At 44.9% G+C, this 57,671-nt stretch carries 45 protein-coding genes (2 of these 45 only partly in view); 25 read left to right on the top strand and 20 right to left on the bottom strand.

Annotated elements, in window-relative coordinates; genetic code table 11:
- The 5 genes from adhE to QQL36_RS23505 form a co-directional block, all read left to right on the top strand.
- Positions 1 to 1,476: the 3' portion of a bifunctional acetaldehyde-CoA/alcohol dehydrogenase gene (adhE, locus tag QQL36_RS23485; RefSeq protein ID WP_083723196.1), read on the top strand. Its footprint begins 1,155 nt before the window's first position; the window shows 1,476 of its 2,631 coding nt (coding positions 1,156-2,631); the start codon falls outside the window, past its left edge; its stop codon occupies positions 1,474 to 1,476.
- A gap of 60 nt (positions 1,477 to 1,536) precedes the next feature.
- On the top strand, positions 1,537 to 2,556 hold the full coding sequence (locus QQL36_RS23490) for a hypothetical protein (protein WP_235643691.1): 1,020 nt from the start codon (positions 1,537 to 1,539) through the stop codon (positions 2,554 to 2,556).
- 12 nt (positions 2,557 to 2,568) lie between these two features.
- Positions 2,569 to 3,765 (top strand): OFA family MFS transporter, encoded by a 1,197-nt coding sequence (locus QQL36_RS23495; RefSeq protein ID WP_083723198.1) that lies wholly within the window; start codon positions 2,569 to 2,571, stop codon positions 3,763 to 3,765.
- Between the two features lie 48 nt (positions 3,766 to 3,813).
- A complete protein-coding gene (locus QQL36_RS23500; RefSeq protein ID WP_321566963.1) occupies positions 3,814 to 4,848 on the top strand; it encodes a histidinol-phosphate transaminase in 1,035 nt (344 codons plus the stop codon).
- A gap of 113 nt (positions 4,849 to 4,961) precedes the next feature.
- The gene (locus QQL36_RS23505) at positions 4,962 to 5,828 is read left to right on the top strand and encodes a sugar phosphate isomerase/epimerase family protein (RefSeq protein ID WP_083723200.1); all 867 of its coding nucleotides are present in this window, start codon (positions 4,962 to 4,964) and stop codon (positions 5,826 to 5,828) included.
- 175 nt (positions 5,829 to 6,003) lie between these two features.
- Here QQL36_RS23505 and QQL36_RS23510 read toward each other — a convergent pair whose 3' ends face one another.
- Positions 6,004 to 7,056: a site-2 protease family protein gene (locus QQL36_RS23510; protein ID WP_321566964.1), complete on the bottom strand. Its 1,053-nt coding sequence runs from the start codon at positions 7,054 to 7,056 to the stop codon at positions 6,004 to 6,006.
- 206 nt (positions 7,057 to 7,262) lie between these two features.
- Here QQL36_RS23510 and QQL36_RS23515 point away from each other — a divergent pair, with 206 nt between their 5' ends.
- Positions 7,263 to 7,706 carry an MFS transporter gene (locus tag QQL36_RS23515; protein ID WP_321566965.1) on the top strand — a complete coding sequence of 148 codons (444 nt, stop codon included), beginning with the start codon at positions 7,263 to 7,265 and terminating at the stop codon, positions 7,704 to 7,706.
- Here QQL36_RS23515 and QQL36_RS23520 read toward each other — a convergent pair.
- From QQL36_RS23520 to QQL36_RS23545, 6 genes are all read right to left on the bottom strand, one after another.
- Complete coding sequence (locus QQL36_RS23520; RefSeq protein WP_321566966.1) at positions 7,663 to 8,013, bottom strand: DUF6717 family protein; 351 nt, start codon at positions 8,011 to 8,013, stop codon at positions 7,663 to 7,665. The genes QQL36_RS23515 and QQL36_RS23520 overlap by 44 nt on opposite strands.
- 12 nt (positions 8,014 to 8,025) lie before the next feature.
- Positions 8,026 to 8,820, bottom strand: coding sequence for a DUF1266 domain-containing protein (locus QQL36_RS23525; RefSeq protein ID WP_321566967.1), 795 nt, complete (start codon positions 8,818 to 8,820; stop codon positions 8,026 to 8,028).
- Between the two features lie 219 nt (positions 8,821 to 9,039).
- Entirely contained in the window at positions 9,040 to 9,255 is a 216-nt protein-coding gene (locus QQL36_RS23530) for a DUF2892 domain-containing protein (RefSeq protein ID WP_083723206.1), read from the bottom strand.
- A gap of 190 nt (positions 9,256 to 9,445) precedes the next feature.
- Positions 9,446 to 10,666 carry a hypothetical protein gene (locus tag QQL36_RS23535; protein WP_321566968.1) on the bottom strand — a complete coding sequence of 407 codons (1,221 nt, stop codon included), beginning with the start codon at positions 10,664 to 10,666 and terminating at the stop codon, positions 9,446 to 9,448.
- 10 nt (positions 10,667 to 10,676) lie between these two features.
- Complete coding sequence (locus tag QQL36_RS23540; RefSeq protein ID WP_321566969.1) at positions 10,677 to 11,087, bottom strand: hypothetical protein; 411 nt, start codon at positions 11,085 to 11,087, stop codon at positions 10,677 to 10,679.
- A 542-nt stretch (positions 11,088 to 11,629) separates the two neighbouring features.
- On the bottom strand, positions 11,630 to 13,954 hold the full coding sequence (locus tag QQL36_RS23545; RefSeq protein WP_321566970.1) for a TonB-dependent receptor: 2,325 nt from the start codon (positions 13,952 to 13,954) through the stop codon (positions 11,630 to 11,632).
- A 181-nt stretch (positions 13,955 to 14,135) separates the two neighbouring features.
- On the opposite strand from QQL36_RS23545, the gene QQL36_RS23550 reads away from it, so the two are divergent.
- Together QQL36_RS23550 and QQL36_RS23555 are read left to right on the top strand one after the other, a co-directional pair.
- Positions 14,136 to 15,692 (top strand): FAD-dependent oxidoreductase, encoded by a 1,557-nt coding sequence (locus QQL36_RS23550; RefSeq protein ID WP_321566971.1) that lies wholly within the window; start codon positions 14,136 to 14,138, stop codon positions 15,690 to 15,692.
- Positions 15,693 to 15,762: 70 nt separating this feature from the next.
- Entirely contained in the window at positions 15,763 to 16,329 is a 567-nt protein-coding gene (locus QQL36_RS23555) for a hypothetical protein (RefSeq protein WP_083723210.1), read from the top strand.
- Between the two features lie 278 nt (positions 16,330 to 16,607).
- Here the strand turns inward: QQL36_RS23555 and QQL36_RS23560 are convergent, their stop codons facing one another.
- Positions 16,608 to 17,474, bottom strand: a complete 867-nt coding sequence (locus QQL36_RS23560) for an alpha/beta hydrolase (RefSeq protein ID WP_321566972.1) — start codon at positions 17,472 to 17,474, stop codon at positions 16,608 to 16,610.
- Between the two features lie 234 nt (positions 17,475 to 17,708).
- Entirely contained in the window at positions 17,709 to 18,905 is a 1,197-nt protein-coding gene (locus QQL36_RS23565) for a multiheme c-type cytochrome (RefSeq protein ID WP_321566973.1), read from the bottom strand.
- Between the two features lie 227 nt (positions 18,906 to 19,132).
- On the opposite strand from QQL36_RS23565, the gene QQL36_RS23570 reads away from it, so the two are divergent.
- Entirely contained in the window at positions 19,133 to 19,861 is a 729-nt protein-coding gene (locus QQL36_RS23570; RefSeq protein WP_083723212.1) for a DUF4197 domain-containing protein, read from the top strand.
- A 275-nt stretch (positions 19,862 to 20,136) separates the two neighbouring features.
- Here the strand turns inward: QQL36_RS23570 and QQL36_RS23575 are convergent, their stop codons facing one another.
- The 6 genes from QQL36_RS23575 to QQL36_RS23600 all read right to left on the bottom strand — a co-directional run bounded on the left by QQL36_RS23575 (position 20,137) and on the right by QQL36_RS23600 (position 27,689).
- Complete coding sequence (locus QQL36_RS23575) at positions 20,137 to 21,471, bottom strand: NAD(P)/FAD-dependent oxidoreductase (protein ID WP_235643697.1); 1,335 nt, start codon at positions 21,469 to 21,471, stop codon at positions 20,137 to 20,139.
- 212 nt (positions 21,472 to 21,683) lie between these two features.
- Complete coding sequence (locus QQL36_RS23580) at positions 21,684 to 22,910, bottom strand: alpha-L-fucosidase (protein WP_321566974.1); 1,227 nt, start codon at positions 22,908 to 22,910, stop codon at positions 21,684 to 21,686.
- 200 nt (positions 22,911 to 23,110) lie between these two features.
- A complete protein-coding gene (locus tag QQL36_RS23585; protein ID WP_321566975.1) occupies positions 23,111 to 23,968 on the bottom strand; it encodes an HTTM domain-containing protein in 858 nt (285 codons plus the stop codon).
- Entirely contained in the window at positions 23,958 to 24,605 is a 648-nt protein-coding gene (locus QQL36_RS23590; RefSeq protein WP_321566976.1) for a hypothetical protein, read from the bottom strand. The genes QQL36_RS23585 and QQL36_RS23590 overlap by 11 nt, the downstream gene beginning before the upstream one ends.
- Positions 24,586 to 24,972, bottom strand: a complete 387-nt coding sequence (locus tag QQL36_RS23595; protein ID WP_143708852.1) for a hypothetical protein — start codon at positions 24,970 to 24,972, stop codon at positions 24,586 to 24,588. Before QQL36_RS23595 ends, QQL36_RS23590 begins: the two co-directional genes overlap by 20 nt.
- 326 nt (positions 24,973 to 25,298) lie before the next feature.
- Positions 25,299 to 27,689: an ABC transporter permease gene (locus tag QQL36_RS23600; protein WP_321566977.1), complete on the bottom strand. Its 2,391-nt coding sequence runs from the start codon at positions 27,687 to 27,689 to the stop codon at positions 25,299 to 25,301.
- A 281-nt stretch (positions 27,690 to 27,970) separates the two neighbouring features.
- Between QQL36_RS23600 and QQL36_RS23605 the strand changes: the two genes are divergently transcribed.
- The 13 genes from QQL36_RS23605 (at position 27,971) to QQL36_RS23665 (ending at position 49,397) form a co-directional block, all read left to right on the top strand.
- Positions 27,971 to 28,483: a hypothetical protein gene (locus tag QQL36_RS23605; protein WP_321566978.1), complete on the top strand. Its 513-nt coding sequence runs from the start codon at positions 27,971 to 27,973 to the stop codon at positions 28,481 to 28,483.
- A gap of 170 nt (positions 28,484 to 28,653) precedes the next feature.
- Positions 28,654 to 30,501, top strand: a complete 1,848-nt coding sequence (locus QQL36_RS23610) for a type VI secretion system Vgr family protein (RefSeq protein WP_321566979.1) — start codon at positions 28,654 to 28,656, stop codon at positions 30,499 to 30,501.
- Positions 30,502 to 30,528: 27 nt separating this feature from the next.
- The gene (locus QQL36_RS23615; RefSeq protein WP_321566980.1) at positions 30,529 to 31,926 is read left to right on the top strand and encodes a DUF3289 family protein; all 1,398 of its coding nucleotides are present in this window, start codon (positions 30,529 to 30,531) and stop codon (positions 31,924 to 31,926) included.
- Complete coding sequence (locus tag QQL36_RS23620; RefSeq protein WP_321566981.1) at positions 31,926 to 32,399, top strand: hypothetical protein; 474 nt, start codon at positions 31,926 to 31,928, stop codon at positions 32,397 to 32,399. The genes QQL36_RS23615 and QQL36_RS23620 overlap by 1 nt, the downstream gene beginning before the upstream one ends.
- On the top strand, positions 32,399 to 33,070 hold the full coding sequence (locus tag QQL36_RS23625) for a hypothetical protein (RefSeq protein ID WP_321566982.1): 672 nt from the start codon (positions 32,399 to 32,401) through the stop codon (positions 33,068 to 33,070). Before QQL36_RS23620 ends, QQL36_RS23625 begins: the two co-directional genes overlap by 1 nt.
- Complete coding sequence (locus tag QQL36_RS23630; protein ID WP_321566983.1) at positions 33,067 to 36,999, top strand: PAAR-like protein; 3,933 nt, start codon at positions 33,067 to 33,069, stop codon at positions 36,997 to 36,999. The genes QQL36_RS23625 and QQL36_RS23630 overlap by 4 nt, the downstream gene beginning before the upstream one ends.
- Positions 36,996 to 38,075 carry a hypothetical protein gene (locus tag QQL36_RS23635; RefSeq protein WP_321566984.1) on the top strand — a complete coding sequence of 360 codons (1,080 nt, stop codon included), beginning with the start codon at positions 36,996 to 36,998 and terminating at the stop codon, positions 38,073 to 38,075. Before QQL36_RS23630 ends, QQL36_RS23635 begins: the two co-directional genes overlap by 4 nt.
- The gene (locus QQL36_RS23640; RefSeq protein ID WP_321566985.1) at positions 38,065 to 38,682 is read left to right on the top strand and encodes a DUF4412 domain-containing protein; all 618 of its coding nucleotides are present in this window, start codon (positions 38,065 to 38,067) and stop codon (positions 38,680 to 38,682) included. The genes QQL36_RS23635 and QQL36_RS23640 overlap by 11 nt, the downstream gene beginning before the upstream one ends.
- A 17-nt stretch (positions 38,683 to 38,699) precedes the next feature.
- Positions 38,700 to 40,532 carry a 7TM diverse intracellular signaling domain-containing protein gene (locus tag QQL36_RS23645; RefSeq protein ID WP_321566986.1) on the top strand — a complete coding sequence of 611 codons (1,833 nt, stop codon included), beginning with the start codon at positions 38,700 to 38,702 and terminating at the stop codon, positions 40,530 to 40,532.
- Positions 40,533 to 40,823: 291 nt separating this feature from the next.
- Positions 40,824 to 43,850 carry a SusC/RagA family TonB-linked outer membrane protein gene (locus QQL36_RS23650; RefSeq protein WP_083723229.1) on the top strand — a complete coding sequence of 1,009 codons (3,027 nt, stop codon included), beginning with the start codon at positions 40,824 to 40,826 and terminating at the stop codon, positions 43,848 to 43,850.
- A 19-nt stretch (positions 43,851 to 43,869) separates the two neighbouring features.
- On the top strand, positions 43,870 to 45,339 hold the full coding sequence (locus QQL36_RS23655) for a RagB/SusD family nutrient uptake outer membrane protein (RefSeq protein WP_179091132.1): 1,470 nt from the start codon (positions 43,870 to 43,872) through the stop codon (positions 45,337 to 45,339).
- Between the two features lie 99 nt (positions 45,340 to 45,438).
- Complete coding sequence (locus QQL36_RS23660) at positions 45,439 to 47,781, top strand: glycoside hydrolase family 3 N-terminal domain-containing protein (RefSeq protein WP_321566987.1); 2,343 nt, start codon at positions 45,439 to 45,441, stop codon at positions 47,779 to 47,781.
- Between the two features lie 191 nt (positions 47,782 to 47,972).
- Positions 47,973 to 49,397: a glycoside hydrolase family 30 protein gene (locus QQL36_RS23665; protein ID WP_321566988.1), complete on the top strand. Its 1,425-nt coding sequence runs from the start codon at positions 47,973 to 47,975 to the stop codon at positions 49,395 to 49,397.
- Between the two features lie 349 nt (positions 49,398 to 49,746).
- Here the strand turns inward: QQL36_RS23665 and QQL36_RS23670 are convergent, their stop codons facing one another.
- Together QQL36_RS23670 and QQL36_RS23675 are read right to left on the bottom strand one after the other, a co-directional pair.
- Positions 49,747 to 50,376 (bottom strand): HAD family hydrolase, encoded by a 630-nt coding sequence (locus QQL36_RS23670; RefSeq protein ID WP_083723232.1) that lies wholly within the window; start codon positions 50,374 to 50,376, stop codon positions 49,747 to 49,749.
- Between the two features lie 125 nt (positions 50,377 to 50,501).
- The gene (locus tag QQL36_RS23675; protein WP_321566989.1) at positions 50,502 to 51,896 is read right to left on the bottom strand and encodes a DHA2 family efflux MFS transporter permease subunit; all 1,395 of its coding nucleotides are present in this window, start codon (positions 51,894 to 51,896) and stop codon (positions 50,502 to 50,504) included.
- 70 nt (positions 51,897 to 51,966) lie between these two features.
- Here QQL36_RS23675 and QQL36_RS23680 point away from each other — a divergent pair, with 70 nt between their 5' ends.
- Entirely contained in the window at positions 51,967 to 52,668 is a 702-nt protein-coding gene (locus QQL36_RS23680; protein WP_321566990.1) for an SMUG2 DNA glycosylase family protein, read from the top strand.
- A 174-nt stretch (positions 52,669 to 52,842) separates the two neighbouring features.
- Here QQL36_RS23680 and QQL36_RS23685 read toward each other — a convergent pair whose 3' ends face one another.
- Positions 52,843 to 53,103 carry a hypothetical protein gene (locus QQL36_RS23685; RefSeq protein WP_321566991.1) on the bottom strand — a complete coding sequence of 87 codons (261 nt, stop codon included), beginning with the start codon at positions 53,101 to 53,103 and terminating at the stop codon, positions 52,843 to 52,845.
- The gene (locus tag QQL36_RS23690) at positions 53,087 to 54,427 is read right to left on the bottom strand and encodes an ATP-binding protein (protein WP_321566992.1); all 1,341 of its coding nucleotides are present in this window, start codon (positions 54,425 to 54,427) and stop codon (positions 53,087 to 53,089) included. Before QQL36_RS23690 ends, QQL36_RS23685 begins: the two co-directional genes overlap by 17 nt.
- A 303-nt stretch (positions 54,428 to 54,730) precedes the next feature.
- Between QQL36_RS23690 and QQL36_RS23695 the strand changes: the two genes are divergently transcribed.
- Positions 54,731 to 55,696 carry an acyltransferase domain-containing protein gene (locus QQL36_RS23695; RefSeq protein WP_083727609.1) on the top strand — a complete coding sequence of 322 codons (966 nt, stop codon included), beginning with the start codon at positions 54,731 to 54,733 and terminating at the stop codon, positions 55,694 to 55,696.
- Positions 55,697 to 56,163: 467 nt separating this feature from the next.
- Here the strand turns inward: QQL36_RS23695 and QQL36_RS23700 are convergent, their stop codons facing one another.
- Complete coding sequence (locus QQL36_RS23700) at positions 56,164 to 56,826, bottom strand: NAD-dependent epimerase/dehydratase family protein (RefSeq protein ID WP_083727607.1); 663 nt, start codon at positions 56,824 to 56,826, stop codon at positions 56,164 to 56,166.
- Positions 56,827 to 57,412: 586 nt separating this feature from the next.
- Here QQL36_RS23700 and QQL36_RS23705 point away from each other — a divergent pair.
- Positions 57,413 to 57,671, top strand: the 5' portion of a protein-coding gene (locus QQL36_RS23705) for a hypothetical protein (RefSeq protein WP_321566993.1). 119 nt of this gene lie beyond the right edge of the window; 259 of the gene's 378 nt are visible here — the first part of the coding sequence; its start codon is at positions 57,413 to 57,415; its stop codon lies off the right edge, out of view.

Here is a 57,671-nt window from a genome sequence, read left to right on the forward strand (position 1 = left end):
ATGAAGACCGGCCGTACCATCATCAACATGCCTTCTTCTCAGGGTGCAATTGGTGATATCTTCAACTTCAAACTGTCTCCATCCCTCACCCTGGGTTGTGGTTCATGGGGCGGTAACTCTGTCTCCGAAAACGTGGGTGTTAAGCATTTACTAAACATTAAGAGCGTAGCTGCAAGAAGAGAAAACATGCTTTGGTTCAAAGTACCTGAAAAAGTATATTTCAAATACGGCTGTCTGCCAGTTGCCCTCAGAGAACTGAAAGACGAAGGCAAGAAAAGAGTATTCCTCGTAACTGATAAAGTACTCTATGGCCTGGGTTATGCTGAAAAGGTAACCAAGATCCTGGATGAACTGGGTATTGCTCACACCGTGTTCTTCGATGTTGAACCTGATCCAACACTTATCTGTGCAAGAAAAGGTGCTGCAGAAATGGCCAGCTTCCAACCTGATGCCGTTATTGCATTAGGTGGTGGTTCTCCAATGGATGCTGCTAAGATCATGTGGGTACTCTACGAACATCCTGAAGAAAAATTTGAAGACCTGGCTATGCGTTTCATGGATATCCGCAAACGCGTTTATCACTTCCCTAAAATGGGTATCAAAGCCAGCTTCATCGCAGTTCCTACCTCTGCCGGTACAGGCTCTGAAGTGACTCCTTTCGCGGTGATCACTGACGAAAATACGGGTATCAAGTATCCGCTGGCGGACTACGAACTGACTCCTGATATGGCAATCGTTGATGCCGAACTGATGATGAACATGCCTAAGAGCCTCACATCTGCTTCTGGTATCGATGCACTCACCCACGCACTGGAATCTTATGTATCCGTGCTGGCCAGTGAATTCACCAACGGCCTGGCACTCGAAGCCATCCGCCTCATCTTCAAATACCTGCCTGCTGCTTACAACGAAGGCAAGACCAATGTGAAAGCAAGAGAAAAAATGGCACACGCTTCTACCATTGCTGGTATGGCATTCGCCAATGCTTTCCTCGGTATCTGTCACTCACTGGCACACAAACTGGGTGCTACCCACCACGTGCCACACGGTGTTGCAAACGGTATGCTCATCACTGAAGTGATCCGATTCAATGCGGTTGAGAATCCACGCAAACAGGCTGCCTTCCCTCAGTACAAATATCCAAATGCACGCTGGCGCTATGCCCGTATCGCGGACTATCTGCAACTGGGCGGTAAGAATGATGCGGAAAAAGTAGAACTGCTGTGTGAAGCCATCGAAAAACTGAAAGCTCAGGTAGGTATTCCTAAGAGCATCAAAGAATTCGGTGTGTCAGAAAGCAAATTCTATGCAACACTTGATACTATGTCTGAACAGGCATTTGATGACCAGTGTACACCGGCTAACCCCCGCTACCCACTGATCAGTGAAATGAAGAAGATCTATATCAAGGTGTATGAAGGTGCTCAGAAAGTTGAGCCTACCAATGCGAAGATCAAAGCACCACTGGGAGCTTAATCTGCTATACATCTGTAGCTGGCTGCTGACCCGGCCAGCTACATTTTTATTCTTAATTGTATGATGGACGTTCAATCCCGCAAGAAACTGGTTTATCCCGTCAGGCAGCCCCTGATGGATTATCTGCGTAAATATAACCGTGACCTGAAAGTATTGGTGAACTACAGTGACCTGCTCCGTTTTCATGTAAGCATTCCACTGCTGGACAAGGATGGCAAAGACACACTGTGGGAAACCGTTTATTACGATCCTGCGCATATGGAAACCTTATTCCCCGCGCTCACCCTCATCTATGCCATTATGAATACCTCTGGCGATACTGCTTTTACCGAGCACCTACAGGTATCCCAGATCGACTACTGCACCTTTGGTAATTCCAAACCTTTCCGGGTGCGCATCATGAATACGCTGAACGATAACTATGATTACTTCTATGTAAAAGTATCTGATGCCTCCCGTGTGTATGGTCTGGAACTCGAACATATATTATCACCTAACAGGATCGCCTATCTCACAGATGGAGAAACACTGATAGAAGAACACATCTCTGGTCTGCCTGGAGATGTATTTATTAAAAACCGCCTGAATACCTCCAAATTCAACCAGATCAGGATCTGTAAGGAATTCGTGAAGTTCAACGAACGCTGTTTTATCCGCCTGCTGGGAGATATGCGTGCCTATAACTATGTAGTACATATCACACCTGATATAGAAGGAAACCAATACCGGATCCGTGCTATCGACTTTGACCAGCAATCCTATGAAGGCAGAAGACAATTTTACCTACCTCATTTCTTTAAGGATAACAATCAACTGGTAAGCCTTGGTATCAAACATATGGACAGCCGGACCATGCGGCAGTACCAGGAGGAAGAACGGAGCTTAATCAATAACCGTATCCGCCTGGTGCGTTACAGACTGGATGATCTGCTGGCCTGTATGAAAGACGATCAGATCTCTCCACAAAAGAAGGTAGACCAGCTGGCCGGGGAACTGGCCACTTTCCATCACCACGATGGATTTAGCAGGTGCCGGAATATGGGAGCCCTGATTGCTGAACAGTTGAAAATATATGCATAATTCATCACAACCATGAACAAACTTAAGAACAGGTGGCTCATTGCAGCCTCCGCAGTTGGGATCCATCTCTCCATTGGCTCTGTGTACGCCTGGAGCGTGTACACAAAACCATTAATAGCACAACTGGGATGGGGACTGAAAGAGACACAGTTTACATTCAGCCTGGCTATTTTTTTCCTTGGTATGTCAGCTGCCTTTCTGGGCAGTTATGTTGAAAAGCTTGGCCCGAAAAAATCCGGGCGACTTGCGGCGCTTTTCTTCGGTGTAGGCATAGCAGGTTCAGGATTGGCAGTATATGCGCACTCACTGTGGGGGCTGTACCTGTCTTATGGCGTTATTGGTGGTATCGGTCTGGGACTGGGCTATATCACACCTATTACCTCTCTGGTAAAATGGTTCCCGGACAAGAAAGGGCTGGCCACCGGTCTGGCGATTATGGGATTTGGTTTTGCCGCATTGATCAGTAGCCCACTTATCGTATACCTGATCGGACATACCAGTATTCCCACTACATTCTTTATCATGGGCGGTAGCTACTTTGTAGTTATCCTGGCTGCGTCTTCTTACATTGCACCGCCTCCTGAAGGTTATGGCGGACCTGCAAAGACAAAGGAAATTACAGGGGTCACAGCGAAGGAAGCCATCCGTACTAAGAAATTCTGGTACCTGTGGATCATGTTCTTCCTCAATATCAGTTGTGGTATCGCCATCATTTCCGCAGCTTCTCCAATGGCACAGGAATCTGCCGGGTTGACTACAGCAGCTGCAGCAGCGATGGTTGGGTTCATGGGGATCTTCAATGGCGGTGGCCGTATTGGCTGGTCTGCGGCGTCTGACTTCCTGGGAAGACCTAATACCTTTATTACTTTCCTCTGTATTGAAATTGTGGCATTCCTGGTATTGCCAGGGGTACACAATGCACTGTTATTCCAGCTGATGATCTTTTTGATCGTTTCCTGCTATGGTGCGGGTTTCTCCACCACTACTGCCTATATCAGTGATCTTTTTGGTACAAAAGAACTGGGTGCGATCGTTGGTTATATGCTTACAGCATGGGCTGCTGCCGGTATGGCGGGTCCGCTGTTCGCAGCAATCGCAAGAAGTGCCAGTTCCAGTTATAATGGAACATTATATTGTTTTAGCGTGCTGCTGGTGATTGCCCTGGTATTTTCTATACTGCTGAAGCGGTTATTAAATAAGGCTAGTTGATTTTTTGCAATAACTCTAGTACTTTAGTGGGATAATAAAATGTCGGTTATGTATCGCTTTTATATTCCCACTATTTTCTTTTTGATCACTTTGAGCGCAAAGGCGCAACAGTTATCGCTCAATGAAAACCCATATCCACCTGCTGTTAACGTGCAGGAAGCGATAAAAAAAGAAATTGCCAACATCTCCCGTTATCCGGGGCCTGATGCAAATGAACTCATTACCGCTATTGCCCAAAAAGAGGGCGTAGAAACCGATCAAATCATACCGGGTGAGATATTGGCCCAACTCGGGGTTTATCTGGGCTTAAAAGGCGGAGAATTCATTTATGCTGTACCGGGGTATCCTGTTTTTACAGATGCGGCAAAAAGTGTAGGAGGGAAGGTGATAGCCGTGCCGCTGAATGATAAAAAAGAAAATGACCTGACATCCATCAGCGCCAGCATAAACCCACAAACCACCGCCATCTTCCTCGTCAATCCTCATAACCCCTCCGGCACAGTAAGTGATAAAAAAGCCTTTCACGACTTCCTTCACACCGCTTCTAAACAAGCGATTATTTTGGTAGACGAAGCCTACCTTGAATACGCCGACGATTTCGCCGGCAGAACCGCCGTTAATAATATCAAAGAAGGAGATAACGTCATCGTTTTCCGCACCTTTGCAAAAGCCTATGGCCTTGCAGGGTTGTCGATCGGCTATTGTGTAGCCCCACCTGCTATCGCAAAATTCCTGAAAGAAAAAGGGCTTGGAAATGTTCATGACCTGAACCGACTCTCTGTTGTAGCGGCCAAAGCCGCATTAGCCGACAAAAGCTATATCACAAACCTGAATAAAACTGTCGCCGTAGAAAGAAATAAGTGGAATCAATTACTCGATAGTTTACATCTGGAACACACTACCTCTCAGGCCAACTTTATCTATTTCAATACCGGCCAGCCATACGAAAAAGTTGCTGCTGCCTACAACAAACAAGGCGTTCAGATCGCCCGTTTATTTTCACCTTACAATACGTGGATCCGCATTACCATCGGACTTCCTGCGGAAAACAAAAAAGCACAGGAGATACTTAAAAAACTATGAAGTTTGTTATCCACTACCATTGAGTATTTGCGAGGATCAATCCATTGTTTGCAAAATTCACATTTCCGCCTTATTTTGTTTGTCCCGGAAACAAATTAAAACTTAATATAAGTATGACCACAAGAAGAACTTTCCTTACCCAGGCAGGCCTGCTCGGCGCCGGACTGGCATTTGGACTCTCGTCGAACCGTTTACTGGCTGCTGGTAAGATCAATGCAAAAGCAGGATTGCAGCTCTATTCCCTCCGCGAAGAACTCCCTAAAGATGTAAAAGGCGTGATCGCAAAAATAGCTGCCGCCGGCTACAAACAAGTAGAAACCTACGGCTATAGCAAAAAGAATGGCTTCTGGGGGCTCAGCGCCCAGGAATTCAAAGCCCTGCTCACTAAACATGGCCTGACCAGCCCAAGCGGACACTACGCCCTGGAAACCGAAGAAGATCAGGACGCTTCCATCGAGGCTGCTAAAATACTCGGACAGGAATACCTGACCATGGCTTACATCGATGAAAAGAAGCGCAAAACCGCTGCTGACATCAAAAAAATCGTTGCCGAACTGAATAAACTGGCTGATAAAGCAAAGAAACACGGTCTGAAAATGGCGTACCATAACCACGATTTCGAATTCAAGACCGTGGAAGGCGTAATGCTGTACGAGGAACTGCTGAAGGGTACCAACCCTGCACTGGTGCATTTCGAAATGGATATTTACTGGGTAGTGCGTTCCAACCAGGATCCTATTGCCTGGATCAACAAATACCCCGGCCGCTTTACCATGGTACATGTGAAAGATATGGATAAGGCTAACCCTGAGCTGAACACCGAAGTTGGTAAAGGAAGTATTAATTTCAAAGCCATCTTTGCAAAAGCAAAAACGGCTGGTATTAAATATTATATCGTAGAACAGGAGAATTTCTCCATCGATCCTTACGAGAGTATTACAGAAAGCTCAAAATACCTGCGCACGGTATTATTCGCATAAAAATAGGAGGTGTCATCAATAAATGAATCTCCTGAGAATTATATGAACAGCATAAAAAGCAGGATGTATCATCAATAAATGAACCTCCTTAGAACTGCATAAATGGAAACCGGGCTCCATCAGCTATCCGAATGAATAGAGCGTGTATCTTACTTTTGATACACGCTCCTTTTTATTATCCAAAACTTACAACATTCTCTTTATCCGTTAAATATTCTTTGACGGTTTCCCTGCTCACAACCCCGATCAACCTACCATCCTTTACTACCGGTACCTGTGCCAGGTGTTCGTCCGGCAACTCATCCCAGCAATCAAAAATGGTCATATTACCGTTCATTAGTTTCGCGCCTTTGTCCATCATGGTATAGACTTTCCGTCTGTAATAGCCAGGCGCCTGGCTAAAGTGGATGACCTGACTATCAATGATCCCAATCGGAGACTGGTTGTTCAATACCACATAAGAGCGGTGATGGTCCCCCAGCAGATAAGCATTGGCTTCTTCCATAGTAAAGGAAGCATTCACAGTTTTGAAGTCCGTATTCACAATATCCCCCAGACACACATTTTTTAAACGTGGTTTCAGCACCAGTCTCTTTTCAGTAGCGCCCATCAGTAACAGGTACAGTCCGAAGAACACCAGCCAGCGGTTCAGCAGCACGGTGCCACCCACAAAAAACAGCACACCCAGTATGCGGGTCCCCATCAGGGACGCCTGTGGAGAAAGGAGTCTTTCCATATCCATCGGAAAGGCGGGAAGCAGGTTAAACACCACGAGCATTACGTTGATATTATGTAAGAATACCAGGTAGTTGTTAGGTGTGATATTGAATACCAGCTGATGTGTATCCCAGAATGGTGTATAATCATCCAGGAAAGGCAGCAGCAGCAGGGCGATGAACAGATTTACAGCAGGACCAGCAAAGGTGATCAGTAACAGCTGACCTGTTTTTTCAGGTTGCATTGCAATTGTAGGCATGCCACCGGTAGGCAGCAGACGGATATTTTTGACAGGGATGCCTGCATGTATACTCGCCATGACGTGGCCCAGTTCATGCAGCATGACACAAGCGAAAATAGACAGTATGCCCAGGGCAGTCCATCCTATACTCTGTGAGTCGCCTCGTGAAATGATCGGGATAAACAGTATCCAGCAGCTGACCAGCAGAAAGATCCAGTGTACCCCCACCGGGATACCCTTAATGCGGAAGAGTTTGACGGCGTTTCTCATATGGCGTTTATTTGATACAAAACTATCTTTTAGGGGGCAGGTAGCCTATGATGATGGATGGTTTATATGATGACGGTCATTACCATTTATAAAAACTTGCGGCAGGATCTTTTCGAATAATTCAACATTGTTAAAATCATGGAGTCTGCTGGAATTTTTCGTTCGCTCAAGTACCGGAACTATCGCTTATAGTTTACCGGACAATATTGCTACCTGGATGCAACGCCTCGCCGTATCGTGGATGGTATGGCGCATTACTCCCGCCAATCGCTGGTAGTTGCATTGCAGGACTTACTTTTTCATGTAGTGTGTGTTGTTTCTCGTTGAGTACTTCATTGCCGGTAGCGTTGTTTTTTGTGGCGTTGGCAGGAGGGGGGATGATGGCGCAGATTGCCGCCAAGAATACTTATGTGCAGACGCATGTAGAGGATCATATGCGCAGCCGGGTGATCAGTTATTATGTGATGGCGTTTCAGGGGATGTTGCCTATCGGGAATTTGCTCACAGGCACGATCGTGCATCAGTTGGGAGCTAAGCATACGGTGACAATGCAGAGCATTGCCGGTGCCGTATGCGTCGCGTTATTTACATATTATTCAAGGTCTGTCAGACAGGATACCCCACATAGATCAGCGGAGGCAATCCCTTAAATACAAACGCTGTCACACCACATAACCACATGGGGTGATTGATTTCAGTACCCTTGTAGAAAGGCATCATATAGATACCGCCAGTGATACTGTCCTGGAGATTCTCTGTGAGGTGGAGTACGTCTGCACCTTCAAAAGGTTCGTCGCTCAGTTCCAGGTAAACTTCATCGGATTGATTGCTTACAGTGTCGAGCATAGTGTCGGCGCCTTCTACCATTTGCAGGGCTTCAATACCGTCTGTCCATTCCGGCAGGTCTATATACCAGCTGCCTTTGTCGGTTTTGTAAAATCTGAATGTCTTTTTCATCTTGTTTCTTTTTTACCAGGGCAGTTGGAGCCATGGACTTTCGTCCTTCTCCAATAAATATCTGGCAATTGCAGCTACATCCCGGTTGCCGGAGTGAATACCACCCCACATGGCACGGCCGAGGATATAACTTTTAGCATAGGATTCCCAATCTGTATAGGTGATGTGGGCCAGTTCACTGGCTGCGTCAATGTAGGCCCAGGCTTCTGATTCGTTGATAATGCGGGCTTCGAGGCAGAGTCTTGTGAGGAAGACGAGCCGGCCACAATCCCAGCCGATCATACCGTATTTCAAAATATCCTGTTCATCATGTAGGATACCGTCCTGCAGCAATTCAGGCATAGTATCTATCAGGTTATGTAGTTGGGAATACGCTTTCCCCTTATCATCTTCTTCCTGAAAACTTTGATCTATAACATCTTCCTGTTCCTCCGCCGTTTTCGCCATCAATGCCCTGTATATTGCCGGCAGATAATAGCGAAATCCCTTGTCCCGCAGGTAGACCAGTTTTGCCCTGGCTTCGCTGGCGGTTTTTAGTTTCCAGTAGCTATGCAGCAGGGTACCGTTTACATACGATCTATCCAATCCTGTAGCCAGGGTATTGATATATGCATGTGTCATCTCACTGTAGATGGCCCCCAGTGCTATTTTCTTGTACTGGCTGTTTGTAAGGGTGCTGTTCTCATCACGGTGTATGGGGGTAAAAGGTTTTCTCTTCTTTTGAAATGAAAATAAAGGTAAAACCCTCGTATATACGAAATAACCCACGGCAACGCCTATGATGAGCCAGGTCAGGATAGTTTTCATGATAATCAGAAAATTAATGGGAAAATTGGGTGCTAACAATTCTCAAACATATATTACATGTCCCTATGATTTAAAAGCAAGATAGGAAATAATTTTTTCTCTCCCCAAAAAGCAATGTTTTTTTTAGCCTGCTGCAGGCAATTTACCATTATCCCCCAAAAAGTAGAAGCTGCCATCTATGAAGATAGCAGCTTCGGTATTGTTGTTATGACAAGTACATTAACCTCGCGCAGGCTCTTTAGGAGCCTCATGTTTTGTTTTAAGCCCCAGTAGCGAGTACAAAGGGCAAAAGCCGGTTAGGCTGGTCAGCAGAAGAATCACTGCTATGATCATGAAAAGGCTGTCTGTAAGTATCTTGTTGTAAAACAGGAAGATGGTGATGATGGCTAGAATTACGCGGATCAATCCATCAACTGTACCGACATTTTTTTTCATAGCGTTTAATTTTTAAATCAGTTTAAAGGTAAAAGAAATAAAGTCGTGGAATGGTGATATTCGTCATTAATAGTGCTGATTATGGTGTATACTATCAATGGATGTTTTCAATAGAATATTAATCGTGGAATCGTAATACCTGAACGTTGTCTCTCTGTTTGCAATATACAAAATTATTTAAAAAACAACCTTATTTTACCTTCCTTTCACCGCCAAATCCTGCTATGAAATTGATCGCTGCGATTAAATTACCACCCTTACTGATCGCCCCGTCAAAGTTCCTGCCAAATGAGAAGGTCACTTTTCTGTTCTTCGCGATTTCGTATTCTGTGCTCAACACCAGTCTCCATGAGGGATCCAGTACGGTGTTGCCAATCACACTGCGGTACAATCCTTCCCCGCTCAGTGTAAATTTATCGTTCAATGTACTGAGCAGAAAACGTGCGCCCACATCGAATGTAGAAGCATGATCTGCACTGATCTTGCCGTCAGGATCCGCAAAGATCACTTCAGGGTGATACAGGTAACGTACGATAAACATGGAGGTAATGCCTTTGTTCCCGTTTTCATAACCACCTGTGAGCCATGCTCCTGCTTTGTTGATCAGGCTATTGTCGAAGCGATTATCGGGGAAGTCGGCCACCATACCGGTGGTGAAATCCAGGAATACCCCTTTTCGCTCCGTAGGGAAAGCCGAAGCGATGGCCTTGGCCCGCTGAAAGGGTTCGGAAGAGGGGAGACCTTCCTGCTGTATGGAATCCACGAGGTTGTGCATGCGCTGCAGGTCACTTCTCAGTCTGGCACTGCTGTCCTGCTTAATATTATTCGGCAGGGAGGTATTGGCACCCAGCGCCGCTCTTAAATTTTTAAGTATTTCCAGAGAATCAGTATACATATTGGGCAGCTCATATGCCTTTAGCAGGTCTTCCTGGGCCTTAATCAGGTCCAGATACGCCTTTCGGGTATTCGCAGACCATCTTGGTCTGATAATGGCAAATTTGATCCCGATAGCGACCTTCGTTGTCTTCAGACTATCCACATCTTCCTGTCCCTCCGGCCCCATATGCGTAAAGCCCGCAGAGATGGTAAATGATTGCAGAAAGGCATGTTTGCTGCTGTCAAAATCTTTCAGGGTATACTTCTTTGCCCCCCATAGAAATGGCGCGATTTCGAAAGCATAGCTATTGGGAATGGCCGTGAGGTTGTTGGTTGCATTCTGCACTGAAAGTCTGAAACTATTCAGGTCCGAAGGCCGTTCAATCGCACTGGTAGAGATACCCAACATGTTAAAAGCCGGCGATACCGGCGATTTCAATACATCCAGCGTGATGGTCGTGTCAATATTCAGCTGGGCCTTTACGTCCACGCATAATATGGCCAGTATGGCGACAATAAATAAAATTCGTTTCATGAAGGAGGAGTTAAGAGAAGTCAGTGAAGAAAATAGTGATTTTGTAAGCGGCAGAATCACCCTGTTCCTGCACTGTTCTTTCCATTTTGTACCGGTAAGGCGCAGTGCCACCGGTGAGTGAGAAGTCAAGGCTGGTCAGGTTCGTAACAGTAGATACGTCAGTAATGATGGTATATACTTCCAGGAACTTGTTCACGAGGGAATTGCCGGTACCAATTGTGAAATTGATGATGGCCCCCTGAATATTACTCCCTTGTTTGGTGGAATCAATGATCACATCGGATACAGCAGATTGTCCGGTGGTACCGGGAAATAAATTCATAACAATAGGGCTGTCAGTGCGATCTATTTTGTACTCATCATAATGATTCGTCTTGCCGGTAGTATCAGCAAAGACCTTTTTTAGTGGCGTGATGGACATGTCTCGGTTTTTTGGTTTTAGCTACAGCTTTGGCAAGCTATATTTGGGGTTTGAATGGAAAATTGGTTGAAATAGCTCCATGCAAAATAAGCATTCGTACATTTTTTGTAAAAATAAATAAATTATTATATTTTCTTAATATTTAATATCCGGGAGGGAAAAGCACCTGTATCTATTTATAACCCAAACCTGACCATGCTGGTTCCCTTAGTAAAAAGACATAATTTATGTATACATGACAGCTTACAAGCTGGTTGTGAACTGATCACTGTGAAAGATCTGATCGTATTCGATTGGGTAAAGAGGGCAGTTCAAAAGATGCATTAATAATACATATTCTCTGGCTGGCCGCAGGGCGTTATTAAAAAAGGGTGCGTCTCAAAACTTCGAGACGCACCCTTTTACTTTGAAAATGGGTTTCATGCCTGCTGGTGAATTCCCGCTTTCATGAATGTTTTATTCGGGTACCTGATGGCGGGAATTTTTGTACATACAATTCTCATGGCCTTCCTGTTACTTACGTTACACCCCCCTTTTTTTAATTAAAACCTAAACGTTGCATTCGCCAGCAACTGCCGCAGCGGCTGTGGATTTGCCGTAAATGAATGCGCCCAGTATTTCTTATTTCCAATATTATTCGCTGCTATCCCAAATCTCCACTGTGCTGTCTCATAAAAAAGGGAAGCATTCACCAACACATAAGAAGGAATAATAATCGTATTATCTGAATCATAAAAACTCTGATCCGCATAATTGCCACCAAAGCCCAAACCAAAATGATTCAGCGCTGTACCCGGCTGGAACTTATAACTCGCCCAGAAGTTCGCCACATTCCTTGGATTACCAGTCACCTGCATCCCTTCATTCGAAGTCGCCTTGATGTACTTGTTCTCATTATACACATAACCAGCTGTAATGCTCAATCCTTTCAGTGGACTGGCCGTCAGATCAAACTCCATACCACTGCTCTGCTGATTCCCATCCTGATAAGCATAACTGCTACCATCATAACGTACTGCATCCCTGATACGAATATCATAATAACTAACCGTACCAATCAGCTTATTATCCAGCGTGCTTACTTTCACACCACCTTCCCACTGATAAGCATATTCAGGCTTCAGTGTCAGCACTGCTCCATCTGGTTGTAAGTAAGGACCATTATTGGTAAAACCACTCATATAGTTACCAAACAATGAAACCTTGTCTTTCACTACCTGATAGATCAATCCAAATTTCGGTGTAAGGGAAGTCTGCTTATACCCATCAGTACCTTTCAGCGTATACCTGTCTACACGAAGACTCAGCATTGCCATCAGGTTTTCAGTAATGTTGATCAGGTCAGAACCATAGGTCGCAATGGTCTCAGTTTCGCTGTTATACACACCCGCAGATCCTGCCTGTATAGCTTTTTCTGCCTGTGCCAGACTCGCTTTGCTGTAGTTGGTAATATCGATGGTATCAATGGTACCAAATGCATAAGAGAAGTCAGACTTATAATGGTAATAATCTACACCCCAGAGTACACGGTGTCTGATAGAACCAGTATAGAAATCACCTTTCAGATTATGCTGGAAATCGGTCGTAACGGTGGTGATCGGACCATACAAAGCAATGCCTCTTTCAATGTGCGTTGCATCCAGGAAAGTAGGATAGAACTGGTAGCTCTTCAATACTTTCTCATTGTTCATAGATACGTTGGTGGTAGAAGTCCAGTGGTCATTGATCCTGTAAGTCGCCTGGAAGTAAGTACGGAAAGTATTGGCTGTAGCATCAATACCATCGCCATACAGGGTCTCCTTATATCCTAAAGGAATATCCTTTACATTCTTTACACCCAGCACATCGAACTGAAGGTAAGGTGTCTTTGTCAGTTCCTCACTATATGCTTCCACATCCATGTTCAGGGTCAGTTTGTCGCTTGCCTTGTAAGTCAGACTGGGCGCAACAGTATAAGTATTCTTATGACCCGTCTCCTGGAAGCTTTGCTGTTTATTTACGGCAGCATTCACACGGAGCAATGCCGTCTTTTCTTTATTCAGCGGCGCGTTTACATCAGCAGTCAGGCGGCTCAGACCCCAGCTGCCGGAGGTATAGCTGATCTCAGATTTCGCAATGTCAAATGGTTTCTTAGTGACCATATTTACGGCACCACCATAAGACGACACCACGTTACCAAACAGGGTAGCAGAAGGGCCTTTCAGCACTTCGAAGCGTTCTACGTTTACAGGGTCTACCGAAGTACGCCCTGCTGCAATGAACTGTACACCATTGCGTGCTGCCGGTTCTGCCGTAAAACCACGCAGGGTGATGCTGGTACCACCTGCAGGGTCAGTCGTCACGACAGCACCAGGTACATTTGCCAGTGCACCGGCAACGCTCACGGTCATCTGATCCTTCATTAACTCACTGGATACAACGCTGTATACCTGTGGATTTTCCAGGTTCTTAAGACTCATCTTGGCAACATCGTCACTTTCGATTTTACCACTTTGAGATTTGTTGGTAGAAATGATGACCTCATTCAGCTGCTGGTTGTTTTCCTTCAGTTCAAAGTCAACTTCCACGGTATTGCCTGTGGTCACAGTCACTTCTTTCATCTGTGTGTTCAGCCCAATAAAACTGGCTACCAGTGTGTAGTTACCCGCATTGATACCGGATATTGAATAACGACCGTCTTTGCCGACGGTCGCACCTTTTGAGGTACCCTTGATAGTTATGTTCACGAATTCTGCCGGTTTGCCATCAGAGGTGGTTACTTTTCCTTTGATAGTACCCTGGTTTTTGTTTTGTGCAAATGAAATATGGAAAGAGGTCACCATAAGGAGCATTCCCAGAATCAACATTCCCAATCGACGCTTAAACATGATTAATACAAGTATTTGTTTATAGTAGTTTGCCTTGCATTGTCCTTTCCATGCAAGGCGGCGCAAAATTCATATATAGTAGAGCATGGTGGTAATCATATCGGGAAAATCATTTACGCAAGGCGGAATTAGTATCCGGCATAAATTATGGTACTTGTTACAGGAATCAAATCTGGAAGCTATGATACAAAGAGATGCATCCACTATTAGTTTATGGCAGGGTAACATTGAACCCTTTCAACCAACAATGATGGCTGATCATAACGCGACGTATGATGTGGTCATAGTCGGCGGTGGTATCACCGGACTTACAACCGCTCTTTTATTGCAGGAAGCAGGTAAGCGCTGTTTGTTGCTGGAAGCAAATAACATTGGCTTTGGTACCACAGGAGGTACGACTGCTCATCTGAATACAGTACTGGATACTTCGTACGATCAGATCTCAACGAATTTCAGCAAAGAAGACGCCGGGCTGGTCAGGGAATCCGTTGGGGCTGCCATAAGTCTGATACAGCAAAACATCGAGCGCTTCAGTATAGACTGTGGCTTTGATTATACAGATGCGTATTTATTTGCGCAGGATGAAAAGCAGACTGAAGCACTTGATATTATTGCGAAAGCTGCCCGCGAAGAGGGCATTAACATTACCCTGCAGGATCATCTGCCTGTCAGTTTTCATTTTACCAAAGCCTATAAATTTACCAACCAGGCCAAATTTAACCCGTTAGCTTACATCTATGGCCTTGCGCGTGCATTTGAGCATGCAGGTGGAGTGATCGTGCAGGATTGCAGGGTGATTGAAATTCATAATACCAGGCATATCAAAGTAGACACAACCCTCGGTGAATTTACAGGAATGAATATCGTGTATGCAACACATATACCACCGGGTATAAATCTTGTCCACCTGCGTTGTATACCCTATCGTAGCTATGCGCTGGCTGTAAGACTCGCAGACAATAGCTATCCGGATGCATTGATTTATGATATGCAGGAGCCTTATCACTACTTCAGAACACAGGTCATAGATGGTAAGAAATACCTGATCGCCGGTGGAGAAGATCATCAGACAGGCCATCATGAAAACACGGAGCAATGTTTCCGTAACCTGGAAGCGTTTGTGCGTGAGCATTTCAAAGTAAAGTCTGTAGACTATAAATGGTCTTCCCAGTATTATGAACCTGCAGATGGATTGCCTTATATCGGCAACATGCCGGGGCAGCCGGATAATGTATATGTGGCTACAGGCTTTGGCGGTAATGGAATGGTGTACAGTGGGGTAGCGGCGATGGTGATCAGGAATATCATTCTGGGAAAACATCGTGCTACTGAAAAGCTGTTTAATCCAAACCGCATCAAACCAGTTGCAGGTTTTACCAACTTCGTTACGCACAATGCGGATGTTGTAAAACTCTTCTTTGGAAAGCTCTTCCCTGCACACAAGCTCACCGAACTGGCCGAACTGGCACCAGGAGAGGCGCGGGTGGTGAATTATGATGGGCATCGTGTGGCGTTGTACAAAGATGAAGCAGGTATGTTGCATGCCGTGAACCCGGTATGTACCCACATGAAGTGTGAGGTGGGCTGGAATACAGCAGAGAAGTCATGGGATTGTCCTTGTCACGGGGCGAGGTTTGATGCAGCGGGTAGGTGTCTGCATACACCTGCGGATCGTGATCTTGAGCACCTTGATATTACCCATGATCTATCTGATGTGGAGGAGCAGGTGCATCGTTAGCAATTAGCGCAACAATTGACCAGCCTTGTCTGTTATATAAAATCATTGTATCACCTTAAATACAATAGTTATGAAAAAGAGTGGAATTAATATGTGGGTGGCTGTGCCTGCTGTGTTGTTTGTATTTTCTCTTTTTGGCACTTACTACAGCTATGCAATGGCGCAACAGCATCCTTCTTATTTACCGGTAATGTACCTGGGTATAGGGGTGGCAGTTTGCTCATTCATCATGGCGGCTGTTATGCAGAATGTAACGATCAAAAAAACACCGAAGTATGCGCCTATTCCTTTCAGTACAGATCATTCAGAAACATATTATTGTATCTACACCAAGGGTAAACGCCGTTATGATGTGGATTTTATAGAAGGCATTGCAGATAGGATTGAGCATATAGAAGATGAAAATGATCCGGCTGTAAGGGCGGAAATCGCCCGGCTCTTCGACCCTGAGCGGAAATCGCCGGTATTGTTACCTGCGGTACTGACCGGTGGGGAAGAGGTGTATCAGCGCCCAATAAAATCCAGTCAGCTGATGGATAATATAACGAGGAATGACCGGCATTTTGCATTGCTCACTTTTGATGATCAGTCTACTGCGGTGGTAGTGAGGCATGAGCAGTTGGTAGATCAGGTGTAATTGATGATTTGGTCTACTGAGGCTGTTGTGAGGCGATAGTAGATGCAATCATCAGTCTACTGCGGTGGTAGTGAGGCATGAGCAGTTGGTAGATCAGGTGTGATTGATGATTGGGTCTACTGAGGCTGTTGTGAGGCGATAGTAGATGCAATCATCAGTCTACTGCGTTGGTTATGAGGCATGAGCAGTTGGTAGATCAGGTGTAATTGATGATTGGGTCTACTGAGGCTGGTTGAGGCCAGAGCAGGTGTAATGATCAGTCATCTTTGATGATCAGTCTACTGAGGCTGTTTTGAGCCCGAAGCAGGTATGATATGACTATCGATCATCCAGTTCGTCAACAGGGATGGCCATGCCTTTAAGGAGAGCAGATCGGTTTTGTAACCCATATTAAAGGCATGATCTCCATTGGCGAAAATATGCGCTTCTACAGGGACCCTGGCGTCCCTGTAGGCGCTTAATAAGGTCACTATTGGTGCAGAACAGCAAGCGTCGTTATTCGCTACTACCAAAAAAGCCTTCGGCGCATCCTTTGGTACGGATTGCGGAATACCCAGTGGACCGGGATAAACTAAGATCTGAAAATCCGGTTTCCCATTTAGTCTGTCCACAGGATCTTTGGCTTTTTGATCACCATATCCTGGCGCATAAGCTACCTGTGTCACAACTTCCCCCCCTGCGCTAAAACCCCACATACCGACACGGTCAGTGTCAATACCCCATTCTTTCGCATGACTACGCACTAACCGCATGGCGCGGTAAGCGTCCTGTCTCACTTCTTTTTCTAATGAATAGGTAGAATCCTCCCTGAATAACCGGTATTTGAGAATAATGGCAGTAATGCCTAAATCATTCAGGTATTTCGCAGGATTGACGCCTTCAGAATTATAAACCAATAACCGGAAGCCACCACCTGGGCAAATGACCACTGCGGCACCTGTTGCTTTTTCCTTTGGAGGGAGGTAGACGGTGATGCTGGGGTTATGGATATTCTTTACATAGTAATCTTTGGCTATTTCTGGCTCGTTTTTCCGGTTTTCATAACCGGGTGCACCATTGGGCCAGAGATGCATAACAATTGGTGTATCCTGCGCGTAAGTGAGGCAGGGGAGTAGTAGGCAAAGGAAGAGGTAAATGCGTGACATGGCATATAAGTTAGCCATTATTCAGGAATAGTTTGAAAAAATTATGCAAACGATTCAGTATTATTCCGGATTAAACATGCATAGGATTTGCAATAGTTTTGAATTGATCTGCCACAGCTTTTATCCCTGCCCGGTAAATCGCTACCCAATTAGTCTGAACTTACTCAATGCAGTTGATCTGCCACAGCTTTTATCCCTGCCCGGTAAATCACTACCCAATTAGCCGAAACTCACTCAATGCAGCTTATCTACAAATGCTTTCGTCTCCTCTGGATAAATCGCTACCCTATGAGTCCGAACCAGATCTGGAATTGCTTCCTTATGCTGATCCATCTTAAAAGTGATCTTTGCCGACGCCATCGCTGGCATATGGCAATCAATACAATTATTAGCCAATACCAATCCATTTTCAGGCCGGAAAGTACAGGTATCCTTTCTGGCATGACAATTCATACACCTATCCGAAAATAACCTCGGATTTTTCGCTTCATCCTTATGCACATTGTGACAGGAACTGCAATCCATCTGCGACTGTTTAAAACACTTGCTAGCTGTAAGCAGCCCATACTGGTTACCATGTACATCCAACTGACCATTAGAAGGATTTTCTGTAGAATACTCATTCAGGTGCTGCCCCACCTGGTAAGAAAAAGCTGGTTGAATCATATTCCTGATCCCGGAATGACAAAGCGCACAGGCATCCAATCGTAACTGCCGGTCTAACCGGGCAGTGTTGACAATATACTGTGGAACAGTATCCGCAGGATGTGCTGCATGGTAAGCCACATGGGCAGCCCCCGGCCCATGACAACGTTCACAGTCTACGCCATAGAGAATCTTTTGTTTATTATAAACAGTACTATTATCAGGAAGAATTTGCGCCTCCGCATAAGTGCCATGGCATTCGATACAACTTGCCGGCACAGGGCGGTTAAAACGAATATAATTGATGGAATATCCCGGGCTATTGGCCCAATCATGAATAGGCGTGAAGTAAGAAATGGGTAACTGGAACAAATGATTACCGGACCAATAAAGGTAAGTCTGCCCCATACGCCCGGAGCCGATCACGACGCCAAAAGCTTCCTTCTGCGTAGGCATACCATTCACATACCCCGTCTGGTAAAACTTATTGGCCATCCGGCTCATCACCACCTCCATATCTTCATTGTAGACGAACTTATTTTTACCAAAGACAAAACTGCCCTTAATATGTTCCGCATCAGGTAGGGAAGAGGTAAGAAAATGGGCCGTATGCCTGGTGTCTTTATAAATATCCTGATGACAGGACTGGCAGGCTGCCGCGCCGGCAAATGCTTTGCCACCGGGTAGTTCTATTATTGAAGCCTTTGAAGCTGGTTGAGTGGTCGTGCACATGATACTGCCCAAAACAATCAATGTGACGATAGACGATAAGATGATGTAACGCATATCAAATGAAATCTAAAATGATCTACCCCATATCACACAAGGTAATTTACCCAACCATCAATCCCACAAACGCTAAAATAATCCTCCTATATCACCATTCCAGTTAAGCTGTCCCTACCGCCAATCCCCTAAACCCTAAAATGTTGTTCCCCCTATAAATATACGTAACCCGTCACGCCTGGTTTTTTTATATCTTTGTCCCCGTTCGAGTAAATTAATACTGTACTATGAAGCATCTTATTCTTGTATGCCTGGGCATTCTATGTTTTTCTACCAGCTGTGAAACCTCACAGCAGATTTTACAAAATCTACCGACTTCTGTAGCCGGTCAGCCAACGTCTACCCAGATCGCCGCCGGTCTGAAAGAAGCCCTGACCATCGGCACCCAGAACAGCGCCAACCGCCTGTCTGCCGTAAACGGCTTCTTTGCAAATGCTGCCTTGAAAATCCTGATGCCACCAGAGGCACAGAAAGTTGAATCTACCTTACGTAACCTGGGTATGGGTAACGTAGTAGACAAAGCAATCCTCTCTATGAACAGAGGTGCTGAAGAAGCAGCAAAATCCGCGACTCCCATCTTCGTAAATGCCATCAAACAAATGAGTATTACAGATGCTATCGGGATTCTGAGAGGTGGCAATAACTCAGCAACTGAATATTTTAAACAAAAAACCACCGCTGAACTGACCAACGCTTTCAAACCCGTAATTGAAGCAGCACTGAAGAAAGTGGATGCGACCAAGTATTGGAGTGATGTATTCTCCCTCTACAACAAATTCTCCAGCACCCCCGTTAATACCGATCTTTCTGCTTACGTAACCGAAAAAGCAATTTCTGGTATCTACATCGAAGTCGCTGCTGAAGAAGCAAAGATCAGACAAGATCCTGCTGCACGCGTAACAGATCTGCTGAAGACTGTCTTTGGTAGTACGCTGGCCCAGACTGGCAATAAATAAACTTTGGTTTTTTTATTTTCCGACCAGCGCCGGAGAAATACCCCCCCCAAAAAAAAACGCTGCTGATAGGAATAACCGTCAGTACCGCACCCGCAAAAATAAGAGGGGCATCATTAATAAATGAAGCTCCTGATAAACGCATAAAATGGAATCTGGCTCCACCAGGTATCCGAATAAAACAGTCATGAAAGAGGGAATTCACCAACGGGGAATGAAAACCATTTTCAGAAAAAGAGGGTGTATCTACATAGAATACACCCTCTTTTTTTCGTCTATTATATAAGCACTTTCTCCGTTACTCTTTCCACCGGAATATTTTCTTTTGGCTTCCCTATAATCGTCCCAAACCCCGCATCATTTGTAAAATACTTCCACACCCAATTAATCAACACCACAATCCTATTCCTAAACCCAACCAACGACATCAAATGCACAAACATCCATATCAGCCATGCCCTAAATCCCTGCGTCCTGATCTGCTTGTTAAACACCATTAAATCCGCCACCGCATGGTTCTTCCCAATCGTCGCCATCGTTCCCATATCATTATACTTAAACGGCTTCGGCTCCTTTCCAGCCTCCCATCTCATAATATTCTTCCCTAATAACTTCCCCTGCTGTATCGCCGGCTGTGCCAACATCGGATACCCATGTGGCATCTCCTCCGTTACCATCGCCGCTATATCTCCAATCGCAAACACGTTATCATAGCCCACTACCTTATTATATTCATCCACCTTTACCCTCGTATCCTGCATACACTCCTCAGACAATCCTTCCACTGGCAAACCAGACACACCCGCAGCCCATACCAACGTTCTCGTACACAACTGCTCTCCCGTACTCAACTTCACTGCAAACCCATCATAAGAAATCACCCTTCTGTTCAACCACACCCGCACCCCTAAATCATTCAACATCTTCAAAGACTCTCTCGATGCCGCCGGCGACATCCCCTTCAATATCTCCCCGCCACTCTGAATCAGATGTATATCCATCTTCACAAAATCCAACTCTCTATAATCCTTCGGAAACACATGTCTTTTTAACTCACTCAGCGCCCCGGCTATCTCAACCCCCGTAGGCCCGCCACCTACAATCACAAAATCCATCAGACTATTCAACTGCATTTCATCCTCTACCTGCAACGCCTTCTCAAAATTGCTGATAATCGTATTCCTCAATAACAACGCATCTTCCAGGCTCTTAATACTAATCGCCCTGGCCGCAATCTCTTCATTCCCATAAAAATTCGTGGTAGCACCCGTCGCAATCACGAGGTAATCATACCGGATCAATCCAATTGAAGTCTCTACCGTCTGATTTGCGGTATCAATTTTCTTCGCCTCCGCCATGCGGAAAAAGAAATTCGATTGTTGTTTGAAGATTTTGCGGTAAGGCGCTACAATAGAAGGCGCTTCCAGGTTGGTAGTAGCTACCTGATACAATAATGGTTGGAAGGTATGAAAGTTATGTTTGTCTATCAGCACCACCTGCAAGTCTGTTCCGGCAAGGGACTTCGCTAATTCCATCCCTCCAAATCCTCCGCCTATGATCACTACTCTTTTCTTACCTGTTGTTGCTATTTTCGTTTGACTTAATAAGACCACGCTATTGAATTTTAGACTGTGAATCAATGATATGGCAAACTGCCGGGCACAATTTGATACCAAAGATAGTACCATTCGACTAATAGCCGTCCTTGTAGAATTCCCTATTATTGTTTATATTATCGGGTTTATAGCATCAATTCTATTATTGGTAAAGAAAACGAAATTACTTCCCCGGAAGGCAACTCCCTACTCACATCCACTATCCCATCTTACAACATCAATTCTATCACCGGCAACGTAAATGGCGGCTTCTTCTCCGGCAGCATCAACACCAGATCCTCCCCATTTTCCACTCTCTTTATCTCCGAAGCATCATGCAGAAACTGTGCGTATTTTACCTTACCCTTATATCCTTTTAACACTAATTTCCCACCCGCATATTCCATCAAATGAATATAAAGCCTCTTAGACGAAGGATTATAAGTGAGCAAACTATGCGCAGGCGCCTGATAATCCCCCGGCGCCTGCTGGCAATTATAAATAGCCCGGTCATTAAAATGCATCCATTGCCCAATAGAATCCAGCGCCCGTGTCGCTCTATAATCAAATACCCCTCTAGCCGTAGGCCCTACATTCAGAATCAGGTTCCCACTCTTACTTACAGAAGTGATCAGCAAAGTAAGCAGCTGTACATTTGTCTTCCAGGTATCCTCATCCCTATAATACCCCCATGAACCAGAAAAGGTCTGGCAGGTCTCAAAGGGCAATCCATCATAATTACTTTTTAGTTCTTCCGGTTTCACCTGTTCCGGGGTGGCAAAGTCAGCCCCATCAGGCACACCTCCCAGATCAAGCCGGTTATCTACTATAATATTGGGCTGCAGTTTCCGGATCATTTTAAGCAAGGCGAGTGACCCCCAGTCATCCTTACCCTTTCCATGAGCGCCCGGGTAGGAGAAGTCCAGCCAGAGAATATCTATTTTCCCATATTGAGTCAGGAGCTCTGTAATCTGGTTGCGCATATACTGGCGGTATTTCTCCATATCCCGGCCTTTGTTCAGCCGGGCATACGCTGTATCATTAGCGGGCCGCTGAGGATGGTGGTTATCTATGGTAAAATCAGGATGATGCCAATCCAGCAGGGAATAATAAAACCCTATTTTAATCCCTTCCGCCCGGAAAGCGGCTACAAATTCTTTGACAAGGTCCCGGCGGATTGGGGTATTAGTGGATTTATAATCCGTGTATCTGGAATCAAAGAGACAGAATCCTTCATGGTGCTTGGTAGTGAGCACAGCGTATTTCATGCCTGCTGCTTTGGCTTGTCTGGCCCATTCTTTAGGGTTAAATAAATCGGGGTTGAACTGATCAAAATAAATCTGGTACTCCTCATTTGTGAGCCGCTCGTAGTTTTTTACCCATTCATGCCTGGCAGCTTCAGCATATAAACCAAAATGGATGAACATGCCAAACCGGGCATGGGTCCACCATTCCATTTTTTGCGCAAAACAACAATTTGAAATAAGGAGTAAGAGAAAGGTAAATCTGGCAAACATAAAGTGGGATTTTCCAAAAGATAAGATTTTTATCTTTTGGAAAATCCCATATTTCTAATCAGGCGAGTAGTTCGCCCTGTATATGCCTTTCAACTGGTCAATAAAAAATTCCTTCAGTTTGCATCTCACGCCGTTGGCGTTTAAAACCTCCTCTTCCTCACCCGCTCAGGATCTATATAAGGCGTATAATACGCACACAAATTCAGCAATATCATCATCGCCGAAAAGAAAAACAACCCCATAAACAATGCTATAAACAAATGCAGACAAACAATCGCCCCCAACCACCACATCCGCGTCACCCGTACATTCATCCCAATACAATATGCCATCTCCAATATTATCGTACCCCAGCCTGCTATCAAAAAAAACGGTGTATTCACTAAAAAATCCAGACTAAATAAACTATAATAATTATGACTATGCAAGGTCTTCCACAATGCCTCCCCATTCCTCCATGTCACCCCAATCACCTTATCAAACCCCGAAAAGAAATAAGCAATACATAAGTGCGCCTTTAATAGAATTAACCAATGCTCATGCGCTGGTGCAATGATGAATTTTCGCAACCGGTTATCTACCGAATAAATATAACCCACAGGAAATATACAGCAATAGAACAACGCGAATGTAGTATACCCATCCACCCCATACTCATACAAATGAATAGACTTCAATAACAATAATTGCAAAAACAACGACAACACCGCACTCACCCTCGTACAAAACCCAAGGATCAGACTCACTAATGCCAATGGATACGCAATCCTGCATATCCATAATAATGTCTCATATCGTATACCCACATAATGCTGCAGGCTGATAAGGGTAGGACTGAAATGATCCGTAGCTGTATCCATTATATCAGGGTATATATACCCTTTGAATGAATACAACATATCAAAATCCGGCTGTATCGCCAGAAAATGTAACAAAGCAAAACCTGCCATATTCACCCGGAAAAAGAACAACCATCCGGGATAGGTCTTATTGTGCATGTGGCGTCAGACTATAGGTTCCCGTCACTAATTTCGTCAGCAGGTATTCCTTCGGGGTACCAGCACGCACCGCCTGCAGGGTAGGGAACTGCAATACATTGTAACTTAAAATTACGGTACTATCCACACAGCCATGCTGCTGAAATAAAGTGACGGCGATATTTTTAAAGACAAGGTTATTATATTCTCCAAGTAATCCTCCGGGCAGACTATCATGTGCATCCGGCTTAATAAAATCATCTGTCAATGCATTGGCCATTGAAAAAAAACGCAGCGATGTCTCGTACGATCTGAAATCCGCCGTAATAGGCGTACCGCCACATTCCCCGATCAGCATTCCATTAGACCGTACATTAATGCCAAAAAAACCATACCCGGTTTCTGCTCCGGTATAGCGACCGTAATATCGTATCGCCTTTGCCTCCAGGAATGGCGTCAGTTTGCGCACAACATAAGACTCCTCCGGCGTATGATGAAACTCATGATACGCCTTGTAAGCACTGACACTATTGATGATGATGATAAAGAGAAGGTGTGCTGCCATCCAGCCATACAAACTTCGTCTGCGAAACAGTACGATGGCTGACCGATTGTCTGCCAGCCATCGTTTTAGCCAGTTACTTGATGGCTGGTGCATAACGGTTCATGATCTCGTTTGCTTTGATCACTTCTTCCGGCAGTGTCTTGATCTGCTTCCAGAAAATGAACTTGGTAGACACCCAATCTTTGTAAATTGAATTGTCCAGAATACCGCCCATCTTTCTGTTCAGCGGATTGTCGGATCCAATGGTGATTGCACCACGACCGAAATCCTTGATGCCATAATGTTGTGCTACTACACGTTTGATTTCTTCCTGATCTGCTACAGATACACGCTTTGTAGCAACTTTGGAAACAGTGTAAAGGTGTGTGCTGACGCGCTTAACGCCTGATACCTGCTGGAATGAGAATGAGAAAAGCAGGAGCACAGGGGCGCACAATGAAAGCAGTAGAAGCTTTTTCATACAGTGAGATTTTTGGGATTAATTTGAAGGCAAGGTAGGGGATTTCAATTATATAACAATCAAGTATTTATACGCATAATACCAGAAACAAAAAAGAGGGTGCATCATAAATGAATAAAACCTACGGGAATCGAATAAATAGAAACCTGGCTCCATTAGGTATCTGAATAAATCATTCATGAAAGAGGGAATTCTCCAACGGGAAATGTAACCCATTTTCAATGAAAAAGAGCGTGTATCAAAAGAAAGATACACGCTCCTGGCCGGGTCCTGCAAACAGCTTCCTGAAATTGCCGCATTGCCCTACAAACAGCCTTTGAATATATTTACTCCGTTTTCAAACTCCTCACCGGATTCATCGTAGCCGCCCTGATCCCCTGAAAACTCACCGTCAATACCGTTATCAGCAACGCTCCTCCACCTGCTGCCACAAACGCCCACCACGGCATATCTGTACGATATGTATACCTTGCCAGCCACGCCTGCATCCCCACATGTGCCAGTGGCATCGCTATCAAAAATGAAATCGCTACCAGTATAATAAACTCCCTCGACAACATCCCCCATAAATTAAATATAGAGGCCCCAAGTATCTTGCGTATCCCTAACTCCTTCGTACGCTGCTCCGCCATAAACGAAGCCATCCCAAACAATCCCAGGCAGGAAATAAATATCGCCAGCAATGCAAAGATCCCTGCCAGTTTTCCAACCCGCATCTCATCCTTAAACTTATCCGCATACTCCGCATTCGCAAATCTGTAATTCACAGGACTATCCGGATCATACTTCCTGCACACTTCCTCTATCAGCGCCACTGCCTCTACCGGACTACTCTTCGGGTTAATCCGTATATTGACATAATTATCCCTGAACCGGTCCTTGATATAAAATATTGTCGGTGCCACCGGCTCATAAGGATTTGCCATCACCATATCACGTACTACTCCTAATATCTTAAATTGATGATCCCCCCATGTAATAAACTGCCCCACAGGATCTTTCAGACTCATATATTCCACCGCACGCTGATTGATCACCAAACCATCAGAATCTGTCAGCATCCCGGCATCAAAATTACGCCCTGCTGTAAACTGCCAGCCCACCGCCTTTCCATAGCCAAAAGTCACCCCGATATTCGCAAAATCTACCGTCATATTAGGGTCTTTCCCCGTCCAGCGAATAGAACTCGTATTATTATTGACTGTCGTTGTAGCACTGGTGGAAAACGCGACTTCTTCGATCTTTCCAGATGCCATCAGCTCATGTCTGAACGCCTCAAAATGATTCGCAATTGCATCCGTTATCGTCGGCAATGTTACCAGGCCTTCTCTGTCATATCCCACTGGCCGGTTGCGCGCAAACTGAATCTGTTTAAACACCACGATCGTTCCAATGATTAACGTAACGGATACACTAAACTGCAACACCACCAGTACCTTCCTCGGCATAGCAGCCAGCTTGCCCGCCTTGTACGCACCTTTCAATACCTTCACCGGTTGAAAGGAAGATAAATAAAACGCCGGATAACTACCCGCTATCAACCCTGTCACTAATGTAAATGTCAACCCCACCACCCAAAACAAAGGATTCGTCCATGGCAGCACAATTTGTTTATCTGCCACCTCATTGAACGCCGGCAATAAAATCAACACGAAAACAATCGCCAGTATATAAGCAATCACTGTTACAAACAACGACTCTGTAAAAAACTGTGCAACCAGCTGATGCCGCAACGAACCTACTGATTTACGAATACCCACTTCCTTCGCCCGCTTCTCACTCCTCGCTGTACTCAGGTTCATAAAGTTTATACATGCCAGTAACAATACAAACACCCCGATGATGCCAAACAACCATACATACTGCAAACGATCACCCGTCGCCACACCATTCTTAAATTTTGAATACAGGTGCCACTTGCTCATAGGATGCAACAATATCTTAGGTGCATACGGTTTAATAAATGCATCCGCTTCTTTCATGGCCACATCCCCGATTTTTGCATTCACCATATTCATATCCACATGATCCGCTAGCTGTACGTACAATTGATAAGAATTATCCCCCCACTCATTTTTCGACCTGGGCTTTACCAGTGTGGGATTATTGACATAATACGCCCATGGCGCTATAAATGAAATACCGTTAAAAGTACTGTTATATGGAAAGTCTTCATACACGCCCGTCACTTTAAAACTCTGTTCATTATCCAGTTTCACCAATTGTCCCATCGGATCTGCATCTCCAAACAACGCTTTCGCCACCGTCTGTGACAACATCAACCCATTTGGGTCTGCCAGCCCTTTCTGATCGCCCCGCAGCATTTTCAGACTAAACATCTCTGGTGCTGACGCTTCCATAAAATTCCCGTTCTGCAACAACTTTTTTTCACCCACTGCCAGTATATGCCCCCAGTTCCAGGAACTCAGTGCCATATTCTTAAAATAGGTGCCATAATGCTCCTTCAATGCCGCTGGCAAAGGAATACTAATCGCCCTGCCGGTCTTCACCTCTCCATTAAATACCTGGCTCTTGTATACCTGTGCTATCTGTTCATAATGCTCCGGAAACTGGTCATAGGTAAACTCATCCCTGATCCATAATCCAATGAGCATCGCCACCGTCATCCCAACAGATAATCCGGCAATATTGATAAAGGAATGTACCTTGTTTTTAAACAGGTACCTGATAGCCATTTTTATGTAGTTCCTGTGCATAGTGTCGGGTTAAATGATTGCTGAGGAGGAAAAATCCTGCCAGAAAGATTGGTGCTCATTTTCAATTAATTATAAACAGGCCCCTGTCCGCTTTTGGAACACTGGTGTCCGGGTCCGGTCTGCGGCCGATGTAACTCCGATACCCAAAGTCACTTCAATCTCCAACCATCCTGTAAGCCACCTTTTGGATGCAAAGCCAGACCGAAACTATGAGCATGTTAACACCGCATTAACCTATCTGTATGCTCCTCCTCCTTATCTTCGATTCAACACCCTGTAGCATGAAAATAAATATCAGAAAAATCGGAAATGCCGGAGTTTGTGTAGAATTACCTATGCTCTCAGCCACCCCACTCGTCAGGTTATGGAAGGAACGCATGGTAACAGACCTGTTACTCACTGCCTTTTCAAACAGACCCGCCACCATCGTATCTGTTAATCCTGCTCCAGATGCTATCGGGTACGAATTTCCCTACCAGTTAGTCGTCTCGGGAGGCAACAGCTACCTCGTCAACATGATGGCAGGTTGCGACTACCATGACCTGGTGAAAATAGGAGAGAGCCCCGATATGACCATGGGATTACTAACTGTAGCAGCTGGTACGGACAATTATCAGTTTAAAACCTATTTCCCTCATACAGAAGATACCTTATTAAACGTTACAGATGAACTGTTTGTATGCAGTCCCGATGGCTACCGTGTATACTGGTTGAATCCAAACCGTGAGTACTCCGAAATCCTTGAAGCCATCAATGATATCGCCGCTTTTTATGAATTAGTTACTGCGTATTAAATTAGACTTCCTAACTATATCTAAATAAATGATATAATTATTAATTAATCATTAATAATTAAAAATATGCCTGTTTAAACAACAGATTCAAATTTTTTTTATAATTTCGGGTTGTTTGTAAGTAATTAACCTATTTCGTTAACCGCATTACCATATCAATTATTGAGAGAATGGCTTTATATACCCAAACCTCTGTATCAATAGGAGATGAACAATTCAGGCAATTTCATTCCGTTCACCTGAAACAGTCCATGACAGGGCATCACGCACTGGAAATCAAAATTGGCTTTGACTGGCTACTTAAATTAGGAAAAGATCCTGTCTCGTCCGGACAATCCTTTTTAGGTAAAGAAGTACGCATGACCGTCGAAAGCATGGAAGGTACCGGCAATGGTACACCACTGTCTTTTAATGGTATCGTCACCGCTGTAACTTTTGGAAAGGAAAGCAATGCGATCAACGGTCATTGCACCATTTACGCATCCAGCCCTACCATACTGCTCGATGGCAATCCTCACATGCAGTCCTTCGAAACACAGCACCTCGCCAACATTGTCAACACCGTATTGAAGACCAGCAGCGCCTTTCCCGGCTCTCCTGAAGTCAACCCGGCATACACAACCCAGCTCAAATACATTGTGCAGTACAAAGAAACCGGTTACCAGTTTCTCACCCGCTTATCACAGCGCTATGGCGAATGGTTTTTTTATAATGGACAACGCATCATATTCGGGAAAAATACCCCGCAAAAAGTAACACTGTATCACCAGGTAAACCTCGTTGATTTCACCATCTCACTCAGAACCGTACCGAATAATCAGGCCCTGAAAGCGCAGGAATATCGAAACTATTCAGATGTGGATTTCAACACCAATTCCATTTCCGCCGGTAACGTAGATAACTACACGCAAAACGCAAAAAGCGTGAGCGATAAACTCTACAACCGCGCCTTTACTTACAAGGTACCTCACGCTTTCAGCAGCAATGCAAAAGAAGAACTGGAAAATACCGGTAAGCGCCAGCAACAGGCTCAAATGGCCGGGATGGTGCGCATCAATGGCCGTAGTAAAAGCACTGCCCTGCGACTCGGCGATACCATCAGCATCCAGGAAAATATCTTCTCTACTGCCGATCATGGTGAATTCCTCCTTACTGCATTAGAACATTTCTGTGATGGCAACGGAGAATACTATAACCTCTTCGAAGGCATCCCTGCCGCCAGTGCCGCCCCTCCCATGGACATCGAAAACATTCCTTACTGCGAAGCACAAAGTGCGACCGTCGTGGAAAACTTCGACCCCAAAGGCCTGGGCCGTGTACGCGTACGCTTCAACTGGCAAAACGGTATGACCCCCTGGATCCGCCTCATTCAGCCTCATGGCGGCGGTGACAAAGGCTTCTACTTCCTGCCGGAAACAGGCGAAGAAGTATGGGTAGATTTTGAAGGTGGTAACCCCGAAGCCCCCTACATCACCGGTACCCTCTATAACGGTGGCGGCAAAGCTGATTATGGCGATACTGACAATAACGTAAAAGCCATCAGAACCCGCAGCGGTCATACCATCCGCCTCGATGATACCGCCGGCCAGGAATTCATCACCATCAACGACAAAGGTGGCAACACCATCGTTATGGATACCAATGGTCAGAACATCTCTATCTCTGCCTTACAAAATATCAAAATACAGGCCCGGAACATCAACATCATCGCTGTAGAAAGCGTAGACGTGACTGCCGGTACCTACCTGACCAACAGCGCGGGATACGACCTGACCGCCAGCGCAGGCATGAACATCATGCACAACGCCGGCGACAGCATGACCCAATACTCTGTTAATGACTATAAACTGAGTGCAACCAACATTACAAAGATTGCCTCAGAAAATATGGACGTGCAGGCAAAGAGTATTGAGAAAACCGCAGAACAGGTAAAAGTGGACAGCTCCAAAGAAGAGATGACCATCAACTCTGGTAAATCAGTCGCGATCAAAAGCGCAGAGAAATCCAAACTATTCTAGAGCCCCCTCATCTTTAATTGAAAAACCATGGGAGATAACAGTACGGGAAACCTCGTCATTGTCGCCAAAAACTATACTGAAAATGGTGAAAAAGTCCGCTGGAACAGTGTGGGTGAAACTGCCCTGCAATCCGGCAAACGGATCAACATCCACGGTAAACAGGACGGCGTTTCCTTTCACAAAAGTGACCCTGTTCAACTGAACGCCGGCACTACCATCAAAGTACTGAAAGTAGAAGGTCCCAAAAGCGTTGTAAATGGGAATACCTACGAATTCAAAGCCACCTCTTTTAGTGAACAGGTACCTGACAACCAGCTCCGGCTGGTAAGCTGGGCTTTTTCTTTCGATGGCGGCAAAACCATTACCCCTTTCAAAACCGGTACTACCCGCGTAGAGAAGGGTATCGCCTATAAATCTATCACCGTAGATGGCAATACCATCGATAAGGAAGTAAGTGTCTATGCCTTTTTCCGCAAACCGGATACTAAGGTGGTTGCCACTACGAAGATCATTTACCTGCCACTGGTGGTAGACGTATACCGCACCCCCGGCCTGAATGAAGACGGTACCGATATCGCCAACGATATGGCCTTTGGAAAAGGGGTGGCTAAACGCCCGGTATATACGAAAGGAGAGGTAGATGCGTATAAAAACTCCTATGTCAACGATGGCTTTGACGCACAAAAAGACGCGAAGTTCGCCAACGCCGCCAGCGGCACCACGTACAGTGCCATCTACAACCAACAGCAGATCCTCGATACCGGTTACCTGATGCAATTGTCCAACGCTTCCAGTAACGACGATGATTTGTTCCTCGACTTCAGAATTATGGTGGAAACTATGGCCAGGGGCGATCTGAACGACAATATCAAGGCCATGATCAATAAGTTCCAGAAGAATGAGGGTGGTGTATACGAAAATGCCAAACTCACCGCTGCTGCACAGGCCAATCCTTCTACCCAACGCTTTTGTACAGGCATTGAAGATGAAATGGCTGAGCGCATCAAAAAGGCTGGCGGGGAACTGATCACTATGGAAGATAAGAAAGTGTATGCAGGTACTGAAAGCGGCTATAAAACTTCTCATCCATACGGTCACCCATCGTACCCTTACAGCAGGGACTACAACCTGGTAAAAGGCCTGACTATTGCGGTCAATGACGTATGGAGTTACAAAGTGACCTTATTGAGTTTCAAACAAACCGGCGATACTTACAAAGCCCGCTACGAAGTGCAGCTTTGGGACCACTTTGGCCTCGATCTACCTGATATGGAAAAGTTCTACTCCTGGGGCGCTGGCTTCCGGGCATGGTTCCTGTTACAACACCTCAGGGGCTACAAACCATTCTTAACAAAAATGCAATTCACCAAAGAATTTTCCGGCAATATAAACGAGGGTGCGCAGGAAAGGAAAAATAAGCGATAATGAAGTATACTTTCATATTATTACTGAGTGCTGTTCTATTTGCCTGTACATCGACATCTACTGGCGTTCATGTAATATACCTGGACAAGCTGGATCATAAAGCAGAAGTGGAAGTAAACGGGCAGTATGGTCCCGGTTATTACCGTTACGCACTCATTGAGAATGCGCCCAACTCCGCAGACAGCCTCAAACAAATCATTCATCAATATTGTGATAGTGCAGTGAACAAAACTGATGTGGAAGCACATTACATCCGTTATTTCATACAGTTTTACCGTTTGTCTAAGAACACGAAAAGCTATATGAAAGGCAAAGAAGACTATTGGGATATTCATAACGATATCAATCAGGAGTTGGAAGACTACAAGGGAGAATACCGTTTTGAACGCTGTAGCACAGATTCTCTTCATGGGGTGTGGACGATGGAAGTCAACGGTAAAACCGATACGCTGGAAAATAAATGTACACAGTAATGGGCATCTTTAACTTATTTGGCAAGAGACCGCCCCGTGTGGAAATCCTGACCCCGGTGGATTATACCGTAAAAATACAATACCCGTCTGTACTGGCATTCACCATGACCGTAAGCCGTATGAAGGTGGAAGATGACCAGGGTATTTTCTTTCAGTTTGAGAGGGGAGAAGTAACTGTAAATGGAGAAGCTTCTTCCGATTATCTCGCCGCTGATCTGGCTGCAAAATGTGGCCAGGTAATCTATCCATTACAGCTGGGTGTAGCCACCGACGGTAGTATCACCCGGGTTTTTAACCATGCTGAAATAATGAAGAAATGGGAAGAAAAGGAACCATCTTTGCTGGATTACTTTTCCGGCCCTGAAGCGATCGAATATATCATAGCCACTGGCTGCGCCCTGCGGGATGAAGGCGCAGTACTGCACGCGATGCAACAGGACCTATTCCTCACCTGCTGGTGCAACGTGGCCATGGGTGGCAAACGTACTGCCTACCAGTTAGTACCCTTTAAGGAACCGGTTCCCTATGAACACGACATCCGGTTTACCATCAATAAACTGACTAAAATGATAGATACCATCCATGCTGAATGGACCTTTGAGCTGGATGGTACCCCTCGCCGTACCCAACTCACGGCTGTTTGTAATCCGATTAAAGAAACTGTAGTATGAGTGAAAAACACTTTGTAGTACAGGGAGCTACCTGCAAATGCGATTATGGTGCTTCCCCCGACAAGTTGAAAATATCCTCCAATGATCGTGACTATATCAACGATGGCAGCGGAGATGCTAAACCTATCGCCAGTACGAAAGATATCGGCCAGCCACTGGAAGCGAAAACCTTTGGTCGCTGTAACAAGGTGAATAGTGCCTGCAATGTGAACATCACAAAATGGGATAGTTTTTATAATAAGATCACCCTCACCAATGGTGGTAAGATCCTCACGGAAGATAGCAAGGCTACCTGCGCTGTGAGTGGTAATCCCTGCATCACCATCATCAACCACGGACAGGTGGCACAGGTAACCAGTGCACACTTCGATAATGTGGAAGTCTCTACCATGGCCGCCCTAAACCCAATGGCCGAGCCGCCGGACAATAAATTGCAGATCCCTAAGGTAAAATCTATCGAAGGGAAAGTAGCTGCTGCCGAAGCAGCTGTGCAGAGCGGGAAAAAAGTACCGGAACTGGTAACCCGTGTAGACGAAGACGTCACCTTCAAGGTAAAGGAATATTTCAATCCCGGTAATGCGGACAAGGCGAAGGTGAGCTGGAAAGTGTTCAAAGGATTCGGCTTTTCTGAGACAGGTACACTCGTCTTTGAAACCATCGGCCCCGATTTTAAAATGAACTTTGATACTGTAGGTGCTTACAGGGTAATGGCCTATGGCGCGAATGGCAATGGGGATCCGACCTGCTCTATCGACGTTACAGTTGCCGTGAACAAGCTGAAAAATGAATTCAGTATGGATGGATTACTGGGGCATTTTGTCAAAGACCAGTACCGTGTAAGAAGAGGGATGAACGTAACCGTCAGTGCTGTCTACGAAATAGATCCACCTACTCCCGAAGAAAAGCAACAGGTATCTATGCAGGTCACCGATATGGCAGGGAATGTCATTGCATCTGGTACGGACAAGGTCACGTTCAGGGTAGATAACTCTGCCGCTACCTACATCGTCACTGCAAAGATGGGTGAGCAGGTAGTGTCAAAAGAAATGAAATCTGAGGCGAATGGGGTTGTTGCCGTTACCAACGACCAGAATACGACCGTGATCAGGCCACGTACCACCATGACCTTCCAGGTGAGTAAGATGACCTACACCACACAGCCCGAAGATTTTGAAGTCGGCCAGATCAAATGGCAGCTGAATGGACGGGATGTAGGTACAGGTAAGTCCATCACACTGGATGGTAATCAGTACTTTGCCAACCCCGGTAAGTACGTGGTTGAAGCCTATGTATCTGTAGCAGATGCCTGGAATGCGAAGAAGAATGCACCCGCTGCCAGTGATCAGGCAGACGATTGGCGTTTTGAAGTGGCACTGAATACTATCACAGACATCAAAGAAGAAAACAACACGAAGAACTGGATAGTGGGTAAGAAATACAATGTAGTCGCTACTACCAGAATGCCTTACGATGCCTCGAAAGATGGACCCTTTACCTGGTCGCCGGCATTAGGCAAAGGCGATAAGATTGCTGGTGTATATGCGGCACAAAAAGGTAAATCATCTGTGACTGCTACATTGGGTGCATCCACAAAGTCACTGGAAGTAAATGCGGATTTTGCAAAAATAGACGCCTGGTATTTTGGTGATAAGGAAGGAAACTACAAAGCAAAGGCTGGTTGGAATGAGACACTCAAAATGATCATTAAGAGTGCCAATGCGGCCAATGAGGAGGTTGAATTACACATCCTGGAAGCTGATGAGCATTCAGCGCCAAATTACATAGCAGGGCCTAAAAAGGGCAAATTTGATGTAAATGGTGTACTGAGTATCGATGTCAATACAAATGACCTGAAGAGCAAGCTGAGTGAGTTATGGTTTGAAGGTGATGAGTACGATGTGTTTTTCGTGATGCTGCCTACCCAATCAGGACTACAGTTTGATGGTGTGAAGAAGGTAGCCTGCAAAGGAAAGGATTATATCTTCCCTGCCAAAGAAAGTAACATGCGGGGGAGTGAAACGGGCAAGTATGTCTACATCAGCAAACGCCCCGAAGTTGTGGATGTCAAGTACTTTGAATCCGGTGGCAACCTGGCTTACAGGGTCTATCAGTATGGCGAGAAAATTAATATTAAGATACAGACACTTAACCTCGCTGGCAAGGAACTGACGGTCGAATTCTGGGACAACCGGTATAAGCTGCCGGATGAGAAAATGAAGGTTGAAAAGAAGATAAAACCGGATAATACTGAACTTGTCACATTACAGCTGGATACCAATGAACTGAAGCATGCCAGCAAAGCGAGGAATGACGGGTATAGTGCTTTCTACCTGATTATTAAATCAGCTGAGGCAAAGACCTTCATGTATCCCAAAGAAGTTACAGACGATGGACAGCATTTTCCGAACCAGATCTATTTCTTCCAGCACCTGAAAATGTCTGATGCCCATGCCGGTGAATGGAGCCAGCTGGCAGATAAGAATGCACCGGCCGTATTAAAGAATGAACCGGCACAGACAGCACCCACTACTTCAGGATGCCCTAATTGTGCGGATAAGGTATCAGTAGACCAATTGAAGAAGATCTTTCCCCAGGCAAAAGCTGACGACCTGACGGCGATAGCGGCAAACTATACAAAGTATATGAAGGAACTGGGTATGGATACCTGCTGGAATAAAGCCCACTTCTTTGCACAGGTAAGAGGGGAGTCCGGCCCCGGCCTGGATATTACAGAGGATGAAAATTTCAACTACTGGTATGTACGACTGAGCCGGTTCAAAGCTTTCAGAACTGCGGAAGGAAAGAAAAAGGCAAAGGAACTGGGCCGTCAGACAGAGGAGAATGTAAATGGCCTGGATGAAGAAGGCGAAAAGAAGGTAGCTAATTATGCTTACGGACCAACGACCGAAAAAGGAATTGAATTAGGTAATACGGAGGAAGGAGATGGTTGGAAATTTCGTGGTATGGGGCCCCTGCAACTGACCGGAAGAGGAAACTATAAGGCAGCAAATATTTATACTAAAAAGGAAGGTGGCGATATCGAAACCACCCCTGACCTGCTCCGGACCAATGCAAAGATCTCCCTGCTGGCCTCTATGGCCTTCTGGAAAATATATAAAATCCAACATGTCGCCAATAAACAAAAGGATGAAGACGTGATCAGTGTGATCGTGGGTGCGGACCAGTCACTGCCGGGTGGTAAAACTGCCTATGGCGTGAAGAAAGAAGCATTTAAGAATACTGCTGAAGTATTCAAAGTGAATGAATGTAAGTATGGGGAAACGGTGCCCGAAAAAGATTGTAACAGGTATAAGATAGATGTCGATAATTTCACGGTCACTTATGAATATAAAAACCTGGCTTCGAAACAATACAGGTATGAGGTGATTGTAGATAAGAAGTCTGTGTACACAAAGTACATCAACTCAGAAGAAATGAAGAGTACCTTCAGAGGGAACAAGGTCGATATCCGCTTACTGCCATTCCCTGAAACAGGTCCGAACTGGGGCCGTTTTGGTACGAGAGATAAAGGCGGTGATAACTATGCTTCTCCTGAAATGGCGGCGCATTTACTGGGCTTTTTCTTCTGTCTGCCAGTGAAGGGATATTCCGACACACTTTACTATAACGATATTTCGGCGAATGATGCACGGAACATCGGGCATAGTTCTCACAGGGTAGGTGTTGACGTAGATATCCGTTATCCGGGTAGTCCCAATACCGCAGGCCAGGTCATATGGTCACAGGCTGCGCAGGCATTTCCAACTACTGCAGATTTTGTTGCGAAGCTGGAATTTTTATTAGAACTTGCTACGAAGTGGAATTATATAAATAACTACACGTACAAAGCTGGTATTAAACACTCAAGTGGAGACTATGCAGATGTGCACCAGGACCACTTTCATATAGGATTAAAATTTTCTGAATGAGAAACTTAATTATCATCTTAGGAATAATCGGTTGTACCAGTTGTCAGCAACAGGCGAAGCCCAAAGAGGCCACTGAACAGCAGACGGCGGATACGACAGTTAGTAATGAAAAGGAAGTGATTATGAATAATCCGGAATTAAAAAAACAGAGCGAGTTACAGAAGAACCTGAACGACGAAGGAGGTGGTACATATCAATATGCTGAAAAAGATATGAACATTGCACTACCGGTGATTGCAGAGATTCTGAAAACAAAGGGATATGTAACCCCTGCAAAGGAGGTGTTTCAAAAGAAACTGCATGAACTCTTTGCTGAGAATTTTAATGCAGGCGGCAATTGCCGGACTAAGGAACATGAGAAATTCACCATGCTCTATGAAGGTGGAAATATAGAGAATCCATTTCCCATGATGACAGATGATGTGGTCGCGTCAAAAGAGTTCAGCTTCATTTCGCATATCCCATTGATTTCATCACTGGGCACCTTTGTAGATGATGATCATTTTAAGATCGATACTAAGTATACGCAGAAACTGATTTCAAGAAATAAGTATTTTTTCAATGACAACAAGGCGGATCTGGCTATACTCCTGAATGAAGATACCTCTTTTTTAAAAGTACTGGTTACTTCTTATGGGTATACCAAAGATCAGAAAATAAATGACCTTGTGATGAATGAATACCTGAGAGCAGATGATGATGATGGGCTGGCAAAAGTAGCGACTATTATTTTTAGGAAAGATTGTAAGAATCAGCTGGTGATCAGGGAGGGATTGTTGAAATGGGTAGCGGATCATACGGATGGTAATGAGCATAGAATGATCAGCGCATTGTACGGCTATGTATTCAAACTATATGAGAATAAAAGCGATTTTAACCAGAATGAGAAGCGAAAGATCGCGGCTTATGTAGATAATGTTTTTATTCCTTTAAAGGAAAAATATGGTAGCAGCGGTGGCTGGCCAGCCACAGAATTGATCTTTAACCTGGAGGCGAGGGATAAGGAGATTATTGATTACCTGGAACAGCAAAATTTTTATAATTTAGCCGCTGTAAAGAATCTATATGGGGAATAGAATGATCTTATTGCTGCTTTGTTGCTTCCTGACCGGGAAAATCATAGCCCAGAACTTTGAAGGCGAAATCCGCTACCAAAACAAATTCGAAGGCAAAATGATCGCCGTTGAAATGATCGAAAAACTGGTAGGGAACGAGCTGGACTACTATATCAAAGAAGGGAAATATAAAAATTACTCCAACGGGTCCTACATGACCTACCAGGTCTATGACGACCAAACCAACCGGCTATACAACAAATTCCCTAAATCAGACACCCTCTTTTACTACGACGGTGCTGAAAATGCCGACAGCGTAACCCGCATTGAACACCTCAATAACGCCGATACCGTGCTCGGTTACCCCTGTGATGTAGTTATCATTACATCCAAAACCAGCATTTCCCGTTACGCCTATAGCAAAAAATTCCCCATGAACGCTGCCGCTTATAAAAAGCACGCCTACGCCAACTGGAATACATATGGGAATGCCACGCACGCTGTACCGCTAAAAATCACGGTAGACAGTAAATACTACAAATTTACCTCAACAGCCACCGCCATTACGCCCAAAAAACTGAGCGATCAGATTTTCACCATCGAAGGGCCTACGGCAAAAATGAAATAACCGTACTTTTGCGCTCTATGCGTAATTGGCTTTTATGGGGGGCATGGCTGCTACTGACCACTATTGCTAAAGGGCAGCAAGTAGTGCATATCGACAGCTCGTTGAATGAACACATATTTACCTATGCCCAGATCGAATTTCTGAACGACCCGCATGGCAATCTGAATATCCACGATGTGACTCAGCCTGCCATGCAGGCGCAATTCCGCGCCAGCCTGGAAAGTACACCTCAGAACCGACAACTGGGCGCCGTTTGTTGGTACCGTATCCGCATCGGACATAACCGGGAAGCCGATAAATACTATCTCCTCGAATTCTTCGACCAGACCATTGACGATATCACGGCCTACCTGCCTGATACGACCGGGGCTTTTAAAAAACTACAATTAGGTGCCAGATACCCTTTTGCCCAGCGATGGTTCCGGCATAAGAACTTCGAAATCCCCCTGGACAACTTCCGGCAGGACAGCGCCGTTTATTATTTCCGGATCCAATCCTCCCAAACGGCAGATATTATCATTGTACTCCGCTCCATCGACCGGTTTGTCAGTTACGCCCTCTCCGAATACCTCACTTTCGGCATTTTCTATGGCATGATCCTCATTTTCAGCTTTTACAACCTGATCATGTTCATCGCCATGCGCCAGCGCCAATACCTTTATTATGTATTATATGTAATGAGCGTAGCCCTGTACGAGCTTTGTACAGATGGTATCGCCTACCAGTGGCTCTGGCCCAACTGGCCACTCTGGAACCAGCAGGCGTTCGCCTGGCCATTGCTCACCATGAGTATTTTTGCTCTGCTGTTTACCAGTAGCTTATTACACTTAAAGGTCCGGCAGCCGTTTTTGTACCGCCTCATAAACGTAGTCATAGGACTCAGGTGCCTGTATTTCCTCGGCTGTCTGTTCATCAATCCTTACTGGTTCAATTATAAATTCATAGAACTATTACCCCTGGCGGTCGCATTCTACACAGGTATCCATGTATGGTCCAAAGGCTACCGGCCGGCCCGTTTCTTTGTATTGGGGTACGCTTTTCTCTTCGTGGGCTTTATGCTCAAGTTCTTTATCATGCTAGGGTATACCTGGCTGAATTTTGGCGCCATCAGCTATTATAGCCTGAGTTGCTGTTTTATATTGGAGATGTTTTTCCTCAGCTTCGCCGTAGGGGATAAAGTTCGCCTGTTAAAACGCAAAAGGGACAAAGCCCACCGCCAGATGATCCGCCAGATGACTGAAAATGCCCGTTTAAAAGATAACCTGAACAAGGAACTGGAAGCCCAGGTCAAAGCGAGAACCAAAGAGATCTCCGAACAGGCGGCAGAGATCTCCCGCATGAACGCCCTGTTGGAACTACACAATAAACAACTGCAAACAAATGTGGAAGAGGTCAGCCGCGCCCGCGCCCTCTCGACTTCCCTTGATTTTGAAGAATTTAGCAAAATCTACCCTGACAAGGAAAGCTGTCTCCAATTCCTGGCAGACCTGAAATGGACTGGTCCCTACCATTGCCGCAAGTGCGGGAATGATAATTTCTATCCCGGGCACCAGCCTTTTAGCCGCCGTTGTACCAAATGCAGCTACGAGGAATCCGCTACCGCGTACACCATTTACCAGAATATCCGTATTCCTATTAATAAAGCCTTCTATCTCACCTTTTTAGTTTATAGCAGCAAAGGAAAAATCTCTTCCCATAAACTGTCCGAGATCCTGGAAATCCGCCAAAGTACCTGCTGGTCTTACGCTTCCCGCATTACCAAAATGATGGAAGAAAGGAAAAAAGCCCTCAAAAATGCTAATGGACAGGGGTGGAGTTTATTGGTATTGGACGATAAGGAAGATGGTTGACCGCATCAACAAATTATTTTTAAATGGTATTAAACCGTATCAGTGGTTTCCTACCAGATATAAGGAAAATCGCCATGTAATCTGTCATTATCAAGCCTTTCGAAACGTATTACTCAACGGTACTGAAGCGTATCAAATATTTTATAACTAATTTAAATTCAGCCATTTACGATAAAATAATTTTGATTGGTACCTATAAATACCCTTAACTTTATCCTCATAAACGTTATGAAGCCAACTGATACAGTCGTATCCTTTTCCACTAAATCAAACTGACGTAACACACACATTATGAAAAAATGGGTAACATTCCTGACAACCTTCCTGGTAATGTTATGCTGCCAATTGTTCGCACAGGAAAACAGCAACATCAGGGGACAAATCAAAGACAGTAAAGGAAATGCCTTGCCTGGGGTCACCATCAGGGTCAAGGGCACCACTAAAGGAACCACCAGCCAGGGCGATGGTTCTTACAACCTGTCCGCTCCCGGCACCGCCACGTTAGAAATTTCTTATGTAGGCTATGCTTCCCAGGAGATCGCGGTAAACGGCCGTTCCGCAATTAACATCACCATGACAGATGGTAAAACTGACCTGGGCGAGGTAGTCGTGATCGGCTACGGTACCCAGAAGAAACAAGACGTTACATCTGCCATTACAACCGTATCTACCAAAGACATCTCCAGTCGTCCCATCGTGAGCGCGGTAGAAGCGATTACCGGTAAAGCACCGGGCGTACAGGTTTCTGTACCTTCCGGTCAGCCAGGTGGAGACCTCTCTGTAAGAGTGCGTGGTATCGGTAGTCCCAATGGCGGTGAACCACTCTATGTAGTAGATGGGGTACTGGCCAGCGATATCAAAACTATCGACCCGAATACCATCGAGTCCATCACTGTACTCAAGGACGCTTCTGCTGCCGGTATCTATGGTGCAGCCGGTTCTACTAACGGGGTGGTGATGATCACGACCAAACAAGGTAACAAGGGCACTACGAAAGTGGATGCTAATGTGTACACCGGTATGCAGCAGATCGTAAAGAAACTGCCGGTGCTCAACAACACCCAATGGGTAGACCTCATGACAGACATTCATGGTACTACGCCAAGTCTGCCTTCTTATTACAACCTGGACTCTACCAACAATAACTGGCAGGACATCATCTACCGCAAGGCCATGCAAACAGGCGCAAACGTGGGTATGTCCGGCGGTTCTGACAAAGGGACTTACTATTTCAACGTTGGTTACCTGAACCAGGATGGTATCATGGTGGGTTCCAACTTTAACCGTTATTCTGTAAAACTCAGCCTGGATCAGAAACCAAAAGAATGGCTGCGCATAGGTGGTAACGTGAGTTACAACCGCTCTTACCAGCGCTCCACTCCACAAAACGCTTCTACCCAGAACGGTGGTGCGGTAATTGCCGCCCTCGTAACTCCTGAATATATTCCTATTAAGATGCCTGCAGGCTCTCCGTACCCCGGCGTGTATGGTTACAGCAACTTCTTCTCCGGCGATAACCCATTGTCCGATATCTGGCAGTCTGAAAACAAGACCATTGCCAACAACCTGCTGGGCAATGTGTACACCGAAATTACGCTGCCATTCAATATCAAGTACCGTAGCCAGTTCAACGCCATCATGGAAAACTCCCGCTACGACTGGTTCCTGAATCCTTACACCAGTCTGTATGGTATCTCCCTCACCGGCGCCGGTCGTGAAAACACGTCCGAAGTGTTCCGCTACAGCTGGGATAATACCCTGACTTACGACAAGCATATTGGCAAACACGCCCTGAATGTAGTAGTCGGTACTTCAGCACTGGAAGAAAAGATTGCCACTAGCAGCCAGTATGGAACCGGGTTTGCTTCCGGTACCGTTACTACACTGAATGGTGCAAGTACAAATTATTCTATCAGCACAGGCAAATACGACTGGACCACGAATTCTTATTTCGGTCGCTTGATGTACTCTTATGCAGATCGCTACCTGTTCACCGCCACGCTGCGTGCAGATGGCTCCAGCCGTGTAGGTATCAATAACAGGTGGGGTACATTCCCTGCGGTATCCGTAGGTTGGAAAGTGAGCCAGGAGAAATTTATGGAGAACGTGACCTTCGTACAGAACCTGAAGATCCGTGCTGGTTATGGTTCAACTGGTAACCTGCCTCCATATACCATGCTGTATCCAACATACAGTTTGCTGAGTGCCGGTTCCGCTTATTCCTGGAGCTCCGGTGCGGCTAGTCCGGGTGTAAGCCCCAGCAGCCAGATTGGTAACCCTAACCTGCGTTGGGAAACTGCTAAGCAAACGAACATCGGTTTTGATGCAAGCTTCCTGCAATCAAAGATCACCTTCTCTGCAGATTATTACTACAAGAAAGTGGATGACATGATCTTTACCCAGCAGCTGCCACTCACCACTGGTGGTGCTACAACCGCTGTAAACCTGCCAGGGCACGACATCAATAAAGGGATAGAACTGAGTGCGAATGCGATCGTCGTTGACAAGAAAGACTGGGGTTGGGATGTAAGCGCGAATATCTCTTTCAACAGTAACAAGATCACCGGTATGGATTCTACCACCTCTTACCAGACTGGCGGTGTAAGCGTAGGCGGTAGTAAACAACCTATTTACACAGGTCTGATCAAGAATGGTTATTCCCTCGGTACCTTCTGGGGTTACAAAGCCATGGGCGTAGATCCGCAAACGGGCAACATGGTATACAGTGCCAACATGATGGACCTGGGCAATGCATTGCCAAAGTACACATACGGTATCAATTCTAATTTCCACTACAAGCAATTCTCACTGGATGTATTGTTCGACGGTGTACACGGCAACAAAGTGTACAATGAAACCCGTATGGAAATTGAAAACCTGACCGGCTACACGAACGAAAGCGCTTCCGTACTTCGTCGCTGGAAACAGGCGGGCGATGTAACAGACATTCCACGTGCAAAAGACAACGGTACTACCAATGCGACAGCGGCTGCATTACTGCAAAGCCAGATTGCGAGCAACTATGTGGAAGATGGTTCCTTCTTCCGTCTGCGTAGCGCTACCCTGGCTTACAATGTAGATGCATCTCTGCTGAAACGTATCGGTGTGGCTGGAGTGCGTGTATATGCCACCGCTCAGAACCTGTTCACCATCACCAACTACAAAGGATATTATCCTGAGATCAATGGTTTTGGTACAGGTACCAACAACCAGGCGACCAATGCCGGTTCCAGCGCGAGTCTGATGACACTGGGTGTAGATAATGGTACGTACCCTGCAGCAAAGACCTATACCCTGGGCCTGAATGTACAGTTCTAACCGCTTTAATCCTGGAAACATGAAAAAACAACTCTTATATACGCTTTCTTTCGCCATGGCATTTACTGCCTGCAAAAAGAGCTTTCTTGATAAAACACCTGAATCTGACCTGAGCACCGGTAGCTTTTATGCCTCTGCTACTGATGCGGAAGAGGGATTGACCGGTGCTTACCGCACCATGGCCAATGGTAACTTCTTCCAGTACGATAACCTGATGAATACAGATGGTCGTTCTGACAACTGCTATGTAAACGGTGATAACACTTCGGCAGAGCAACCATTGGAGATGTTTACCTATGTGGCGACAAATACCAATATCCAGCGTGACTGGCAGGAACTATACAACAATATCCGTGCAGTGAATGCTGTGCTGGATGCAGTACCCGGCCTGAATTCCGACGAATGGGCAGGTACCACCCGCAAAGCGCAGATACTGGGTGAAGCCCGTTTTCTGCGTGCCATGAACTACTACTGGTTAGTGACAGAGTGGGGCGATGTACCGCTGATTACATCAGAAGATAACGGTGGTGACTATTATCCTTCCCGTGCTACCAGCACCGAAGTATATGCACAGATCATCACAGACCTGGTGTATGCAGATAGTACTTTAAATACTACTCCTTATAATGGCGAGTATGGCCGTGCAACCCAAGGTGCTGCCGATGCCATGCTGGCAAAGACTTATGCGCAGATGGGGGACTATACTAACAGTCTCGTCTATGCGAATAAAGTGATCAGCAGCGGTACCTATTCATTAGTAGGTAACTATGCCAACTTATGGGGCGCTGCGAATAAGAACAACAGTGAAGCGATCCTGGAGATTCAGTATTCAGGTAGTACGTACAGCTTTTGGGGGGTGGAGATGTTTGCATACGTAGCATCCGATCAATGGGCAAAACGTAACATCGGTTCTTATGATCTGATTCAGGCATTCAAAGCTGCTGGCGATACGGCGGGAGCACGTTATACTGCCACGTTCAACTGGCAGATTGCCAATGCGAGTTTTAACAGTCCGGCAGCGGCCTGGGAATATACCGAAGCAATTCCGTTTATGAACAAATGGCCTGATCCAAGTGGCTGGAATAGTACTGATAATATTACCTTATTAAGATTGGGGGATATTATTTTATTGGCAGCAGAAGCAAATAACGAGTTAGGCAATACAGCCACCGCTATCACCTTGCTGAATCAGATCCGTACCCGTGCAGGTCTGGACAATACTACTGCGACTACGAAGACTGACCTGGCGACCGCCATCCTGAATGAAAGAAGACTGGAACTGGTGAACGAAGGTACCCGCTGGAATGACCTGATGCGTGCAGAGAAAAACGGGTATGTGAATGTGGTGACCCTCATGAACAGTCAGAAAGATGAATCCGGTACCACCATCAATTATGGGGTGAATACTGACAAGCATCAGTATTTGTTCCCGATACCGGAGCAGGACAGGTTGCTGAATAAGAATTTGACCCAGAATACAGGATATTAATCATTGTTTAACCTTTAAAAGGGGGCTATCTTCTCAGCGGGAATATGCTCAATTCCCGCTGAGAAATATATTCTATAGCGACTCTAAACACACAACAACATGGATTTTGGAAAACGTCTGCTGACAGTTGCATTGGTGGGTGGCATGATATGCCCGCTCACAAAGGTGCACGCGCAGAAAAAAACAAAAGCAGCACCACCTGCCAAAGTGGTAGCTTATGATTCCGGGACGATAAATGCAAGGGTAGAAGCTTTGCTGGCAAAGATGTCACTCGAAGAGAAGGTAGGGCAGATGGCCCAGATTACGCTGGACGTAGTTGGGAAAGGCCCTAACCGTTTTGCGAGCTTTGACCCGCTGGTGATCGATACGGCAGAGATGCAGAAAGCACTGGTGAAGTACAAGATTGGCTCCGTACTGAACACTGCAAATAATAAAGCCCTGACCCCGCAAAGATGGTGGGAGGTTGTCAGCTATATTCAGCAGGTATCAATGAAAGGCAACGCCCTGCAGATACCCGTGATCTTTGGCATTGACGCGATTCATGGTGCGACCTATACAGCAGGCGCCACCTTGTTCCCGCAGCAGATTGCACAGGCAGCTACCCGCAACAGGGCGCTGGTACGCAAAGGTGCAGAGATCACTGCGTACGAAACAAGGGCCAGTAATACCCCATGGGTATTTTCTCCGGTGCTGGATTTAGGTGGAGATCCCCGTTTTCCGCGTATATGGGAATCATTTGGTGAAGACCCTTACCTTGGTGCACAGATGGGACATGAAATCGTAAAAGGCTATGAAGGGGAGAAGAATGATGTGAATGATCCAACCCATGTAGCTGCGAGTATCAAGCACTTCTTAGGTTATCAGGCACCCGTATCCGGCAAGGACCGTACACCTGCGAACATCAGCAAACAACAGCTGTATGAATACCACCTGCCAGCTTTCAAAGCCGGGGTAGAAGCAGGAGCACATACCATTATGATCAACTCTGGTCAGATCAATGGTATACCTGTACATGCGAACTACGAAATTCTGACGAAATTACTGAAGGAAGAACTGGGCTTTAAAGGACTGGCGGTGACTGACTGGGCAGATATTGAAAACCTGTACCGTCGTGATCATATAGCAGGTAGCGATAAAGAGGCGATCATGCTGGCTATCAATGCTGGTATTGATATGTCCATGATTCCTTACAACTATGAACCATTCTGCGAAGGACTGGTTGAATTGGTGAAAGAAGGAAAGGTGCCACAGGCAAGAGTGGATGATGCAGTGCGTAGAATACTGCGTGTAAAGTTTGAACTGGGCCTCTTTGAGAAACCGGTTACTAACTACAAAGACTATCCTTTATTTGGTAGCAAAGAGTTTGAAAAAGCATCTTATGATGCAGCAGCAGAAGCGATTACGTTGCTGAAGAATGAAGGTAATGTATTGCCATTAACAAAGGGGGCTAAAATACTGGTCACTGGCCCGAACGCAAATGATATGCGTACACTGGATGGTGCGTGGAGCTATAGCTGGCAGGGAGAAAAGGTACCCCAGTTTACGGCTCAATACAATACCATCCTTGCCGCTTTGAAAAAGAAAGCAGGTGCAGAGAATGTAACTTACATTCCTGGTGTGAGCTACAAGGCTGATGGCAAGTGGTACGAAGAAGCGCCTGATCGGCTGGCAGATGCAGTCGCTGCTGCGCAACAGGCGGATGTGATAGTATTGTGTCTGGGTGAAAACTCATATGCTGAAAAACCGGGTGACCTGAATGACCTGTATATCGGCGATGACCAGACCAAACTGGCACAGCAACTGATTGCGACTGGTAAACCAGTAGTGTTGGTACTGACAGAAGGTCGTCCGCGTATCATCAGCAAGTTTGAGCAGGGAGTGAAAAGTGTGGTACTGGGTTATCTGCCCGGTAATTTTGGTGGCGATGCGATAGCAGATGTGTTGTATGGTGATGTGAATCCATCCGGTAAATTGCCGTATACGTATCCACGTTATCCAAATGCGCTGATAGGGTATATTCATAAGCCATCAGAAGAGCAGACAAAGGCAGAAGGGGTGTATAATTATGAAGCAGATTACAATCCGCAGTATACATTTGGTACAGGGTTGAGCTATACGACTTTTGAATACAGCAACCTTAAAGCTGAGGTGGCGAACCGTGTGGTGCGCGTAACAGTAGATGTGAAGAATACGGGTAGTAAAGCCGGTAAAGAAGCAGTAGAAGTGTATACATCTGATTTGGTAGCGACATTGATTTCGCCTGATGTGAAGAGACTGCGTGGGTTTGAGAAGATTTTGCTGCAGGCAGGGGAGAGTAAGACAGTGACATTTGATATTCCTGTAGAGCAGTTAGCATTTGCAGGTGTGGATGGCAAGCCGGTATTGGAGCCGGGTGATTTTGAAGTGCATGTGGCGAAGCTGACCGCGAAGTTTAAGTTATAAACTATGTGGTGGATTTGCCAGCAGGTTAGGTTATGATAAGTGTGGCTAAGCTGACCGCGAAGTTTAAGTTATAAACTATGTGGTGGATTGGCCAACAGGTTAGGTTATGATCAATGTGGTAAATTTGCCAACAGGCTAAGTTATAATTCATGTGGGGGCCGGTACGGCCCCCATTTCTCAACTTTCCTATCATGAAGTTATGGTTGTATGCCGGATGCTTAGCATCGGTACTGGGCGGCTGTACCCAGAAAAATGAGAATGCACGTGTTTTCCTTACTACAGGAGACGAAAAACAGTTATTTCAGGAGCAGGCTTTTCTAAAATCGGAGAAGGACACCGCATTGTTAAATTTAAAAATTGACACCAGTCAGCAGTACCAGGAGATAGAAGGATTTGGTGCGGCTATGACCGGGTCATCGGCATATGTGATGCAGCAATACATGACAGCACCTAAGCGCAAAGCACTGCTCGATGAATTGTTTGATGCAGAAAAAGGGATCGGGATAAATTATATCCGGCTGTCAATAGGCGCATCTGATTTCTCTCTTTCGCCTTATAGTTATGACGATATGCCTGCGGGTGAGCGGGATGATAGTCTGGCGCATTTTAGCATAGCAAAAGATACGGGTGCTTTGATCCCTGTACTAAAAGAGGTGGTGGCAATTAACCCTCGTATCCACATCATGGTAACTCCATGGAGTGCACCGGGATGGATGAAAACCAGTGACAAGCTGGAAGGTGGTTCATTAAGACCGGATGCTTATGCTGCATATGCCTCCTATTTTGCAAAATATATCCAGGCCTTAGGTGCTGAAGGCATCACCGCAACCAGTCTGAGTGTACAGAATGAGCCGCAATACGAAGCGGCCTATCCTACCATGAAGATGACGGCGCCTGAACAGTTAACCTTTATTAAGGATCATTTAGGACCTGTATTACAACAAAAGGGTATCCATACAGAGATATTATTGTTCGATCATAACTGGAATAGCCCGGAATACCCGATTTCTATTTTAGACGATACGGTGGCTGGGAAGTACGTAACTGGTGCAGCTTTCCATTGCTATGAAGGTGCAGTAGGTGCTATGAGTCTGGTACATGCCGCGCACCCTGACAAGGGGTTATATTTCACAGAGTGTTCCGGTGGGAGCTGGGCGCCTGACTTTGGAGGCAACCTGAAATATATGGTGGGCAATCTACTGATAGGCACCGTCAATAACTGGTCAAAGAACGTATTACTCTGGAATATGGCGCTGGATGAAAATAACGGTCCTACGACCAATCAGCCTGCACAGGCAGGGGAGAAGGTGAACAAGGGGTGTATGAACTGCAGAGGGGTGGTAAAGGTTCGGTCAGACAGCGGGACGGTGACAAAGAATGTAGAGTACTATGCGCTGGCGCATTTCAGCAAATTTGTACGGCCCGGGGCGAAAAGGATCTATTCATCACATCCTGAGGGGGTGGAAAATGTGGCGTTTTTAAATAAAGATGGTAGCCGGGTGCTGGTAGCGCTGAATAGCGGGGAGGAGGCAAAGGCTTTTTCTGTGCAGGATGGGGCGCGGGTGTATAAATATGAGCTAAAGGCAGGAGCAGTAGTGACTTTGGTGTGGAAGTAATTTTATCGGGAAGCATTTCTGTACAGGAATGCTTCCCGATAAAATTACACGGTTCGTGGGATATTATATATATGCGGTCCAACATATATTTGTAATACTACTTAAATAATCTTCTATTACGTTGATTTGCACCCCCTTTAGCCTTCCGGTTGTCGGGAGGCTCTTTTTTGGGAGGGGAGAAGCCCTCGTTATATTAATAACCTTCGTGCCTTTTGCCGTTAGATTCTTTTTGGGGATGAGAAGCCCACGTTACATTAAGGACTCTTCTGCCTTTTGCCGTTAGATTCTTTTTTGGCGGGAGAAGCCTCATTACATTAATAACCGTCCTGCCTTTTGCAGTGCGATATTTTTATTGAGGAGGTAGTTCAAGTCCCCATTCCTTCAATTTCTCAACTGTCTTTGTATAATTCTCATGCAAAAGCCCATTAATCCCCAGCCCTTCAGCAACATGAATAAACATTGCACGGTCCTCAAGGTATAATACCTCCTGTGGTTTTACAAGCGCAATATCCAGCGCCATTCGCCATATATCGGCATCAGGCTTGCGGAAATGCACAAAACAGGAAGAAATAAAGAAATCCACAAATTTATCAATGCCGAAAGTCCGTATGCGGTATTCATTCAGTTCTCGTCCTTCATTGTTGACAATCGCGATCTTCAGTTTATAATGATCCTTCAACTGACAGATAAGGTCTATCATTTCGGGATAAGGAGTCGTACGGCTGTACATGAACTCCTTAAAATCATTCCTTGTAAACTCCCTGTGTTCGTAAAAGACAATTCTTGTCAGGTATTCATCCAGCGTGAGCTTGCCTTCTTCGTAAGTATCGAAGGTAAGGTGGTGGCGTTCTTCCAGTTCTATAATATCCAGGTTAAAGATCCTGGCTGCCTCTTTACGGGCTGCACGGTCCCAACCGTTGCTTAATAATACCCCGCCGATGTCCAGGAATAGCGTCGTAATCTTTGCCGAGTGCTGCATGGTTTTGAAATTAAGGTATAAAAATGTGCGCAGATGTAATTTATGAAATTCCTCTATGTGAATGTGCGAGGATGTGATTTATAACTTTTCTCTATCTATTCCCTTTCCCCTCTTAATCCCTGCATTCACTTAACCGGCCGTTTCACAAAATTTGGTAGCTTCAAAGCAATAGGTACGGTCATCACTACCAATACAGCTGCTATAAAGAACGTATCCTGTATGCCGTAATGATGCGCCACAACTTCCGTATATCCTTTCCCATCAGTATAATATCGCATAATGTATTGCTGAAGCAACCCACTAAATGCAATACCGATAGTACCACTTAATTGTTGTAATAATGAAAACATAGATGATGCCTGCGTGACTTCTTCCGGAAGAACTGCACTCATAGCAGCGGAGGTAATAGTCGACACCAACAAACCAATACCAAGCCCTCTCACGACCATGGCAGCAATGATAGGAAATAAAGCAGGTGTATTTAATTGTGAAAGCTGTATCATAGATATAGCAACTAATATAAGCCCCGCTATGATCAATCTTCGTGGTCCAATTTTATCAGACAGCGATCCGGCAGTAGGTGTGACCAGCGCCATCACTGCTGAGAAAGGTAAAATTAATAACCCTGATGCAATTTCAGTAAACCCAATTTGCCCCTGTAATAAGAAGGGCAGAAGAAACAAACCACCAAAGATAGCAACCGATCGCACACAGGTGATTAAGATACAATAAGTATAGATCCTGTGCCTGAAAATATGCAGGTTAAATAGCGCCTGCGGATTCGGTAAACTGCGCCGGATAAATACAACAATTGCGATAATACTGACAATAAAAGGTATCCATACCCCCAGCGATGTAAGCCCTTTAGCTGGCAATACAGCGATAGCATACTGGAACAACACAATAAAGACAGTAAAAAGTCCGAATCCACTGGCGTCAAACCGAGCAGGCTGGCGAACATTTGTCTTTAAGAACCGTAAACTATATGCTGCGATACCGATGGTCAGAATACCAATCGGCAAGTTGATATAAAATATCGAAGGCCAGCCATAAAGGTTGGTCAGCGTACCTCCTAAAGTCGGTCCTATGGCCGGTCCGGCAATACTACCCAGCGACCACCACCCCATGACTTTACCTCTTTCTTCTGCTGGAAAGACCAACGTCAATATCGCCATGGCAGTAGGCGTAATTGCACCGCCGCCGAAGGACTGTATAGCCCTGGCCGCAATTAGTTCCGGCAGACTATTGGAGATCGCACATAATAAGGAGCCGAAGGTAAAGATCGACAAACTGATCAGGTACAATGCATAAAAACCGATCTGTTCTTTGAGCCAGGTGGTGAGGGGCATAAACACACAGAAACCTAGCATGTAGGCTACGATCACCCATTCTATTGCATCCAGCCCAACCCCAAATTGAGTGCTCATTGTGGGGAGGGAAACATTCACGATACTACTGTCTATTCCCGCCATAAAGGTCCCCAGGATGAGGGGGAACAGGATTCCAAAACGTTGCTTCATGTACAACTAAATTATTAATTATTTTCTTTTTGCGAAATACCAACTTCCGCTTATTGCTTATTTTCGCATCATGAAAAAGACCTTCGCCGATCACGTCATCGATTTTAATACCCACCTACAATATACAGGTAAGCTACCCAAAGGCATCCGTATTATGAATCCATTTCGTGAACAGCCGCAGGTCATGGATATCATGAAACAATTCTACCGCCGGTTTTATGGAGACCAACACCCGAGGCAGATTATCATGGGCATTAACCCAGGTCGCTTAGGTTCCGGATCCACAGGCATTCCATTTACAGATACCAAACGGTTGCAGTCTGTTTGCGGTATATCCATTTCCGGTATACAAACACACGAGCCATCATCAGTGTTCATTTATGATGTAATTGCTGCATATGGCGGGCCGGAGCAATTTTATCATGATTTCTATTTTGCCTCCGTATCCCCATTGGGATTTACGGCCGTAAAAGAGGATGGGACAGAAATTAATTATAACTACTATGACAGTGCGGAGCTGACAAAGGCGGTGTATCCTTTTATGGTGGAGAATATAAAAAAGCAATTGGAGTTTGGGGTGGATAGAAATGTTTGTTATTGTTTAGGAACGGGAAAGAATAGCCAGTTTTTAATCAAATTAAATGAGAAAGAGGGGTTCTTTAAGAAAATAGTTCCTTTGGAGCATCCAAGGTTTGTAATGCAGTATAGGGCGAAAAAGAAACAGGAATTTATTGATAAGTATCTGGAACGCTTTGAAGAGAATGCTCATTAACCTGTCATCAAGAGACTATAAAATATATTGTGTAAACTCCTTCCCCATTGTTTGAAACCCTGTCGGGATGGGGAAGGGGGAATGGCGCGGCAGCAGTGCCTTCCCCGGTTTTTGGGCCTATTGAGATAATTCACAACCATAGGCCATTAACACAGGAAATTTTACTGTCTCAAATCAAACCTGCCAATTATTACCTAAAAATTCTAATAACTGATTACCCAGAATGTAAACCTTTGTAACATTCAATTCTGGAAAATAATGCTCTTTATGTTTATCACAACGTTTTGCATTATTAATTTTGATTTCCACTCTTGGTGTTAATCTATTAAAATAACTAAAATAATCATCTTCCCTCACCCCCTCTGCTACAATAATAAATTTGCGACAATCTCTATGTGGATTCCCTTTTTTATAACCTCTATTCTTCCTCGGCATACTTATCCCAATTTAAATCTTTTAAATTAGCTAATAAAGGAATTGCGCCAAATCTGCCAGAAAGGTATCCTTTTCTGACATCTAAATCAGGGCGCACATTGAAATCGCTTAAAGGGTAAAAATGGCTTTCTTCTTTTTGATTCTTCTCTGCAAACCAAATTTCATCCTGACGAAACAAATCGAGGTCGAGTAAATTTGATTCGTGAGTAGTGAAAATTATTTGGCCTTTTTTATTTGGAATTTGCTGAATTTTTGTGATGAAATCTTTCAATAAAGAAGGGTGGATACTTTTATCAATTTCATCAATAAATATTGTAACTGATTCCGAAACTAATAAGAACAACAACGGTATAAAGTCAATTAACCTAAGTGTTCCGACTGATTCCTCAAACAGATCAAACTCCGTTTTTTCACCACTATCATTCACATGATATGAGATGAATTTTTTAACAATAGGATTGCCGTCTTCCATCAAAGCAATAGCATTATCTGTTGAACTAACCGGTAAAGTATCTCCATTAAGAATGGCCCTTAAAACACGTTCTCTTTCCTGAATATTGCTTTCGCCAAAATATTGATGTAATGGAATTGATTCAACATTAATTTCTTTAATGCCTGTCTCAAAACTTGAAATGGTTTCATTCAAAAATACCTTAAATTGATTGTTGTCAAGGAACAGTTTTATAAAGTGAAAATTTACCATTTGCGGAAAGATAATATACATATATTGCTCAAACCATTCAAACGCATCTGTTATCTCCTTAAACTTCTTATCTTTTGCTAAATGAATAAAAAGGTTAGACGGTTTTAAAAGTTCTTCTTCATACAATTCAACTAAAAGCTTTTCTTTCGGAGACTTTGTATAGTTCTGAGACAATTTCAGTGTTTCCTTTCCTCTGGCATTTGATTTTCGTTCAAAAACAAGTTCATCATCTTTTTTACCATAATTTAACTTGTATAACCATTCTTCCTTTACAATTCCTTTGTGGATGGATAAACCATATGCGTATCCAATCTTGTTTTTAATAAATTCAATTTCAAGAGTAGAAGCTTTTCCTTCATTCTTTCCAAGTCTGAAATAACTTTTAGGATCGATGATATCTATGTGTCCTTCAAGCACAACATCACGAAGGGCCGTCAATGTCTTAAATAAATTACTTTTACCAGCGCCATTGGCACCATAAATAACTGCACTTTTAAGAAGTTCAACTTTAGGGAATCTGAAAATATGGTCAGGGTGTCTTCTAATATCCCCAGGAAGCATATTAAATTCAGTTTCTTTATTAAAAGAGAGGAAGTTTTCAGCTGTAAATCTAATTAACATGGTTTATTTTTACGTAAGGTGTGTTGTAAATCTACACATTTTATTAAAAAAACAAAATAATATACAATTTACGACGATTTTTTCGTTATAACCTATATATTATTTGTCATTATTAATAAGATTTCCATCTGAGGAATATCAAAATGCTTATAAATAAAGTTGGGAATAGGGTTAGATAATATTATGATAACATCGCCTCAATTTATTGTAAAGTCTCTTTTTTGTCTGAATTCCAGATTTGCTTTTTCCCAATAAAACCTATACCTTAAAGTATTATTGTTTGACCCAAAACCCGACCCCACTATGCCTGACTTTGTATTCATGTTCGCCGGCCATGGTAGCCAATATTATAACATGGGCGCGATGTTATACCACAGCAACGTATTTTTTAGAAATACCATCCTCCATTTGGACAAGGAGGTCCGCAACCACACCGGTACTTCGGTAGTGGAATATCTTTACGGCAGGCGTTTCAATCCAGAAGGGATTTTCGATGACATCCGGTATACCAACCCCGCTCTTTTCATGGTCCAATACGCGCTCGCCCGTTTATTGCAGGAAGAACTACTGGTGAAACCTGATTATGTACTGGGTAGCAGCGTAGGGGAGATGGTGGCCGCGGCTGTGAGCGGCATGGTCTCGCCAGCCGAAATGCTTACGGCTATGATCGACCAGGCGCGGATTATTGAGCGGTTGTGTAACAAAGGAGGAATGATATCCATTTTAGCAGATGCTGCTATTTACGAACAGGAACCGCTGTTATATGAAAATACCACATTGGCCGCTGTAGACCACAAGGGACATTTTACGCTATCTGCTGATGACCGTACTTTGCTGGCAGTGCGCCTCTGGCTGGACAGCCACGAGTTATCTTACAGCCAGTTACCAGTGCGCTTTCCATTTCACAGTCCGCTGATGGAACCTGCCAGGGCACCGTTCATCCGCATTATGCAGCAATTGCGCTATGGCGCACCGGAAGCCACTTTTATTTCAGGTATTCAATCTGCTCCTGTTTACCAGGTAGATGCTGACTACTTCTGGGATGTGGTCCGCGAACCGATTGCTTTTAGCACTGCTATTGAAAGACTGGAAAACGCCGGGCCTTGCTTTTATATTGATTGCAGTCCGTCAGGGAGTTGTAATAACCTGCTGACAAAGGCACTGTCTCCTACATCTTCTTCTGTGAAACAGGTGATTATGAGTCCATTTGGGCAGGAGATTAAACATCTGCAGGCATTACTGCAAAAGAGGCAGGCTTATTCTTTATAAGTCCATCCGGGCAGGAGATTAAATAGCTGCTGGCGTTACTGCAAAAGAGGCAGGCTTATTCTTTATAAGTCCATTCGGGCAGGAGATTAAATAGCAGCAGGCGTTACTGCAAAAGAGGCAGGCGTATTCTTTATGAGTCCATTTGGGCAAGAGATTAATAGCTGCAGGCATTACTGCAAAAGAGGCAGGCGTATTCTTTATAAGTCCATTCGGGCAGGAGATTAAATAGCTGCAGGCATTACTGCAAAAGAGGCAGGCTTATTCTTTATGAATGTATAAGCGATAGCATTTTCAAGATTATTCCAGTAATATTATTTTTCCAGCTTGTTCCTACAGAACAAAGCCTAAATGTCTTTGTGCTTACGCTAGCGCTTGTCCTCGTTTCGTTTCTAAGCTTGCGCTAGCGCTTGTCCTTCCGTTTGTCCTTGTTTCTACGCTTACGCCATCGCTTGTCCCAACACTTGTCCTTATGCTTGCGCTGGCGCCAGCGCAACAATATCTTTTACCTCAACCGTCTTCTTAAAGTAACCCTCATCTGTTACTTTAATCATCGCTTTGCCCATTTCCGCCAGTGTGCAAAACCCATTTTTAAACAAAGCCCGCCCTATCGGATAAATCCAGTCAATATACTTATACCCTTTCAACACATGCCTCGCGCCCTTATCCGCCCGCAGAAAACCAGGCCGGAACGCAAACACTTGTCTGAAAGGAAGTTGCATAAGATCATTCTCCGTCTTCCCTTTTACCCTCGCCCACATAATCCGGCCTTTTTCTGAACTATCCGTACCACTTCCAGATACATAGCAAAAGGTCATACCAGGGTTCTGTCCACTCAACACCTCTGCCACATGCATCGTAAGCGTATAGGTCGCTCTGGCATAATCTGTTTCATTTTTACCCACTGAAGTCACCCCCAGGCAAAAGAAACATGCATCATACCCTTTTAACTGATCAGCTACAGGCCGGATATCAAAAAAGTCAGCGTGGATGACTTCCTTTAATTTGGGATGTGATTTGCCAAAAGGCTTCCTGGCAAAGGATACGACTTCCGTGACCAACGGATTGCGGAGGCATTCTTCCAATACACCTTCTCCTACCATGCCGGTCGTACCGGTAACTATTACTTTCATAATTACAGTATTAATAACGTTTTCAAATGTACACAACTTCACCGGGACTTGCTCGCTATTACCGGTAACTATTACTTTCATAATTACAGTATTAACAAGGTTATCAAATGTACACAACTTCACCGTGGACTTGTTCGCTATTACCGGTAACTATTACTTTCATAATTACAGTATTAACAAGGTTATCAAATGTACACAACTTCACCGTGGACTTGTTCGCTATTACCGGTAACTATTAATTTCATAATTACAGCATTAACAAGGTTATCAAATGGTCAACTTCACCCGGGACTTGCTCGCTATTACCGGTAACTATTACTTTCATGATTACAGTATTAACAAGGTTTTCAAATGGTCACAACTTCACCCGGGACTTGTTCGCTATTACCGGTAACTATTACTTTCATAACTAACGCATTAATAAGATTCCCAAATGTACAATACTTCACCGGGGACTTGTTCCCCCATACCTGCTTTTAGTAAGATCTCCAAATATACACTACTTCACCCTTGAATTTGTCCGCTTCACCGGAGAAAAAAAGCTCCTATTGGGTAAATTTCTGTCTATTTGCTATAAATCTAAAACATGAAAAACAAAGTAGGATTAATTACAATTTTTGTATTGTTTTTGGGAATGTGTCAGGGTGCATTTGCACAGGATGGAACTAAGAAGGAGCAGGCTGCGAAAGCAATCACTGATACCATGCAGGTACATCTTTCTCTGAATGATGATCAGTACAAAAAAGTGTATGATATCAATGCGCAGTTTCTGACCAAACTGGCAGGAATTAAGCAGGACAACGGTGGCAAACTGGCCAAATTACAGAAATTCAAGGCTGCAGATC

Origin of the sequence: Chitinophaga sp. LS1 (assembly GCF_034274695.1) — a bacterium.
Taxonomy (GTDB): Bacteria; Bacteroidota; Bacteroidia; order Chitinophagales; family Chitinophagaceae; genus Chitinophaga.

What these genes read in the sequence shown, in the direction of transcription:
- QQL36_RS23520 (WP_321566966.1), bottom strand. Translation starts at nt 8,013, where the DNA reads ATGAAAAAGACATTCAGATTTTACAAAACCGACAAAGGCAGCTGGTAT.
- QQL36_RS23560 (WP_321566972.1), bottom strand. Translation starts at nt 17,474, where the DNA reads ATGTCACGCATTTACCTCTTCCTTTGCCTACTACTCCCCTGCCTCACT.
- QQL36_RS23525 (WP_321566967.1), bottom strand. Translation starts at nt 8,820, where the DNA reads ATGAAAACTATCCTGACCTGGCTCATCATAGGCGTTGCCGTGGGTTAT.
- QQL36_RS23670 (WP_083723232.1), bottom strand. Translation starts at nt 50,376, where the DNA reads ATGCAGCACTCGGCAAAGATTACGACGCTATTCCTGGACATCGGCGGG.
- QQL36_RS23585 (WP_321566975.1), bottom strand. Translation starts at nt 23,968, where the DNA reads ATGCACAATAAGACCTATCCCGGATGGTTGTTCTTTTTCCGGGTGAAT.
- QQL36_RS23630 (WP_321566983.1), top strand. Translation starts at nt 33,067, where the DNA reads ATGAGTGAAAAACACTTTGTAGTACAGGGAGCTACCTGCAAATGCGAT.
- QQL36_RS23700 (WP_083727607.1), bottom strand. Translation starts at nt 56,826, where the DNA reads ATGAAAGTAATAGTTACCGGTACGACCGGCATGGTAGGAGAAGGTGTA.
- QQL36_RS23600 (WP_321566977.1), bottom strand. Translation starts at nt 27,689, where the DNA reads ATGCACAGGAACTACATAAAAATGGCTATCAGGTACCTGTTTAAAAAC.
- QQL36_RS23535 (WP_321566968.1), bottom strand. Translation starts at nt 10,666, where the DNA reads ATGAAACGAATTTTATTTATTGTCGCCATACTGGCCATATTATGCGTG.
- QQL36_RS23505 (WP_083723200.1), top strand. Translation starts at nt 4,962, where the DNA reads ATGACCACAAGAAGAACTTTCCTTACCCAGGCAGGCCTGCTCGGCGCC.
- QQL36_RS23495 (WP_083723198.1), top strand. Translation starts at nt 2,569, where the DNA reads ATGAACAAACTTAAGAACAGGTGGCTCATTGCAGCCTCCGCAGTTGGG.
- QQL36_RS23545 (WP_321566970.1), bottom strand. Translation starts at nt 13,954, where the DNA reads ATGTTTAAGCGTCGATTGGGAATGTTGATTCTGGGAATGCTCCTTATG.
- QQL36_RS23615 (WP_321566980.1), top strand. Translation starts at nt 30,529, where the DNA reads ATGGGAGATAACAGTACGGGAAACCTCGTCATTGTCGCCAAAAACTAT.
- QQL36_RS23500 (WP_321566963.1), top strand. Translation starts at nt 3,814, where the DNA reads ATGTATCGCTTTTATATTCCCACTATTTTCTTTTTGATCACTTTGAGC.
- QQL36_RS23685 (WP_321566991.1), bottom strand. Translation starts at nt 53,103, where the DNA reads ATGCCGAGGAAGAATAGAGGTTATAAAAAAGGGAATCCACATAGAGAT.
- QQL36_RS23605 (WP_321566978.1), top strand. Translation starts at nt 27,971, where the DNA reads ATGAAAATAAATATCAGAAAAATCGGAAATGCCGGAGTTTGTGTAGAA.
- QQL36_RS23620 (WP_321566981.1), top strand. Translation starts at nt 31,926, where the DNA reads ATGAAGTATACTTTCATATTATTACTGAGTGCTGTTCTATTTGCCTGT.
- QQL36_RS23590 (WP_321566976.1), bottom strand. Translation starts at nt 24,605, where the DNA reads ATGCACCAGCCATCAAGTAACTGGCTAAAACGATGGCTGGCAGACAAT.
- QQL36_RS23660 (WP_321566987.1), top strand. Translation starts at nt 45,439, where the DNA reads ATGGATTTTGGAAAACGTCTGCTGACAGTTGCATTGGTGGGTGGCATG.
- QQL36_RS23690 (WP_321566992.1), bottom strand. Translation starts at nt 54,427, where the DNA reads ATGTTAATTAGATTTACAGCTGAAAACTTCCTCTCTTTTAATAAAGAA.
- QQL36_RS23490 (WP_235643691.1), top strand. Translation starts at nt 1,537, where the DNA reads ATGATGGACGTTCAATCCCGCAAGAAACTGGTTTATCCCGTCAGGCAG.
- QQL36_RS23635 (WP_321566984.1), top strand. Translation starts at nt 36,996, where the DNA reads ATGAGAAACTTAATTATCATCTTAGGAATAATCGGTTGTACCAGTTGT.
- QQL36_RS23550 (WP_321566971.1), top strand. Translation starts at nt 14,136, where the DNA reads ATGATACAAAGAGATGCATCCACTATTAGTTTATGGCAGGGTAACATT.
- QQL36_RS23565 (WP_321566973.1), bottom strand. Translation starts at nt 18,905, where the DNA reads ATGCGTTACATCATCTTATCGTCTATCGTCACATTGATTGTTTTGGGC.
- QQL36_RS23530 (WP_083723206.1), bottom strand. Translation starts at nt 9,255, where the DNA reads ATGAAAAAAAATGTCGGTACAGTTGATGGATTGATCCGCGTAATTCTA.
- QQL36_RS23610 (WP_321566979.1), top strand. Translation starts at nt 28,654, where the DNA reads ATGGCTTTATATACCCAAACCTCTGTATCAATAGGAGATGAACAATTC.
- QQL36_RS23540 (WP_321566969.1), bottom strand. Translation starts at nt 11,087, where the DNA reads ATGTCCATCACGCCACTAAAAAAGGTCTTTGCTGATACTACCGGCAAG.
- QQL36_RS23570 (WP_083723212.1), top strand. Translation starts at nt 19,133, where the DNA reads ATGAAGCATCTTATTCTTGTATGCCTGGGCATTCTATGTTTTTCTACC.
- QQL36_RS23625 (WP_321566982.1), top strand. Translation starts at nt 32,399, where the DNA reads ATGGGCATCTTTAACTTATTTGGCAAGAGACCGCCCCGTGTGGAAATC.
- QQL36_RS23640 (WP_321566985.1), top strand. Translation starts at nt 38,065, where the DNA reads ATGGGGAATAGAATGATCTTATTGCTGCTTTGTTGCTTCCTGACCGGG.
- QQL36_RS23555 (WP_083723210.1), top strand. Translation starts at nt 15,763, where the DNA reads ATGAAAAAGAGTGGAATTAATATGTGGGTGGCTGTGCCTGCTGTGTTG.
- QQL36_RS23680 (WP_321566990.1), top strand. Translation starts at nt 51,967, where the DNA reads ATGAAAAAGACCTTCGCCGATCACGTCATCGATTTTAATACCCACCTA.
- QQL36_RS23510 (WP_321566964.1), bottom strand. Translation starts at nt 7,056, where the DNA reads ATGAGAAACGCCGTCAAACTCTTCCGCATTAAGGGTATCCCGGTGGGG.
- QQL36_RS23580 (WP_321566974.1), bottom strand. Translation starts at nt 22,910, where the DNA reads ATGGAATGGTGGACCCATGCCCGGTTTGGCATGTTCATCCATTTTGGT.
- QQL36_RS23695 (WP_083727609.1), top strand. Translation starts at nt 54,731, where the DNA reads ATGCCTGACTTTGTATTCATGTTCGCCGGCCATGGTAGCCAATATTAT.
- QQL36_RS23595 (WP_143708852.1), bottom strand. Translation starts at nt 24,972, where the DNA reads ATGAAAAAGCTTCTACTGCTTTCATTGTGCGCCCCTGTGCTCCTGCTT.
- QQL36_RS23650 (WP_083723229.1), top strand. Translation starts at nt 40,824, where the DNA reads ATGAAAAAATGGGTAACATTCCTGACAACCTTCCTGGTAATGTTATGC.
- QQL36_RS23655 (WP_179091132.1), top strand. Translation starts at nt 43,870, where the DNA reads ATGAAAAAACAACTCTTATATACGCTTTCTTTCGCCATGGCATTTACT.
- QQL36_RS23675 (WP_321566989.1), bottom strand. Translation starts at nt 51,896, where the DNA reads ATGAAGCAACGTTTTGGAATCCTGTTCCCCCTCATCCTGGGGACCTTT.
- QQL36_RS23645 (WP_321566986.1), top strand. Translation starts at nt 38,700, where the DNA reads ATGCGTAATTGGCTTTTATGGGGGGCATGGCTGCTACTGACCACTATT.
- QQL36_RS23665 (WP_321566988.1), top strand. Translation starts at nt 47,973, where the DNA reads ATGAAGTTATGGTTGTATGCCGGATGCTTAGCATCGGTACTGGGCGGC.